This window comes from Mycobacterium sp. AMU20-3851 (assembly GCF_043974665.1).
Classification (GTDB): Bacteria; Actinomycetota; Actinomycetes; order Mycobacteriales; family Mycobacteriaceae; genus Mycobacterium.
This window is the reverse complement of sequence record NZ_CP146371.1, coordinates 2,563,621-2,621,291: the sequence shown is the minus strand read 5'-3', so window position 1 is coordinate 2,621,291 and position 57,671 is coordinate 2,563,621. Positions and strand designations below refer to the sequence as shown.

50 protein-coding genes (2 of these 50 only partly in view) are annotated in these 57,671 nt (G+C 65.8%); 28 read left to right on the top strand and 22 right to left on the bottom strand.

The window, feature by feature from the left end; all coding sequences use genetic code 11:
- The 5 genes from V4U86_RS12510 to V4U86_RS12490 form a co-directional block, all read left to right on the top strand.
- A protein-coding gene (locus V4U86_RS12510; RefSeq protein ID WP_395311514.1) for a hypothetical protein crosses the window boundary here: on the top strand, nt 1–480 show its end. 576 nt of this gene lie to the left of the window's left edge; 480 of the gene's 1,056 nt are visible here — the last part of the coding sequence; its start codon lies off the left edge, out of view; it ends in the stop codon at nt 478–480.
- A 19-nt stretch (nt 481–499) separates the two neighbouring features.
- Entirely contained in the window at nt 500–2,188 is a 1,689-nt protein-coding gene (locus V4U86_RS12505; protein ID WP_395311513.1) for a hypothetical protein, read from the top strand.
- A 186-nt stretch (nt 2,189–2,374) separates the two neighbouring features.
- Nucleotides 2,375–2,533: a hypothetical protein gene (locus V4U86_RS12500; protein ID WP_395311512.1), complete on the top strand. Its 159-nt coding sequence runs from the start codon at nt 2,375–2,377 to the stop codon at nt 2,531–2,533.
- A 9-nt stretch (nt 2,534–2,542) separates the two neighbouring features.
- Entirely contained in the window at nt 2,543–3,022 is a 480-nt protein-coding gene (locus V4U86_RS12495; RefSeq protein WP_395311511.1) for a nucleoside deaminase, read from the top strand.
- Nucleotides 3,019–4,293, top strand: a complete 1,275-nt coding sequence (locus V4U86_RS12490; protein ID WP_395311510.1) for an alpha-amylase family glycosyl hydrolase — start codon at nt 3,019–3,021, stop codon at nt 4,291–4,293. The genes V4U86_RS12495 and V4U86_RS12490 overlap by 4 nt, the downstream gene beginning before the upstream one ends.
- Here V4U86_RS12490 and V4U86_RS12485 read toward each other — a convergent pair.
- Nucleotides 4,290–5,612: an NAD(P)/FAD-dependent oxidoreductase gene (locus V4U86_RS12485; RefSeq protein WP_395311509.1), complete on the bottom strand. Its 1,323-nt coding sequence runs from the start codon at nt 5,610–5,612 to the stop codon at nt 4,290–4,292. The two genes, V4U86_RS12490 and V4U86_RS12485, sit on opposite strands and share 4 nt — an antisense overlap.
- A 93-nt stretch (nt 5,613–5,705) precedes the next feature.
- Between V4U86_RS12485 and V4U86_RS12480 the strand changes: the two genes are divergently transcribed.
- The 4 genes from V4U86_RS12480 (at nt 5,706) to V4U86_RS12465 (ending at nt 11,056) form a co-directional block, all read left to right on the top strand.
- On the top strand, nt 5,706–7,877 hold the full coding sequence (locus tag V4U86_RS12480) for an adenylate/guanylate cyclase domain-containing protein (RefSeq protein WP_395311508.1): 2,172 nt from the start codon (nt 5,706–5,708) through the stop codon (nt 7,875–7,877).
- On the top strand, nt 7,874–9,280 hold the full coding sequence (locus V4U86_RS12475; protein ID WP_395311507.1) for a mechanosensitive ion channel family protein: 1,407 nt from the start codon (nt 7,874–7,876) through the stop codon (nt 9,278–9,280). The genes V4U86_RS12480 and V4U86_RS12475 overlap by 4 nt, the downstream gene beginning before the upstream one ends.
- Before the next feature lie 183 nt (nt 9,281–9,463).
- Nucleotides 9,464–10,459, top strand: coding sequence for an esterase family protein (locus V4U86_RS12470; protein WP_395311506.1), 996 nt, complete (start codon nt 9,464–9,466; stop codon nt 10,457–10,459).
- A gap of 153 nt (nt 10,460–10,612) precedes the next feature.
- Nucleotides 10,613–11,056 carry a hypothetical protein gene (locus V4U86_RS12465; protein WP_395311505.1) on the top strand — a complete coding sequence of 148 codons (444 nt, stop codon included), beginning with the start codon at nt 10,613–10,615 and terminating at the stop codon, nt 11,054–11,056.
- Between the two features lie 17 nt (nt 11,057–11,073).
- Here V4U86_RS12465 and V4U86_RS12460 read toward each other — a convergent pair whose 3' ends face one another.
- The 4 genes from V4U86_RS12460 to V4U86_RS12445 all read right to left on the bottom strand — a co-directional run bounded on the left by V4U86_RS12460 (nt 11,074) and on the right by V4U86_RS12445 (nt 16,565).
- On the bottom strand, nt 11,074–11,745 hold the full coding sequence (locus tag V4U86_RS12460) for a PAS and ANTAR domain-containing protein (RefSeq protein ID WP_395312023.1): 672 nt from the start codon (nt 11,743–11,745) through the stop codon (nt 11,074–11,076).
- A gap of 231 nt (nt 11,746–11,976) precedes the next feature.
- Nucleotides 11,977–13,395 (bottom strand): APC family permease, encoded by a 1,419-nt coding sequence (locus V4U86_RS12455; protein ID WP_395311504.1) that lies wholly within the window; start codon nt 13,393–13,395, stop codon nt 11,977–11,979.
- A gap of 303 nt (nt 13,396–13,698) precedes the next feature.
- A complete protein-coding gene (locus V4U86_RS12450) occupies nt 13,699–15,156 on the bottom strand; it encodes an aminobutyraldehyde dehydrogenase (protein WP_395311503.1) in 1,458 nt (485 codons plus the stop codon).
- 11 nt (nt 15,157–15,167) lie between these two features.
- On the bottom strand, nt 15,168–16,565 hold the full coding sequence (locus V4U86_RS12445; protein ID WP_395311502.1) for an NAD(P)/FAD-dependent oxidoreductase: 1,398 nt from the start codon (nt 16,563–16,565) through the stop codon (nt 15,168–15,170).
- Between the two features lie 230 nt (nt 16,566–16,795).
- Here V4U86_RS12445 and V4U86_RS12440 point away from each other — a divergent pair, with 230 nt between their 5' ends.
- From V4U86_RS12440 to V4U86_RS12425, 4 genes are read left to right on the top strand one after another with little or no spacing between them, the layout of a single operon-like run.
- Nucleotides 16,796–17,419 carry a TetR/AcrR family transcriptional regulator gene (locus V4U86_RS12440; RefSeq protein WP_395311501.1) on the top strand — a complete coding sequence of 208 codons (624 nt, stop codon included), beginning with the start codon at nt 16,796–16,798 and terminating at the stop codon, nt 17,417–17,419.
- A complete protein-coding gene (locus V4U86_RS12435; RefSeq protein ID WP_395311500.1) occupies nt 17,416–18,747 on the top strand; it encodes a glycosyltransferase in 1,332 nt (443 codons plus the stop codon). The genes V4U86_RS12440 and V4U86_RS12435 overlap by 4 nt, the downstream gene beginning before the upstream one ends.
- A gap of 2 nt (nt 18,748–18,749) precedes the next feature.
- Nucleotides 18,750–19,967, top strand: a complete 1,218-nt coding sequence (locus V4U86_RS12430; RefSeq protein WP_395311499.1) for a glucosamine kinase — start codon at nt 18,750–18,752, stop codon at nt 19,965–19,967.
- Nucleotides 19,964–20,935 (top strand): SIS domain-containing protein, encoded by a 972-nt coding sequence (locus V4U86_RS12425; RefSeq protein WP_395311498.1) that lies wholly within the window; start codon nt 19,964–19,966, stop codon nt 20,933–20,935. Before V4U86_RS12430 ends, V4U86_RS12425 begins: the two co-directional genes overlap by 4 nt.
- Nucleotides 20,936–20,942: 7 nt before the next feature.
- On the opposite strand, the gene V4U86_RS12420 is transcribed toward V4U86_RS12425, so the two are convergent.
- Nucleotides 20,943–22,235: an MFS transporter gene (locus tag V4U86_RS12420; RefSeq protein WP_395311497.1), complete on the bottom strand. Its 1,293-nt coding sequence runs from the start codon at nt 22,233–22,235 to the stop codon at nt 20,943–20,945.
- Between the two features lie 302 nt (nt 22,236–22,537).
- Here V4U86_RS12420 and V4U86_RS12415 point away from each other — a divergent pair, with 302 nt between their 5' ends.
- Nucleotides 22,538–23,194: a TetR/AcrR family transcriptional regulator gene (locus V4U86_RS12415; RefSeq protein ID WP_395311496.1), complete on the top strand. Its 657-nt coding sequence runs from the start codon at nt 22,538–22,540 to the stop codon at nt 23,192–23,194.
- A 40-nt stretch (nt 23,195–23,234) separates the two neighbouring features.
- On the opposite strand, the gene dmpG is transcribed toward V4U86_RS12415, so the two are convergent.
- Together dmpG and V4U86_RS12405 are read right to left on the bottom strand one after the other, a co-directional pair.
- On the bottom strand, nt 23,235–24,290 hold the full coding sequence (gene dmpG, locus V4U86_RS12410) for a 4-hydroxy-2-oxovalerate aldolase (RefSeq protein WP_395311495.1): 1,056 nt from the start codon (nt 24,288–24,290) through the stop codon (nt 23,235–23,237).
- Nucleotides 24,287–25,198, bottom strand: coding sequence for an acetaldehyde dehydrogenase (acetylating) (locus tag V4U86_RS12405; RefSeq protein ID WP_395311494.1), 912 nt, complete (start codon nt 25,196–25,198; stop codon nt 24,287–24,289). Before V4U86_RS12405 ends, dmpG begins: the two co-directional genes overlap by 4 nt.
- Before the next feature lie 297 nt (nt 25,199–25,495).
- Here V4U86_RS12405 and V4U86_RS12400 point away from each other — a divergent pair, with 297 nt between their 5' ends.
- Together V4U86_RS12400 and V4U86_RS12395 are read left to right on the top strand one after the other, a co-directional pair.
- Nucleotides 25,496–26,356, top strand: coding sequence for an alpha/beta fold hydrolase (locus tag V4U86_RS12400; protein WP_395311493.1), 861 nt, complete (start codon nt 25,496–25,498; stop codon nt 26,354–26,356).
- 230 nt (nt 26,357–26,586) lie between these two features.
- Nucleotides 26,587–29,217 carry an Ig-like domain-containing protein gene (locus tag V4U86_RS12395; RefSeq protein WP_395311492.1) on the top strand — a complete coding sequence of 877 codons (2,631 nt, stop codon included), beginning with the start codon at nt 26,587–26,589 and terminating at the stop codon, nt 29,215–29,217.
- 754 nt (nt 29,218–29,971) lie between these two features.
- Here V4U86_RS12395 and V4U86_RS12390 read toward each other — a convergent pair.
- The 6 genes from V4U86_RS12390 to V4U86_RS12365 form a co-directional block, all read right to left on the bottom strand.
- Complete coding sequence (locus V4U86_RS12390; RefSeq protein WP_395311491.1) at nt 29,972–30,409, bottom strand: nitroreductase family deazaflavin-dependent oxidoreductase; 438 nt, start codon at nt 30,407–30,409, stop codon at nt 29,972–29,974.
- Between the two features lie 30 nt (nt 30,410–30,439).
- Nucleotides 30,440–31,867, bottom strand: coding sequence for an NAD-dependent epimerase/dehydratase family protein (locus V4U86_RS12385; protein WP_395311490.1), 1,428 nt, complete (start codon nt 31,865–31,867; stop codon nt 30,440–30,442).
- Nucleotides 31,868–31,893: 26 nt separating this feature from the next.
- Nucleotides 31,894–32,328, bottom strand: a complete 435-nt coding sequence (locus V4U86_RS12380) for a nuclear transport factor 2 family protein (protein WP_395311489.1) — start codon at nt 32,326–32,328, stop codon at nt 31,894–31,896.
- A 196-nt stretch (nt 32,329–32,524) separates the two neighbouring features.
- The gene (locus tag V4U86_RS12375) at nt 32,525–33,799 is read right to left on the bottom strand and encodes an MFS transporter (RefSeq protein WP_395311488.1); all 1,275 of its coding nucleotides are present in this window, start codon (nt 33,797–33,799) and stop codon (nt 32,525–32,527) included.
- Nucleotides 33,800–34,513 (bottom strand): SDR family NAD(P)-dependent oxidoreductase, encoded by a 714-nt coding sequence (locus tag V4U86_RS12370; protein ID WP_395312022.1) that lies wholly within the window; start codon nt 34,511–34,513, stop codon nt 33,800–33,802. It abuts the gene before it with no gap.
- A gap of 5 nt (nt 34,514–34,518) precedes the next feature.
- Nucleotides 34,519–35,925, bottom strand: coding sequence for an alpha/beta hydrolase domain-containing protein (locus V4U86_RS12365; protein WP_395311487.1), 1,407 nt, complete (start codon nt 35,923–35,925; stop codon nt 34,519–34,521).
- 67 nt (nt 35,926–35,992) lie between these two features.
- On the opposite strand from V4U86_RS12365, the gene V4U86_RS12360 reads away from it, so the two are divergent.
- A complete protein-coding gene (locus V4U86_RS12360) occupies nt 35,993–36,577 on the top strand; it encodes a TetR/AcrR family transcriptional regulator (protein WP_395311486.1) in 585 nt (194 codons plus the stop codon).
- An 83-nt stretch (nt 36,578–36,660) separates the two neighbouring features.
- Here the strand turns inward: V4U86_RS12360 and V4U86_RS12355 are convergent, their stop codons facing one another.
- The 5 genes from V4U86_RS12355 to V4U86_RS12335 are packed head-to-tail and all read right to left on the bottom strand — an operon-like array spanning nt 36,661 to nt 41,691.
- Complete coding sequence (locus V4U86_RS12355) at nt 36,661–37,515, bottom strand: SDR family oxidoreductase (RefSeq protein WP_395311485.1); 855 nt, start codon at nt 37,513–37,515, stop codon at nt 36,661–36,663.
- Between the two features lie 55 nt (nt 37,516–37,570).
- Nucleotides 37,571–38,380: an SDR family NAD(P)-dependent oxidoreductase gene (locus V4U86_RS12350; RefSeq protein ID WP_395311484.1), complete on the bottom strand. Its 810-nt coding sequence runs from the start codon at nt 38,378–38,380 to the stop codon at nt 37,571–37,573.
- A gap of 10 nt (nt 38,381–38,390) precedes the next feature.
- Nucleotides 38,391–39,221: a mycofactocin-coupled SDR family oxidoreductase gene (locus V4U86_RS12345; protein ID WP_395311483.1), complete on the bottom strand. Its 831-nt coding sequence runs from the start codon at nt 39,219–39,221 to the stop codon at nt 38,391–38,393.
- 2 nt (nt 39,222–39,223) lie between these two features.
- On the bottom strand, nt 39,224–40,021 hold the full coding sequence (locus V4U86_RS12340) for a mycofactocin-coupled SDR family oxidoreductase (protein ID WP_395311482.1): 798 nt from the start codon (nt 40,019–40,021) through the stop codon (nt 39,224–39,226).
- The gene (locus V4U86_RS12335; RefSeq protein WP_395311481.1) at nt 40,021–41,691 is read right to left on the bottom strand and encodes a flavin-containing monooxygenase; all 1,671 of its coding nucleotides are present in this window, start codon (nt 41,689–41,691) and stop codon (nt 40,021–40,023) included. The genes V4U86_RS12340 and V4U86_RS12335 overlap by 1 nt, the downstream gene beginning before the upstream one ends.
- A 76-nt stretch (nt 41,692–41,767) precedes the next feature.
- On the opposite strand from V4U86_RS12335, the gene V4U86_RS12330 reads away from it, so the two are divergent.
- From V4U86_RS12330 to V4U86_RS12305, 6 genes are all read left to right on the top strand, one after another.
- Nucleotides 41,768–42,829, top strand: a complete 1,062-nt coding sequence (locus V4U86_RS12330) for a 2Fe-2S iron-sulfur cluster-binding protein (protein WP_395312021.1) — start codon at nt 41,768–41,770, stop codon at nt 42,827–42,829.
- A 92-nt stretch (nt 42,830–42,921) separates the two neighbouring features.
- Nucleotides 42,922–44,103, top strand: a complete 1,182-nt coding sequence (locus V4U86_RS12325) for an acyl-CoA dehydrogenase family protein (RefSeq protein WP_395311480.1) — start codon at nt 42,922–42,924, stop codon at nt 44,101–44,103.
- Between the two features lie 13 nt (nt 44,104–44,116).
- Nucleotides 44,117–45,025 carry a biphenyl-2,3-diol 1,2-dioxygenase gene (gene bphC, locus V4U86_RS12320; protein ID WP_395311479.1) on the top strand — a complete coding sequence of 303 codons (909 nt, stop codon included), beginning with the start codon at nt 44,117–44,119 and terminating at the stop codon, nt 45,023–45,025.
- A complete protein-coding gene (locus V4U86_RS12315; protein ID WP_395311478.1) occupies nt 45,022–46,482 on the top strand; it encodes an FAD-dependent oxidoreductase in 1,461 nt (486 codons plus the stop codon). The genes bphC and V4U86_RS12315 overlap by 4 nt, the downstream gene beginning before the upstream one ends.
- Before the next feature lie 214 nt (nt 46,483–46,696).
- Entirely contained in the window at nt 46,697–47,578 is an 882-nt protein-coding gene (locus V4U86_RS12310; protein ID WP_395311477.1) for an IclR family transcriptional regulator, read from the top strand.
- Between the two features lie 29 nt (nt 47,579–47,607).
- Entirely contained in the window at nt 47,608–48,561 is a 954-nt protein-coding gene (locus tag V4U86_RS12305) for an alpha/beta hydrolase (protein ID WP_395311476.1), read from the top strand.
- Nucleotides 48,562–48,567: 6 nt separating this feature from the next.
- On the opposite strand, the gene V4U86_RS12300 is transcribed toward V4U86_RS12305, so the two are convergent.
- The gene (locus V4U86_RS12300) at nt 48,568–49,803 is read right to left on the bottom strand and encodes an NADH:flavin oxidoreductase (protein ID WP_395311475.1); all 1,236 of its coding nucleotides are present in this window, start codon (nt 49,801–49,803) and stop codon (nt 48,568–48,570) included.
- Between the two features lie 101 nt (nt 49,804–49,904).
- Between V4U86_RS12300 and V4U86_RS12295 the strand changes: the two genes are divergently transcribed.
- Nucleotides 49,905–50,252, top strand: a complete 348-nt coding sequence (locus V4U86_RS12295) for a hypothetical protein (protein ID WP_395311474.1) — start codon at nt 49,905–49,907, stop codon at nt 50,250–50,252.
- Nucleotides 50,245–50,871 carry a Dabb family protein gene (locus V4U86_RS12290; protein ID WP_395311473.1) on the top strand — a complete coding sequence of 209 codons (627 nt, stop codon included), beginning with the start codon at nt 50,245–50,247 and terminating at the stop codon, nt 50,869–50,871. The genes V4U86_RS12295 and V4U86_RS12290 overlap by 8 nt, the downstream gene beginning before the upstream one ends.
- A gap of 19 nt (nt 50,872–50,890) precedes the next feature.
- On the opposite strand, the gene V4U86_RS12285 is transcribed toward V4U86_RS12290, so the two are convergent.
- Together V4U86_RS12285 and V4U86_RS12280 are read right to left on the bottom strand one after the other, a co-directional pair.
- A complete protein-coding gene (locus V4U86_RS12285) occupies nt 50,891–51,778 on the bottom strand; it encodes an SDR family NAD(P)-dependent oxidoreductase (protein WP_395311472.1) in 888 nt (295 codons plus the stop codon).
- A complete protein-coding gene (locus V4U86_RS12280; RefSeq protein WP_395311471.1) occupies nt 51,775–53,694 on the bottom strand; it encodes a flavin-containing monooxygenase in 1,920 nt (639 codons plus the stop codon). The genes V4U86_RS12285 and V4U86_RS12280 overlap by 4 nt, the downstream gene beginning before the upstream one ends.
- A 118-nt stretch (nt 53,695–53,812) precedes the next feature.
- On the opposite strand from V4U86_RS12280, the gene V4U86_RS12275 reads away from it, so the two are divergent.
- From V4U86_RS12275 to V4U86_RS12265, 3 genes are all read left to right on the top strand, one after another.
- Entirely contained in the window at nt 53,813–55,393 is a 1,581-nt protein-coding gene (locus V4U86_RS12275; RefSeq protein WP_395311470.1) for an acyl-CoA synthetase, read from the top strand.
- A 194-nt stretch (nt 55,394–55,587) separates the two neighbouring features.
- A complete protein-coding gene (locus tag V4U86_RS12270; RefSeq protein WP_395311469.1) occupies nt 55,588–56,706 on the top strand; it encodes a zinc-binding dehydrogenase in 1,119 nt (372 codons plus the stop codon).
- 26 nt (nt 56,707–56,732) lie between these two features.
- Nucleotides 56,733–57,671, top strand: partial view of an aldehyde dehydrogenase family protein gene (locus V4U86_RS12265; protein WP_395311468.1) — the 5' portion only. The gene runs 483 nt beyond the window's last position; 939 of the gene's 1,422 nt are visible here — the first part of the coding sequence; its start codon is at nt 56,733–56,735; its stop codon lies beyond the right edge, outside the window.

The following is a 57,671-nucleotide window of genomic DNA, read 5'->3' as shown; positions in this document are numbered from 1 at the left end:
CTGGCGCTGCGGACCGTCACGCTGGTGACGTATGCGGCCCTGCTGGCCGGTGTCGTCACCCTCTATGTGGACGCCGGAATCGATGCCCTGAGCGCACATCCGTGGCAGGTGTTCGGGGCGCTGTGGCTGTACGCGATGGCCGTCGGCGGCGCGGTCACCGGCGTCTCGGCAGCGTTCGGCACCGTTGCAGCGCTGGCCGTGACCGCGTTCCTGGTGATCGTCGGCAATGCGGCCGCCGCCGGGCCGGTCGGCCTGCCCTTGCTGTCGGGCTTCTACACGGTGTTCAACGGCATCGTGCCGCAGGGCTCCGGGGTCGCCCTGCTACGCAGCATCGAGTACTTCGACGGGCACGGCGCCCTGACACCGGTTGTGACGCTGGCGATCTGGGCCGCGACGGGTGCCGCCCTGGCGGCCCTCGCCACCACCGTCCGGATGCCTGCGGCGCGGCGTTTGTGGCAACGGGTCACCGTGTACCGCTGAGGAGAACTATCGTTGCCGCATGAGCGAGCCGTACTACGACCTGGGGTCCTACTCCCGCCGGGTCGAGACGACTTCGCCGCAGGCTCAGCAGTGGTTCGACCGGGGACTGGTGTGGGCCTACGCGTTCAACCACGGCGAGGCGGTGCACTGTTTCGAGCGCGCCCTCGAGCATGACGCCGATCTGGCCATCGCGCGGTGGGGCATCGCCTACGCCGTCGGCCCCAACTACAACAAGGCGTGGGAGGCCTTCGACGCAGACGAGTTGGCCGACGCGCTGGCCCGAGCCCGCACCGAGCTGGCCGCCGCGGCCGGCGGACGCGCCTCGGCCACCGAACGCGCACTCATCGCCGCGCTGACAGCACGCTTCCCGACCGACGACCCGCTCGACACGGCCGCCCTGACCGCCGGACACCTGGCCTACGCCGAGGCCATGACAGCAGTGGCCGAGACCTGTCCCGACGATGTCGACGTGCAGGCACTGGCCGCCGACGCGCTGCTCAACGTCACCGCGTGGGCGTTGTGGGACAGTACAACCGGCCACCCCGCCGCGGGCTCCCGCGTGACTGAGGCCAAGACCCTGCTCGACGCCGCACTCACCGGCCCGGCCGGACGCAGCCATCCGGGAATCCTGCACCTCTACATCCATGCCATGGAGATGTCGGCGCATCCGGAGGACGCGTTGCCCGCTGCCGACCTGCTGCGTGGTCTGGTCCCCGACGCCGGCCACCTGCAGCACATGCCGAGCCACATCGACGTGTTGTGCGGTGATTACCGTGCGTCGGTGGTCGCCAACCAGGCGGCGGTCCGCGCCGACCGCCTGTTCGTCGACCGCTCCGGCCCGCTGAACTTCTACTCCCTCTACCGGGCGCACGATCTGCACTTCGTGGTCTATTCGGCCATGTTCGAGGGCAACTCCCGGATCGCCGACGAGGCCGCCGTCGAACTAGCCGCGCAGTTGACCCCGGACCTGCTGGCCATCGAATCGCCGCCGATGGCGGATTGGCTGGAGGCGTTCGTCCCGCTGCGGGTGCACGTGCTGGTGCGGTTCGGCCGCTGGGACGAGTTGATCTCGTTGCCTCTGCCCGAGGACCCCGGGTTGTACTGCACCACCACGGCCACCCTGCATTACGGTCGCGGCATCGCCTACGCAGCCACCGGCCAGTTACCTGCGGCCCGCGCCGAACAGGCTGCACTGGCTGCGACGTACGCACGCATCCCGGAATCCCGCTACCTGTTCAACAACACCAGCCGCGACATCCTGGCCATCGCGGTGGCCATGCTCGACGGCGAAATCGCTTACCGAGAACAACGATTCGAGGAAGCGTTCACGCTGCTGCGGCACGCCATCGCGCTCGACGACGCGCTGCCCTACGACGAACCGTGGGGCTGGATGCAGCCGACCCGGCACGCCTACGGGGCGCTGCTGCTCGAGCAGGGCCGGGTCGAGGAGGCCGCTGCGGTGTACGCGGCCGACCTGGGATTGGACGACACCTTGCGGCGCTCCTGTCAACACCCCGGAAACGTCTGGAGCCTGCACGGATACCACGAATGCCTGCGCCGGTTGGGCCGCGACGCCGAGGCCGGGATCGTCGCCGGGCAACTCGAAATTGCCCGGGCCCGGGCCGACGTCCCGGTGCTCGCATCCTGCGCTTGCAGGCTTGACGTCAGCCTCGATGTCACCACTGGGCCGACCTCGTGTTGCGATTGAATGAATTTGCTTGGCTCACAATGTGTCATATCCAGCATTCCGGGCCGGGAGCGCCTACTCTGAGCGGTAGCAAGCGGTAATGGGGGGCTCGCACAATCTGGGGTGGTGTGCCGCCGTCCGCTGTGGAGAGGACGCCCGATGACGTGCGAACGCCATGCAGAAGAACCCTTATTCGCCCTCGTCCGGATGATCCGGGGTGCCGTCGAGGACCCGGTGCGCTCAGCGGGTGGCAACGACCGCGACGTCGAGGCGATCGCCGTCGCGGCCGCCTACGCGGCGTGGTGCTGGGGGGCAGCACCATCGGCCGACGTCGAGCCGCCCGGCTTGAACCGAATGCCCGCGTAGACTGCCGGTGTGGCGATCAGCGACGAAGACCTCGAATATCTGCGTCGCTGCGTCGGACTCGCCCGCACTGCCCTCGACGGTGGTGACGAGCCGTTCGGCTCCCTGCTCGTCGACGAGGACGGCGCTGTCCTGTTCGCCGATCACAACCGGGTAAAAGGCGGCGACGCGACCCAGCATCCCGAGTTCGCCATCGCCCGGTGGGCCGCCGAACACCTGTCCCCGGCGCGGCGCGCCGCCGCCACCGTGTACACCTCCGGTGAGCACTGCCCGATGTGCTCGGCCGCGCACGCCTGGGTCGGGCTCGGACGGATCGTGTACGCGGCCTCGGCCGAACAGTTCGGCCGATGGTGTGCCCAGTGGGGTGCCCCGGCCTCCCCCGTCGCGGCGCTGCCCATCGGTGTCGTCGCCCCAGGCCTCGTCACCGACGGGCCGGCACCGGATCTCGAGGACGAGATGCGCGCCCTCTACGAAGCGAAGTTCCGGCCGTGACCGATCCGGACTGGGTGCGTCACGTCATCTGGTGGCATGTCTACCCCCTCGGCTTCGTGGGTGCGTTCCCGGCGCAGCCCGCGCCGACCGCCGACCAGCACCGGCTGCTGCGCATCATCGACTGGCTGGACCACGCGGTCGAACTCGGCGCCTCCGGGCTGGCGCTCGGACCGGTGTTCGCCTCGCGCACACACGGTTACGACACCACCGACCATCGGCGTCTCGACCCTCGGCTGGGTACCGACGCGGACTTCGACCGGCTCATCGAGGAATGTCGCCGCCGGGGTCTGCGGGTACTGCTGGACGGCGTCTTCAACCACGTCGGCACCGACTTCCCTCGCTACCGCGACGCACTGGGCGGCGGTTCGGGTGAATGGTTTCGCCGCGGCCGCAACGGTTTCGCCACTTTCGAAGGCCACGGCGAACTGATCGCGCTCAACCACGCCAACCCCGAGGTGGTGGCCTACACGGTCGAGGTGATGGACCACTGGCTGAGCCGTGGCGCCGATGGCTGGCGCCTCGACGCCGCCTATGCGGTGCCGTCGTCGTTCTGGGCGAAGGTGCTGCCGCAGGTACGGGACCGTCACCCGCAAGCCTGGTTCGTCGGCGAGGTCATCCACGGCGATTACCCAGCCCAGGTGCAAGCCGGGGCCCTGGACTCGGTCACCCAGTACGAGTTGTGGAAGGCGATCTGGAGCAGCCTCAACGACGCGAACTTCCACGAGCTCGACTGGGCGCTGCAGCGGCACAACAGTTTTCTGCAGACGTTCATCCCGCTCACCTTCGTCGGCAACCACGACGTCAGCAGGATCGCCAGCCAGCTGACCGATATCCGCCATCTCGAGCACGCACTGGTGCTGCTGCTGACCACCGGTGGGACGCCGAGCATCTACGCCGGCGACGAGTGGGCCTGGTTGGGCGTCAAGGAGGAACGCGCCGGTGGCGATGACGCGGTGCGACCCGAGTTCGGGCCCCGGCCCGACGGCCCCGACGACACCCTGTCGCTGCACCAGTATCTGATCGGACTGCGCCGCAGGAACGCGTGGCTGCACACCGCGACCACCGAGTCACTGCAGCTGAGCAACGCCGGTTACGTCTACCGGACGGGGACCGGGGCCGACTCCCTCGTGGTGGCCCTCAACATCGGCGATACGCCGTTGAGCGCGGACCTGCCCGAACCGGGCCGGATCGTCGCCGGATCGGGCGCCCCGCCGCCCGACCGGGTTCAGCACATCGTGGTGCCTCCGCACGGCTGGGTGATCGTGGACTAGGAGTCGTCTTTGGTCCAGGTGTAGGGCTGTTCGGGTACGCCGCGGTCGCCCAGCATGAAGGCCCGGTGGTAGCGGCCGGCGCGGGCGATGGTGGCCAACCAGGTCGCCAAGGTGCTGACCCGGTTGCGCACACCGGTGAGAAACGCGATGTGGATGAATCCCCATCCCAGCCAGCCCAAGAACCCGGCGATGCGGATCGGCCCGACCTGCAGCAGGGCGTTGCCCCGGCTGATGTAGGCCGCCGACCCCAGGTCCCGGTACCGGTAGCGGCGGCGCGGCTTGCCTTCCATCTCGCGGCGCACACACGCGGCGACATGCAGCCCGCCCTGCATGGCGTTCTCGGCGACCCCGGGCAGATCACCGCTGCCGACGAGATCGCCGACCACGAAGATCTCCGGAAATCCGGGCACCGATAGGTCCTCGGCGACCATGATGCGTCCGGCCCGGTCGGCCTCGGCCCCGAGCACCTCGGCCACATGCCGTGCGAACGGCACCGCCTCCACACCCGCGGTCCACAGCACGGTCCGGGCCGCGTACTGCTCGGCCGGTCCGCCCGACTTGGGCGTCACCGTGACCCCGTCGCGGCCGACGTCGGTCACGTGCACCCCCATGTGCAGTTCGACGCCGAGGGTTTGTAGTGTGCGGGCGGCCTTGTCGGCCAAGCCCGGTGCGAAAGTCTTGAGCACCCGCTCGCCGCCGTCGAAGAGCAGCACCCGGGCGTCCTCGGGCGCGATGCTGTGGAACTCGTTGGCCAGCGTGCGGGTGGCGACCTCACGGATCTGGCCGGCGATCTCCACGCCGGTCGGTCCGCCACCAGCGACCGCGAAGGTCAACCAGCTGTCCCGCTCCGGCCCGGGGGCCAGCGTCTCGGCGATCTCGAATGCGGTGAACAGCCGCTGCCGGATGCACAGTGCGTCATCGAGGGTCTTCATGCCCGGTGCCCACTCGGCGAAATGCTCGTTGCCGAAGTAGGACTGCTTCATCCCGGCGGCCAGCACGAGGATGTCGTAGTCCACCGTGAATGTGGTCTCGTCCGGACGCATCGCCGTCACGCTGCGGGCGTCGGGGTCCAGCCGGACTGCCTCGCCGAGCAGTGTCCGCACATTGCGGTGTCGCGAAAGTTCCTCCCGCAGAGACCGGCTGATGTGCCCGATGCTCAGCGTCCCGGTGGCGCACTGATACAGCAGTGGCTGAAAGAGATGTCCGGCAGCGCGGTCGAGCAGAGTGACGTCCACGTCGGCGCGTCCGAGCCGTCGGGCGCAGAACAGGCCACCGAAACCGCCACCGATGATGAGCACCTTCGTGCGATCAGTACGCATCGCTCCCACGGTAGCCGCACTCCGCAGGCGCGCGCTGCCATGTTTGCCAAGCACAACCCCGAATTTGTCCGGCCGGGTTAAGCTCCCCGACTGATGACGACGACAACTGAATCCCGCCCCGAGGTCACGCGTCCCGGTGCGGACTCGCCCCGCCGCCGCAGACGCACGCTTTCCCGGATGAGCATCCAGTCCAAACTGTTGATCATGTTGCTGGCCACCAGTGTTTTGTCGGCCTTGGTCGTCGGCTTCATCGGGTACCAATCGGGCCGGAGTTCGTTGCGGGAAGCTGCGTTCAACCGACTCGACGAGGTGCTGACCGCACAGACCCGCCAACTGGAGGCCGAATTCCGCTATCTGCGCGAGTCACTGGTGGTCTACACCCGCGGCTCCACCGCCATCGATGCCGCCCGTGCCTTCACCGCCGGGTTCGACGATCTCGCCGACGCCACCATCACGCCCGCTCAGGACAAGTCGATCGTCGACTACTACCGGCAGCAGTACGCCGAGGTGACCAGCGAGGCAACCGGTCAGGAAGTCGACGTCCGGGGCATGCTGCCCACGTCGAACGCGCAGAAGTACCTGCAGGCTCACTACACCGCCCCGCACACCGACTGGGACGACGCCATCAAGGTCGATGACGCCGGCGACGGCAGTCCATGGTCGTCGGCCAACGCACGGTTCAACGATTTCTTCCGGCAGATCGTGAACCGCTTCAAGTTCGAGGACGCTCTGCTGCTCGATACCCGGGGCAATGTGGTCTACTCCGCCTACAAGGCTGCCGATCTGGGCACCAACATCCTCGCCGGTCCGTTCAGCGGCGGCGATTTGACCCAGGCCTACCGCAAGTCGCTGGAGACCAACGTCGTCGACTATGTGGGCGTCACCGACTTCAGCAATTACCAGCCATCGGCGGCCCCGACCGCCTGGCTGGTCTCCCCCGTGGGCGCCGCCGGTCGCATCGACGGGGTACTGGCGCTGCAGTTCCCCACGTCCGGGGTCAACCGGATCATGACGATGGGCGGAAACTGGGAGGCTGCCGGGATGGGGACGACCGGGGAGACCTTCCTGGTCGGTCCGGATGGCTTGATGCGCTCGAACTCTCGACTGTTCGAGGAGAACCCCGCAGAGTTCGAGAAGCGCGCGATCGAAGCGGGTACGCCGCCCGATGTGGCCAGGCAGTCGGCGACCTCGGGCGGCAACATCCTGGTTCAGCCCGTGACCGATGATGCCACCCGCCGGGCGTTGCAGGGCCAGACCGGCACCGTCGTCGAGGATGACTATCTGGCGCGCGAGGCGTTGCAGGCCTATGCGCCGGTGGACCTGCCCGGACTGGACTGGGCGATCATCGCCAACATCGACAGCGAGGAGGCCTTCGCGCCGGTGGCGTCGTTCACCCGCAATCTGGTGTTGTCCACCGCCGGGATCATCTTCGTGGTGTCGATTGCGGCAATGTTGTTGGCGCGCCTGTTCATCCGGCCTATCCGCCGGCTGGAGGCCGGGGCCGAGCAGATCAGCTCCGGGGACTACGGGGTCACCGTCCCGGTCCAGTCCAAGGACGAGTTCGGTGACCTTACGGTCGCATTCAACAATATGAGCCGCAACCTCGCGATCAAGGAGGATCTGCTCAACGAGCAGCGCCAGGAGAACAATCGGATGCTGCTGTCGCTGATGCCCGAGCAGGTGGTGGCCCGCTACCGCGAAGGCGAGGAGACCATCGCCCAGGATCATCAGAACGTCACGGTGATCTACGCCGGCATCTCCGGCATGGACGAGTTGGCCGCCGATCTGAGCGCCGACGAGGGGCTGGAACTGGTCAACGGGTTGGTCCGGCAGTTCGATGCCGCCGCCGAGAGTCTGGGAGTGGAGAAGGTTCGCACTCTGCACAACGGGTATCTGGCCAGCTGCGGGCTGAGCGTGCCGCGGCTGGACAATGTGCGGCGCACGGTGGACTTCGCGATCGAGATGCAACGCATCATCGATCGTTTCAATGGTGAAACCGGTAACCGGCTCAGGCTGCGCGCGGGCATCGACACCGGCACGGTCACCAGCGGGCTCATCGGCCGATCCAGTCTGGCCTACGATATGTGGGGCGCCACAGTCGATCTGGCCAACAGCGTGCAGAGTGGTTCGCCCCAACCCGGTGTCTACGTGACGTCGCGGGTGTATGACGCGATGAACGACACCCGCCAGTTCGTCCCGGTCGAGGCGGTCAATGTGTCGGGGCTTACCGAACCGGTGTGGCGCCTGTCGGAGAACCGGGCATGACCGAGCTGCTGGACACGAACTGGTTCTATTGGGCCCTCGGGGTGTCGCTCGGTCTGCCGGTCACTCTGATTGTATTGACCGAGGTGCGGAATACGCTGGTGCGACGCGGAAGTGGGCTGGCGCGCGCGGTCGGGCTGGTGCGCAACTACATCGTGCCACTCGGGGCACTGCTGGTGCTGTTGGTCAAGGCGAACGAGGTGTCCGCCGAGGCGACCCCGGTACGGGTGATCGCCACCGCGTTCGGTTTCACGGTGCTCATCCTGCTGCTGTCCGGGTTCAACGCCACCCTTTTCCAGGGAGCACCAGAAGGCTCCTGGCGCAAGCGGATTCCGTCGATCTTCCTGGACGTGACACGCTTCGTCGTCATCGCCATCGGCCTGGCGATGATCCTGTCCTACGTGTGGGGCGCCGATGTGGGCGGGCTGTTCACCGCGCTCGGCGTCACCTCGATCGTGCTCGGCCTGGCACTGCAGAACGCGGTCGGCCAGATCGTGTCCGGCCTGCTGCTGTTGTTCGAGCAGCCCTTCCAGCTCGGTGACTGGCTGGACACTCCGTCGGCGCGCGGCCGGGTGGTCGAAGTGAACTGGCGGGCAACCCATATCGACACCGGCGGCGGCGGTCTGCAGATCATGCCCAACTCGGTGCTGGCGGCGGCCTCGTTCACCAATCTCAGCCGGCCGGCCGATGCGTACTCCATTTCTGTCACCAGCGTTTTCGGGTTGCAGGATGCGCCGGACGAGGTTTGCGCGATGCTGGCCCGGGTGGCCGGCACGCTGCCACAGGTACGGCCCGACGCCAGCACGAAAGCAGTGGCGGTCGGCGGCCAGGAGTACAAGACCACGATCCCGCTGCGGTCACCGGCCGATGCCGGGGCGGCGCGCGCGACCTTCCTGCGCTGGATCTGGTACGCCTCGCGGCGTGCCGAACTGCACCTCGACGAGGCCGAGGACGATTTCGCCGGTCCCGAACGGGTCGCCGCGGCGATGCGCGTGGTGGCCACCTCGTTACGGCTCAACCCGGGTGAACTCGCCGAGATCGCCCCGCATATCCGGGTGACCCGGTACGGGACCGATGAGACGGTGCAGGTTCAGGGCGAGGTGCCGGCCGGCATGACGTTCGTGGTGGGCGGCCGGATCCGGGTCGTCAGCCGACGGGACGACGGTTCGGTGGTGGTCGTCGGCACCTTGGAGTCGGGTGATTTCCTCGGCCAGACGACGTTGACGCGGGAGTCGGTGCTCGCCGGGGCGCACGCACTCGACGAGGTCACCGTGCTGCAGATCGGACGCGATCAGCTCGAGGATCTCGTGATGCGCAAGCCGGCGCTGCTGCACGAGATCGGCCGCGCCATCGAGGAGCGCCGGGAGACGACGCGTCGGGTGCTGGCCGCCGCGGACACCCGATAGCGACGAAACCCCTGGCCCGGGGACCGGCGCGGGTCTCAACGCCGAGTCGTAATCGTTAGCAACCCGCGATCAGGGCGCGCCGCGTTGTTACGCGTGTGACTGATGTGGCGCATGGTCAACTACCTCACGAAGAAAGCAACGGCGATTGCTTAACACGTGAAGAAAGGTGGGTTGGTTGCCGTTATGAAGTTCATCAGAAACATCCGTGGCGGATTGCTACGCAGGGCGGCGGTGCTGGCCGCTTCAGTCCTGGTGCTGCCCGGGCTGATCGGCTTCGCCGGGGGTTCGGCGACCGCTGGGGCGTTCTCACGCCCCGGCCTGCCCGTCGAGTACCTCGACGTGTTCTCCCAGTCGATGAACCGCAACATCCGGGTGCAGTTCCAGGGTGGCGGACCGCACGCGGTCTACCTGCTCGACGGTCTGCGCGCCCAGGACGACTACAACGGCTGGGACATCAATACCGCCGCATTCGAGTGGTACCACGACTCGGGCCTGTCGGTGATCATGCCGGTCGGCGGCCAGTCCAGCTTCTACTCCGACTGGTACCAGCCGTCGAAGGGCAACGGCCAGAACTACACCTACAAGTGGGAGACGTTCCTGACCCAGGAACTGCCTGCCTACCTGGAGGCCGCCAAGGGCGTCTCGCGCGTCGGCAACGCGGTGGTGGGTCTGTCCATGGCCGGCAGCGCATCGCTGAACTACGCCATCCACCACCCGCAGCAGTTCATCTATGCTGCATCGCTTTCCGGCTTCCTCAACCCGTCCGAGGGTTGGTGGCCGATGCTGATCGGGCTGGCCATGAATGACGCCGGCGGCTTCAACGCCGAGAGCATGTGGGGCCCGTCGTCCGATCCCGCGTGGCGGCGCAACGACCCGATGGTCAACATCAACCAGCTGGTCGCCAACAACACCCGGGTGTGGGTCTACTGCGGCACCGGTACTCCGTCGGATCTCGACGTCGGCGCCAACGGTGCCAACCTGATGGCGGCCCAGTTCCTGGAGGGCTTCACGCTGCGCACCAACGTCAGCTTCCGCGACAAGTACATCGCGGCCGGTGGCACCAACGGCGTGTTCAACTTCCCGCCGAACGGCACCCACAGCTGGGGCTACTGGGGCCAGCAGCTCCAGATGATGAAGCCGGACATCCAGCGCGTGCTCGGAGCTCAGGGCGTCGCCTAGTGCGCGACTGAATCACCAAAACCCAGGAAGCCTGCCGTCTCCCCCGAACGGCAGGCTTCCTGCTTTGGTGCGCGGGATCGGCCACCGGGCGAAAAGTCCCGCGCCGGGCAATGGTTCTCGGGTGATCCTCGGTGTCGGCCCTACAGTGAGCCAATGTCAGCCGATGACGAGCGCGCCCCGACGCTGCATGTCCAACATCGCGTCGATCCCGGAGCGCTCGCGCTGGCCACCGTCGGTGGTGCGGTCGCCTTCATCTTCGCCGGTGAAGACTGGGATGTGCTGGCCGTCGTCATCGGACTGATGTTGCTGCTGATCCTGCTGGCCCACCATCATCCCGCGCCGACCGGCCGCACCCCGCGGGCCTGGTTGCTACGCGGCGCATTCGGGGCCACCACCGGACTGGCGTTCTCGATAGCCGTTGCACCGGCGATCCAGTTCGGCATCATCGGCCCGTACTTCCACAGCGAAGACGACGAGGGCTATTCATTCGACGCGTGGCACACGACCGTGGCGTTGTCCGTGGTCTGGTTGGCTGCCACCGTCCTGCTGGCCGTGTTCGAGCCGCGAATCGCGCGGTGGCTGGACCGGCCGCGCTGAAGGACCCACCGCTCGGTTCAGCCCGGTGCGTCCTGGTCTCCACCGTGGTCGTCGGACCGTGCGATCCGCAGGTGCGCCGTCATGAGCAGGTTGTCGAACGCCTCCCTCTCGGGAAGCTGATGCCCTCCACCGACGCACATGAAATCCGTCATCAGTTGCTCGGCAAGGGCACGGAGCTTGACGTTGGTCTCCTGGGACCGCCACCGGAGCAACGCGAACGCGGCATCCGCATCGATGCGGTACACCACACACAGAACCCCTTTGACCTGCTCGATGATGGCACGCTGGTCGGTGATCTCGGCGACGGCCTCGGTGATCAACTCCTCGCGTCCCGGTGAGACATCGATGTAGAACCCCTGGGTACCGACGACCTCCCCCTCATCCTTGATCGGCTGGCTGACGACGAGGACCTCGCGGATCTCCCCGGCGACAGTGATGATGCGGTGCCGCGTGCAGAAGGCCCGATGCGTCACGAGGATCTGACCCAGCGTCGCGGCGACCCGCTCGCGGTCCTCGGGATGCTTGTGCCCGAGCACCACCTGGGTGGTCGGTCGAGCGGTGCCGGGCTCGTACCCGTGCATCATCTCGACTTCCGGCGACCACTCCCACCGTTCGTCGGCAAAGAAGAACCGGTACCAGCCGATGCGGTGCGGAATCCCGCCCGCCAGCGCCTGCTCCACCGGCGTCATCTCGACTGCGTCACCCGCGCTCACCACAGCAATGTAATGGATCGAGACCGCCCGGACGCCGAGAAAGCGGTGGACTCGGGGTCCCGCTGCTGCTTAACGCGACTGCGCCCCTCAGTCGAGTCCACCTGGCGGAAACCGGCGCAGCCGACCAAACAAACCGCCTGCAGACTGTGTCCCCCGGCTGGCAGGAAGTAAACCTGAACCGCACGGAACTTCGCGGGGGCGTCCCGATCAGTCCCGGGCGTTCGACTCGGCACGGTCGCGCCGCTGCACGAACCACCACAGCACGACACCGGCGGCCAGGATCGACAGCGCGATACCCAGTTCGAGCATCCCGCCGTAACCGGTGACCGAGAACCCGGTCGCCCCGACCACCAGCAGCACGCTGAGCAGAACCGCGAGACCGATCGACAAGGGCACGAAGACCCGGGGCAACCTGATCGGACGCACCGCGTCCGGCCGGTCCTTGCGCAGCAGTGCGAAACCCGCCACCGCCAGCACGTGCGCCAGGATGTAGCCCAGATTCCCGGTGACGATGATCGCCAGCGGCTGCTGGAGCACCACCAGCAGGACGATGTTGAGCACCAGCATCACGTTCAGCGCCCGGACGGGTACGCCGCGGCGGTTGAGCTTGCCCATCGAGCGCACCGTGATGCCCTCCTTGCCCATGTTGAACAGCACCCGCGAAGCATCGGCGACCGACGTCAGCATCACGAGCAACAGCGACGCGATGAGACAGAGCACCATGACGTCGGCACCTGCCCCGGTCAGTTGGGAGAAGCTCGCCACGAAGAAGGTGGACGGGTCCTGCGCGATCGCCTCTTCACCGGCGAATCCACCGAGGGTCAGCGGCACCAGGAAGAACACACCCAGACAGAACAGAGCCGACGCGCGGATCGCGCGGGAGGTATCGCGCACCGGGTCGCGGTACTCGGATGCGAAGGTGGCGCACACCTCGATACCCAGCGTCGTCCACGCCATCACGTAGAGCCAGACGATCGCCGTGTGCAGCCCCTCCAGCCCGTGCAGATTCCATGTCAGCTCCATCGGCGCCCAGTCGGCGTTGAACACCGGGAAGAAGATGAAGACGGCCAGCGGGATCATCAGGATCGCTGCGGTGACGTAGACGAACACCATGGTGACCCGGACACCGATGACGTTGATGCCGTACAGCGCGAAGATCACGATCAGGCCGATGAGGATCGGGAAGCTGAAATGCAGGGGGCCCAGATCGAAGGTCCACTGCTGGTCGGGAAACCACTGCGATTGGACCAGCAGACCCGTGAATGAACCGTAGGTCGCCAGATTGGATCCCCATGGCAGCCAATAGCCCACTCCCGCCAGCGGTGCGAACCACGGCACTCGCTTCTTCCACGCTTCTGCGGCAAAGCCGGAGATTCCGCCGGATGCGTTCGGGAACATGGCGGCCAGTTCGATGTAGATCCAGTTGACGGCCAACGAGATCGCCATCGAGATGGCCCACAGCACTGCGGCGCCCCAACCGCCGAGACCGGCGATGGAAGCACCCAATGTCGCCACGAGAGCGGCGGGCATCGTCATGGCCATCGCGAAGCCGTCGAACCACCGCATCTTCCGCGGGAGCACCTCGTCTACCGAGTGCAGTGCTGTTGCATCCCCATTGGGCGTCATCCAAGTCCTCCAGAGCGTTCGGTCGTGAACCTCGGCGATCACCAGACTTCCGGTGCGGAAGCTGCGGGAAACGACTCACCGCGTGTGCCGAAACATACGGTAAATGATGGGGACCGGCTTCGCAGTGCGAATGGAACGAAAAGCATTGAGCAACTTGCTTCTTCGGCGATGGCTGGGCGGAAAAGGTGCCGCCGGGACCGTCCTGGGCGCAGGACGAGGGCCGGCGCGATACCCGGATGCGCCGGGCAGCACCGCTGCCGAGAAACGCTATTGGCTAGTTAAGTGGCTGCGGGACAGTAATTTTCAGGACGGTCGGAACGAGTCGTGCGCGGCCCGTGCTGCGTGCTTGACCATGATGTGCCGTGCCACGGTGTACTCGGCCACCGCCGCCTGGCTCATGTCCTTGCCGAAACCACTGGCCTTCACCCCGCCGTGCGGCGCCTCCGATGCGATCGGCAGGTGGTCGTTGACCCACGTGACGCCGGCCTCGATGCAGTGGGCTGTCCGCAGTGCGCGCGCCACATCGCCGGTCCAGACCGAGGAGGCCAGCCCGTAGCGGGAGTCGTTGGCCAGCCGGACCGCTTCTGCCTCGTCGCGGAACGGCAGAACCACCAGCACCGGGCCGAAGACCTCGTCCTGGACGATCTCGGAGGACTGCTCGGCACCGGTGATCAAGGTGGGCGGGTAATAGGCGCCGGGACCGTCGGGCAGCACACCGCCGGCCCGGACGGTGGCACCCGCCGCAACCGCGCGTTCGACGAAACCGTGTACCCGGGCGCGATGTTCGACGCTGATCAGCGGACCGATATCGGTCGAGGACCGGCGCGGGTCGCCGACCCGGATCTCGCCGAATGCGGCGGCCAGGCGATCGACGAGATCGTCGACGATCGCCTCGTGGGCATACACCCGGGTGGCGGCGGTGCAATCCTGGCCGGAGTTGTACGTCGCACCCATGGCGATACCGTGCGCCGCATCGTCGAGGTCGGCATCCTCGAACACCAGACACGGTGCCTTGCCGCCGAGTTCGAGATGCACCCGCGCGCCCCGCAGCGACGCGGTCGACATCACCTGGCGTCCGGCACGGGTCGACCCGGTGATCGAGACGAGCTGCACCCGCTCGTCGGCGACCAGTGCTTCGCCCACCGCCTGGTCACCGGTCACCACCTCCAGCACGCCCGGCGGGATACCGGCCTCGATGGCCAGCTCGGCGATGTAGAGCGTGCTCGTCGGCGTCGACGGGGCCGGCTTGACGACGATGGTGTTGCCCGCGGCCAGGGCTGGCCCGATCTTCCACAGTCCCATGATCATCGGGAAGTTCCACGGTGCGATACCGACGACCGGTCCCACCGGCCGGCGCACGATCATGGAGGTGTAGCCCGCACTGAGCAGGCCCGCGCCGGTCTCCTCCAGCGAGCGCCCGGCTCCTGCGAAGAAGCGCAGGTTGTCGGTGCCGAACGGGAGCTCCCCGTCACGAAAGACCGCCTCCGGTTTACCGGTTTCGGCCACCTCGATCGCCGTCAGCTCGGCGGCGTGCGCGTCGATCAGGTCGGCCCAGCGCAGTAGCACTCGCGCGCGCTCACCGGCGGTCCGGCGAGACCATTCCGGGAAAGCCTCCGCCGCGGCGGTGACGGCCTGCGCGGCCTCCTCGACAGACGCCTCGATGATGGTCGCCGTCGGCGTCCCGGTCGCCGGATCGATCAGGATCCGCTCGACACCGGAACCGGCAACTCGAACACCGCGGTGGAATCGTCCTGCGGACATGCCCATACTCCTCAACTGTTGAAGCCCACACCGAAGCGGTCGAGTGTGCGCAGAAGGATGCCCCGACGCCCGGTTTCGTCCTCGCGGGCCAATGCCGCCCGGGTCAATTCGACCGCCGGCCAACGCAGTGGTTCCGGCGGGAAAGGCACAGCCGTGCCCGTGACGGCCTTCAACCGGGTCCGTTCGGTCTCCCGCCCCGACAGCAGATCGAGCGCCACCCGAGCACCGAACCTCGTCGACGCCACCCCCAGACCGGTGAATCCGACCGCATATGCCAGCCGACCGCCGAACGCGGTACCGAAGATCGGGGTGAACCTGCTGGTGGTGTCGATGACACCACCCCAGCGGTGGGTGAACGGTACCTCCGCCAGTTGGGGGAACGTCTCCCGGAAGTGCCGTGCCAGCACTCGGTGCGACCGGTCCCGCAGTTCCAGTTCGGGTGCCACCGCGTTTCCGAAGTGATAGATCGCGTCGTATCCGCCCCACACGATCCGGTCATCGCGGGTTCTGCGGAAGTAGTGGAACTGATTTCCGGCGTCGGTGAGGCCCTGGTTCTGCGCCCACCCCACCGAGGCCAGCTGGTCGGCAGTCAGTGGCGCGGTCGCGAGCACGTAGTCGTACACCGGCATGATCCACGCGCTGAGCCGCCGCAGCAACGGCCGGTAGGCATTGGAGGCGAGCACGACGTGGGTGGTGTCCACCTGACCGTGCGTGCTGCGCACGGTCAGCATGCCGCCCGAGCGGGTGATTCTGGTCGCCGCCGATTCCTCGAAGATGCGCGCGCCCATCTCCTCTGCGACGCGCCGCATCCCGAGCACCAGTGCCATCGGATCGACCAGACCTCCACCATGGATGCGCAGTCCGCCTCGGAACGCGCCGGAGTGGATGTCGGCGCGAACCTGATCGCCGTCGAGGAACTCGACGTCTTCACCATGCCGGGCATAGCTCGCCACCGCGCTGCGCAGCGCCGCGACCTGATGCGGCGTGCGCGCCAGGGTCGTCTTGCCGACCATGCGTAGATCGGCATCGATGTTGTTGCGCTGCAAGAATTCTGCGATCTGTTCGACGTTCTCACGGCCCAGCCGCTGGAGTTCGTCGAGTTCATCCGGCCACATCGCGGCTCCGTGGGCGATGCCGTGCGTGAGGGACTCCGAGACGAACCCGCCGTTGCGGCCCGAGGCCGCCGCCCCCACCCACGACTGCTCGAGGACGACGACCCTGCGTCCGGGGTGGTCGGTGAGTGCCTCGATCGCCGCCCACAACCCGGCGTACCCGGCCCCGACGATGACGAGGTCAGCCCTCACCCGTCCGCGCAGCGGCTCGGTCCGTGCGCCGATCTGCACGCCATCCCACCAGACCGGGCGAGGTTCGGCGTCGCACAGCTCGTCCTGCCGTTGGCTGGATTTCATGGGTGGGGCTCCATCGTGGTCTGACGTGGCGGGTCGACGCGTGGACACGCCGCCGCCCCGCGACTGCGGACAGGAACGATAGTTGCATCGTCTTTCAAAGAAGGCAACACATAAGTTCCCATGTCAACGCATATGTGCCTGTAAAAACTGAGTTACTGTTCAAATTTCTGCTGGCTGTATCACGCGATCTTTGGCACAGTGACACCCGACATACCCGGAGGGAGGACGCGATGGCGGTGAGCCGCACCGAACGGCGCGCGAACCTGCTCGACGCCGCCCAACGGGCGGTGATGAAACACGGCGCGGACGTCCAACTCAATCAGGTGGCGGCCGAGGCCGGCCTCACCTCGGGCGCGGTGCTCTACCACTTCCCCGACGTCCAGACACTGCTGGTGGAAGCCAATCGCGCCGGCATGGAGCGGTTCTACGACGAACGTCTGCGCCGCATCGAGGGCATCGCCGAACCCGACCGGCGACTGGTCCTGACCATCGAGTCGGGATTGCCGGTCGACTCCGACGATCCCGCCGTCAAACTGCTGTGTGAACTCGGCGGGGCCGCCGGACGGTACCCCACCTACGCGGTGCTGCTGACCGCACTGTTCGACCGGCAGGTGGCGATGTACCAGGTCATCCTGGAATCCGGTGCCGCACAAGGTGTCTTCACGCTGAGCTCGCCGTCGCTGACCATCGCCCGCAACATCGTGGCGTTGGAGGACGCCTACGGCTACCGCATGGTGGCCCGTCATCCGAGCCTGGACGCCGACGCGTCCACCGAACTGATCCTCGACTACGCGCGGGTGGCAACCGGCCACTCCCTGCCCCGCCGTGACCACGGTGAAAGGACACATCGATGACCGAGGCCGATCCCGACAACCGGGCACTGACCATCATGTTCTGGCCGGAGTCCGCCTACGGACCCACCAATCAGTGCATCGGGGTGGCGGCCAAACTCCGAGAACGCGGGCACACCATCGTCTTCGCCGCGGAGTCCTCCTGGGCCGGCAAGATCGCGCCGTTCGGATTCATCGAGGAGCTCGTCGACCTCGCGGAGCCGGCCGCGGGTGACGAAGACGCCGACGCGGGCCAGTTCTGGACCGACTTCATCGCCGAGACCGCGCCCGAGTTCGCCAAGTCGACCTTCGACCAACTCGAGTCGTTCATCAAGCCGACCTACCAGGCACTCATCGACGGCGCGAAGTACTGCGAGCCGCGGCTACGCGAGATCATCGCCGAACACCAGCCGGATGTCATCGTCGAGGACAACGTCGTGCTGTTCCCCGCGTTGACCACCGCGGGCAAGCCGTTCGTCCGGGTCATGTCATGCAGCCCACTGGAAGTGCCGGGACCCGATGTGCCCCCGCCATTCTCGGGTCTGCCCAGCGCCGACCGGTCCGGCTGGCAGGCCTACCGGGACGAGTTCGACCGTGCGCTGCGGCCGATGTGGGAGGACTTCGACACCTGGGTGCGTGCCCAGGGCGGCGCCCCGCTACCGGACCTGGAGTTCATGCCCCGCGACAACGCCGCCACCCTCTACGTCTATCCGGCCGAGGCCGACTACGTCGATCAGCGTCCGCTGGACCCGTCGTGGACCCGGATCGACTCCAGCGTCCGGGAGACCGACGAGCGGTACGAACTGCCCGCCGCAATGGCCGGCCGGCCGGCCGACAGCGCGCTGGTCTACCTGTCGCTGGGTTCGCTCGGCGGGGCCGACGTCGCGCTCATGCAACGGCTGATCGACATCCTCGGCACCACCCGGCACCGGTTCATCGTCAGCATGGGTCCGCAGGCCGAGAAGCTCACGCTCGCCGACAACATGGTGGGCGCACAGATGCTGCCCCAGACCCGGATCATCCCCCTCGTCGATGCCGTGATCTCGCACGGCGGCAACAACACCACCACCGAGGCCCTGCATTTCGGCAAGCCACTGATCGTGCTTCCGCTGTTCTGGGACCAGTACGAGAACGCCCAGCGCATCCACGAACTGGAGCTCGGTGTGCGCCTGGACACCTATCACTTCGCCGACCATGACCTGACCGGGGCACTGGACCGAATCCTCTCCGACACCGATATGCGGCAACGGGTTTGCGACATCGGGACCGCCGTTCGGGATCGCGACGGCCTGCGCCTGGCGGCCGACGTGATCGAACGGGTCGGCCGGTCACACCAGCACACCGCAGACTGAACGTGCCCACCGACGCCGCACCCCTGCCCCCCGAGCTGTTGATGCTCGGGGCCCGTCATGCCCTGTCCGTCAGCGAGGAGCATGGAAGGCTGTCGGCCGTCCCGCTTGTCGACGCCGGCGACGGCTGGCGGCGAGCCACCGCCGGCAGCGGCGCGGCCGACGCCCTTGTCCGGCTCATCGCCGAGACTTCCGGACACGCGCGGCACGGCCGGTTCACCGTGACGTCCTGGACCGACCGGTACAGAACGGGGATCGAACAGCCGATCACCGTGGACCAGACCAATGAATCGGTCATCGTCGGCGAGCGGGCCGTGGTGAAGTGGGCAACGCACCTCGAACCGGGGCCGCATCCCGCCCCGCGCCGACTGGCGACTCTCACCGCGGCCGGGTTCGCCGCGATGCCGACGCCCTGGGGTGTGGTCACCTGGGCGCCCGACGACGGCCCGGAGACGCTGGCGGCGACCGTCACCGGCTACCTGCCGGGCGCGGTGGACGGCTGGACCTGGGCCAAGGACCTGTTCATCGCCGCGGCGGGCACCGGCGACCTGGGCAGCGTCGTCGCGACCTGCCGCACCCTGGGCGAGGTGGTCGCCGACCTGCACGCCGCCCTGTCGAACACCGTCAGCCGGTCCACCCCTGCCGACGCGCGGCGCTGGCGCGACAACGCGTTCGCCACCCTTGCCGAGGCGCGCGCACTGGCCGGACCGGCCAACGCGACGCTGCTCGCCGAGCACGCCGACCGCGTCGCCGCCACCCTGGAGAGCCTGGCCGACCTGATCGATGTCCCGGTCCTCGATGCACACGGCGACCTGCACGTCGGTCAGGTGCTGCGCACCGGCGACCGGCTGGTCATCACCGATTTCGACGGCAACCCGGTGCTGGCACCCGCCGAGCGGGTGCTCCCCGTGCCGGCCGCGGTCGATCTGGCCGGGATCCTGCAGTCGCTGTCCCACGTCGCCATCGTCGCGGCGAAGCGCGGTGGACTCGACCCGGTCGCCCTGGTCCCGGTCGATGAGGCCGCCCGGGCGGCGCTGCGGGATGGCTACCTGCGCAGGCTCGCCCAAACCGGCCATGCCGGCCTGCACACCGACGCGGCCCTACCGGCGCTGCGGCTGCAGCAGGTGCTGCGCGAGATCGTCTACGCCGGCCGCCATCTGCCTCGCTGGATGTATGTCCCCGATGCGGCACTGCCCACCCTGATCAACGAAACGAGCTCATGAACCCCGACGGCTTCGCCTCCGATCTCGCCCGTAAGCCCGACGTCCTGTCGAACTTGGCCGATGCACTGGCGCAACACAATCCATGGTCGGACGTGGTGCCCGCGGATACCTGCGGGGTGGTCTTCCTCGGCATGGGTTCGTCGGCGTACGCCGGCGGTGTCGTCGCAGCACGACTGCGCGCCCTCGGTGTCTGTGCGGTGTCCGACATCGCCTCCTCGCGGCTGCTGCCGCAGTGGGGTCCGGGCACGCTCGTGGTGGCCACCTCGGCCTCCGGTGGGTCCATCGAGACCCTCGACGCCCTGGCGCGCGTCGAGGACTCGGCATACACGGTGGCACTGACCAACACACCCGAGTCGGCGATCACCACGGCCTGCGATGCGACGGTCGAACTGCTGGCCGAGCCCGAGGTCGGCGGCGTGGCCTGCCGCAGCTACCAGCACACCTTGGCGTTGATGATGGCGCTGGAATGTCATCTCACCGGTGCGCCGACCGATGCGCTGGTCGCCGCGATCGCGGCTGCGGCACGCGCCAGCGACCACCTGCTGAGGGCCGAGAAGGACTGGCTCCCTGAGATTTCCGATCTTCTGCTGGGTCCCGACGAGACACATCTGGTGGCCCCCGCGCATCGGTGGTCCTCCGCTCAGCAGGGCGCGTTGATGTTCCGTGAGGGCCCGCGCCGGTCGGCCATCGGCTGCGAGAGCGGCGACTGGAGCCACGTCGACGTGTACCGCACCAAGAACAGCGATCTGCGGATGCTGGTCTTCGCCGGTTCGGCATGGGAAGCGCAAATGGCCGAATGGACCGGACCGCGCAGCACCACGGTGGTCGGTGTCGGCGGCGAGGTGCCCACCGCGACTGCCACCCTGCGCTACCCGGGTGACGACACCGACGACATACGCCTGCTCACCGAGACACTGATTCCCGAACTGCTCGCGGCCCGGGACTGGCAGGCCACGGCCGCGGGGTAACCGGTGCTCACACCGCGGCGAGGTCGGTCCCGCGCGTCTCGCTGATCCGCCAGACCGCCAGGAACGTGACCAACCCACATCCCGCGGCCAGTACCACCAGCGGAGTCCGCGACACACCATCGGCGTGCAGGCTACTGGCGATCAGCGGCGTGAAACCGGCGCCCAGCAGTGCCGCGAGCTGATAGCCCATCGAGGCGCCGGTGTAGCGCACCGCTGTCCCGAACATCTCGGAGAACAACGCTCCGAGCGGGGCGTACATCATCGACTGGATGGCCTGCGCCATCATCATCGCGACAATCAGGTATGTCTGCGAACGCAGGTCCACCAACGCATAGAACGGCCACGCATACGCGACGATGCCGACCGCACCGGCGAGCATGACCATTCGGCGGCCGACGCGGTCCGACAGCGCCGAGAAGAATGGGATGGTCACCAGTCCGGTGAGCGAGGTGAAGATCAGTGCGGTCATCACGTCGGTCCGGTGATAACCGATGGCGGTGGCGTAACTGATCATGTACGTACTGATGAGCGCCGTCAGGGCGAACGGCCCGATGCCGACTGCGCACGCCAGGATCAACGTCCGCGGTTTGCGGAGGACCTGCAGGAACGGCAGGCGGGCCCGTGTGGTCTCCGCTCGCCGGGCCGCGGCCTCGAAGACCGGACTCTCGGTGATCGAGAGCCGCACGTAGATGCCGATACCCAGCAGCACCAGGCTGATCAGGAACGGGATCCGCCACCCCCAGGACAACAATGACTCGTCCGGTAGCAGCGTGACCAGGGTGACGACGGCCACCGAGAGCAGCGAGCCGATAGGTGATCCCATCTGCATCAGGCCGTTCCAGAATCCGCGGCGGTCGGCCTCGGCATGTTCGGTCACCATCAGCGTCGCCCCGCCCCACTCCCCTCCGATCGCGACACCCTGGATCACCCGCAGCAGCACCAGCAGGATCGGCGCGGCGACACCGATGGCCGCGAAGGTCGGGAGCAGACCGATGAGAAAACTGGCCGAGCCCATCAGCACCATCGTCAACACCAGCATGGACTTGCGTCCAAGCCGATCACCGAAGTGCCCGAACAGGATTCCGCCGACCGGACGGGCGAGGTAGCCGGCTGCCAGCGTGCCGAAGGCGGCGATGGTGGCGGCCGCCGGACTGGATTCGGGGAAGAACACCAGCCCGAACACCAGCGCGCTCATGGTGCCGTACACCAGGAAGTCGTAGTACTCGATCGCGGTACCCAACAGGCTGGACAGCGCGACGCGTCGCAACAGGACGGGATCGGTCACCGATGCGTCCGGCATGGATTCTCCTCGTATCGTGAGCGACTGGCGACATCCTGCCGCCAACCCGACCGCGGGTGGTGATGTTGTCTCGCCGAACGGGATGATGTCTGCACGAAGGCGGTGTGTGACGGGAACCTTCCGTCCCGTCGGCCAGCACAGTCACAGGTTCCCTTCCATTCACCGAGATACGGTGCGCGGAGGACCAGCTATCCGAATTATGGTGCGCTCAACGAATATCGGTACATGGCCGTCAAGCCCAATCTGCATCGGGAGCAACACGGCCTGCAGCGCTGTGGCGAAGACAGCCATAAGGAGAGACGATGCTCCGGCAGCCAATGCACAGATCTCCGACGCGTTCAGCGTTGCCACCCGGTATCGCCGCGGCCGGCAATCTCCCAACGATCCCGCCATCAATCGTTGCGGTCGTCGAAACGCGACCGGTCACCGCGGCCCGGATCATGGCTACCACGATGAGGATGAGTCACGTGGCATATGACAGTTTTCAAGTCAGGGAGGTGGCGCACGCAGCGCAGGTTTCACCTGGCACGCTGTATCGCCATTTCACCTCCAAGAACAGCCTTCTGGTGGCTTGTCTGGAATTCTGGCTGACCGAGCTCGAACCCGTCGTCCGTGCGGAATTGATCGGCATCACCGATCCGATCAGACGAATGCGGCACGTATCGAAGCGGATCGCGCTTGGCCTCGGTGACCACCCACTGTTTGAGGGCGCCTTCGTGCGTGCGTACTTGCTCACAAATACGATGTACGCGGACTCGGATGTTGTACGGGAGAGATTGAATTCACTTTTCGCGCAAGCCATCTGCGATGGCCAGGTCGACAAGAGCGACGTCAGCGAACTGATCACGGACATCTGGACGGTCAACATGCCGGCGCTCGTTCAGCGCAGACTCAGCCTCGACGAGCTTCACGACAGATTGGAATACAGCGTCGTGACGATCGGTCTGGCGAGATCGTGAAGATGCGATTCGGCCCGGCACCCCGGGCCGAATCGCTCTCTCATGTGGTCTGTTGTCCCTGTTTGCGTTTGATCTCCAGTGCGATGTCGATCAGCTGGTCTTCCTGGCCGCCGATCAGCTTGCGCTGACCCGCCCGGTGCAGCAGCTGATGCGCCGGCACACCGTAGCGCTCGGACTGGCGGATGGCGTGCTTGAGGAAGCTGGAGTACACCCCGGAATACCCCATGATCAGCGCATTGCGGTCCAGCAGGCACTCGGCCGGCATCGCCGGGGCGACGACCTCTTCGGCGGCATCGGCGATGTCGAAGAAGTCGATACCGGTCTTCACACCGATCTTGTCGAACACCCCGATCAGCGCCTCGACCGGAGCGTTGCCCGCACCGGCACCGAACCGGCGACACGACCCATCGATCTGCTTGGCCCCGGCGCGGACCGCCTCGATCGAGTTCGCCACACCGAGGCCGAGGTTCTCGTGCCCGTGGAAACCCACCTGCGCATCGTCACCGAGCTCGGCCACCAGCGCCGCCACCCGGTCGGCCACCCCGTCCAGCACCAGCGCGCCGGCCGAGTCCACCACATAGACGCACTGGCAACCGGCATCGGCCATGATCCGGGCCTGGGCCGCCAATTTCTCCGGGGAGATGGTGTGGCTCATCATCAAAAACCCGACGGTCTCCAACCCGAGTTCGCGGGCCAACCCGAAATGCTGGATCGACACATCGGCCTCGGTGCAGTGGGTGGCGATCCGGCAGATCTCGCCACCGTTGTTCTGCGCCTCCTTGATGTCCTCCTTGGTACCCACACCGGGCAGCATCAAAAAGGCGATCTTGGCCTCTTTCGCGGTCTCGGCCGCAAGCTTGATCAGTTCCTGCTCAGGGGTTTTGGAGAACCCGTAGTTGAACGACGAACCGCCCAGCCCGTCACCATGGGTGACCTCGATAACCGGCACACCAGCGGTGTCCAGCGCGGCCACGATCGAGGCCACCTCGTCCTTGGTGAACTGATGCCGCTTGTGATGAGACCCGTCGCGCAGCGACGTGTCGGTCATCCGGACATCCCAGATGGGGTTGAAGAAGATCTCATCGATGCCACTCATGCCTGAGCTCCTGCCGAAATTCGTTCCTTGGCGATCTCCTCGCCGACCTTCGTCGCCGCGGCGGTCATGATGTCCAGATTTCCAGCGTAGGGCGGAAGGTAATCACCGGCACCCTCCACCTCAACGAACGTGGTCACCACATGCTGGCCACCGTTGACCACCGACGGCTCGTCGAACTGCGGCTCATTGAGCAACCGGTAGCCCGGAACATAAGTCTGCACCTCGGCCACCACCTCCTTGATCGACGCGGTGATCGCCGCGTGATCGGCATCCTCGGGAATCGCGCAGAAGATGGTGTCGCGCATGATCATCGGCGGATCCGCCGGATTCAAGATGATGATCGCCTTACCACTGCGCGCCCCACCGATGTGCTGCACCCCCGCGCTCGTGGTCTTGGTGAACTCATCGATGTTCGCCCGCGTACCCGGGCCCGCCGAAGCCGACGACACCGACGCCACGATCTCGGCATAGGGCACATCGACCACCCGCGACACCGCGTAAACCATCGGGATCGTCGCCTGCCCCCCGCAGGTCACCATGTTGACATTCGGCGCATCCAGATGCGCCCGCAAGTTCGCCGGCGGAATCACCCCCGGCCCCACCGCCGCCGGAGTCAGATCGATCGCGGTGATCCCGGCCGCCTCATACCGCGGCGCAGCATCGCGATGCACATAGGCGCTGGTCGCCTCGAACACCAGATCAGGCTTCTCGGCCTGATTCAACAGCCAGTCCACCCCCTCATGACTGGTCTGCAACCCCAACTTACGGGCCCGCGCCAACCCCTCGGACTCCGGATCGATACCGATCATCCAGCGCGGCTCCAACCAGTCCGAGCGCAGCAACTTGTACAACAGATCGGTACTGATATTTCCCGACCCGACAATCGCAACCGACAACTTATCGGCCATGAACGGCTCCCTAACTTCGTCCGTGAAACTCGAAACTCAGCCGGACTGAACCTAGTCCGTCGAAATCTGCTACGAATCGTCACCGGGTATCCGGCTACGCCATGCCGCCTGACCCGTGCGCAATCCGCCCGACGTCGGCACCGATTGTGCGGCAGGATGCAACTCCGTGAACCAGTACGTCCACTCACCGGACCATTCACGGCTCACACATCTGTCTCGAACGGGCGCCGTCGTCGAGAAATCCCGCTCTTCGGCATGGTGACACCCAGCCCGGCCCCGATGAGGTGAAATGGACCGATGGCAGTCGATTACCAACAGTCCAAGCGTGAAGTCCGCACTGCGTCAGGGATCCTGCGTTATCACGAGGCCGGCGACGGTCCCCCGCTATTGCTGCTGCACGGATCCGGGCCCGGAGTCACGGGCTGGCGCAACTATCGCGGCAACCTCGACGTGTTCGCCCAGCATTTCCGCTGTTTGGTGCTGGAGTTTCCCGGATTCGGAGTCAGCGACGACTTCGGCGGCCACCCAATGCTGGACGCGCAGGGAGCCGCCGCGCAGTTCGTAGATGCGCTCGGCCTGGACAAGGTCGACGTGATCGGCAATTCGATGGGCGGCGGTGTCGGCATCAACTTCGCGACCAACCATCCCGAGCGGATCGGCAAGCTGGTCACCATCGGCGGCATCGGCACCAACATCTTCAGTCCCGGCCCGAGTGAAGGGATCCGGCTGCTGCAGGACTTCACCGAGGAACCCACCCGACAGCGGCTCATCGATTGGTTACGCTCGATGGTCTACAGCGAATCGTTGGTGACCGAGGAACTGATCGCCGAGCGCTGGGAGCTGGCCACCGACTCGGAAACGCTCGCTGCGGCCCGACGCATGTATGGCAAGGCGGCGTTCGCGGCGATGATGGAAATGATGCGCAACGCCGCCTTCCCGCTTCCCTGGGCGACCATGCACAAGGTCGCTGCGCCCACGCTGCTGACGTGGGGTCGTGACGACCGGGTGAGTCCGTTGGACATGGCGCTCATCCCGATGCGCACCATCCCCAATGCCGAGCTGCATGTCTTCCCGAACTGCGGGCACTGGGTGATGATCGAGGCGAAGGCGGCCTTCGAGCGGACAGTGCTGGCCTTCCTCACGCAGAGCGGCGCTTGAATCGCCGGTAACCGTGGAATTGTGCGGCGTACCGCGGCAGCATCGGTGGCCGTGATCGGATATCTCGCTCTGGTACCGATGTTCCTGAGTTACATTCTCTTTCGGCGCCGGCACAACCCTCAGATGTGGCCGCTCAATGGGATGCACATGACGTTACTCACCGCAACTGCTACATAGTTGCCTCCGTCACTGGCCCGCAGTCTTAGGACCGAGCGCATCTAAGGATTTCGATGACTCTCAACGGCACTTCTTCCGGCGTTAATAAAGCAGTGGAACGGGCGGACTACGCACGCCACGTCGGACGGGTCGGTGCGCTGGCCGTCGCTCCAGGCATCGGCATCGCGATCACCAATAACACTGGTGTCGCCGTCGCCGACACGACCGGTTCATCCTCTACCCCCTCTTCGAGCACCAGTTCAGCCGGGCAGGCTAAGAGCCCGAGGCCCTCGGCCGCAGAAAGCACGACGAACACGACGAACACGCCGCGCAAGGCGCGGACCGCGACGGCTCCGAGCTCAACAACATCGGAAGGTGTGTCGGCTGACACGGTCGACGAAGACGAAGAAGCCGACGGTGACGCCGAGGCATCCCAGGTAGAACATGACGATTCGACACAGCCTGGCCGCGACATCGAAGACATCACTGAGGTCGATGGGACCGGACCCGAGGACTCCGAACTTCCGGATCCTCCGACCGCGATCGGCGATGTTGATCCCGATACCGATCCAGCGCAACCGCATCCCGTTGTGATTCCCAAAACCACACCGAAGTCCTCCGACACACCTGACCGCGGTTATGGCGGCGAGGCGAACTCAGCTCCGGTAGACGACAGCGCGCCGGTAGCCGCTGCGAAGCCCCGGACCAGGGTCATGACCGCTCGTGTCGCCACCGCGCCCGCATCGCTGGCCGAGCAGACCGTTATTGTCGAAAACTCGGTAGCGGCTGCACCGACGCCGGCGGCCGTTTCAGCGGCTGCGCCCGCCGCAGCTGCCGTCACGGCCGTGCCGGCAGCCGCCGGCCCGCTCCAAGCTGTGCTTTCGGGTGTATCGAACTGGATTACCGGATTGACCAAGTCCATGAACAGCCCTGTCGCCCCACCCGCCACTCCCACCGTGTGGGCACTGCTGGGCTGGGTTCGCCGCCAGCTGGAATACACCTTCTTCAACGCCTCACCCACCATCAACTACCAGCCCTCGACCAACATCTCGGGATTCAACCCGAACACTCAATTGTTCAACGGGATCGTCGTCGGAGATCTCGGCCTCCACGACGCCGACGGCGACAAGATGACGGTGAAGGTGACAAAGCTGCCCAGCGGGGGCACTGTCACGATCAACCCCAATGGAACCTTCACCTACGTGCCGAACCCACTGAACGCCGCAAAGGGATTCGTAGACACGTTCCAGGTGAAGGTTGGCGACAGCGTCGGTAACCCCGCTCACATAAACTTGCTGAAGCTGTTCTCTCCCAACTTCGGACACACCGCCACCAAGACCATCCAGATCACCGTGCTGCCGACCAGCCCCCTCGGTACTCCCGATCAGATCGCGATGGAAGTCCGTGCGAAGGAAATCATGGAAACGACGCAGATGAAGGCTGCGATGGCGACCGTCCGGGCACAGTGGCTGGCCGCTGCCCAGGACGGAATGAGTAAGGCGGGCGGCGTCGACGCAGTCAATATGGCGTTGCTCGACCAGGCGGTCTACGAGTACTTCTACGCCGGTGCACTGAACGCGCAGAACTCGGACCCGCTGAATCCGAAGGTGCTGACCTACGACGTTGCACCGCACACCTGGTTTGGTCAAGACATCCCGGGTTCACGGGTAATTTACGACAATCCCGACGGCATTTACCGGACGATCCCGGTGGAGATCAACTCCTCCTATGTCATTCGTGGTCAGTTCTTCGGCACCAAGCCTTCCGATACCAACTTCAGTCTGCTCAACGTCCGCGGCCAGACATTGGCCAACCTGGCGCAGAAGGACATCGTCGTCAATGAGGACGGCACCTTTGTCATCACTGTCAGCGCGGCTGCCAGTGACGATCCCAACCACATCCAGATCGCCGAAGGCGCAACGAACTTCCTGATCCGCGACACGCTGTCCGACTGGAATACCGAGCTGCCGATGAGCCTGACCGTCGAGCGCGTCGGTGGTGCGATAGTCACGCCGCTGACCAATGAGCAGCTTGCCGAGAAGGCCGTTGCTCAGCTTCTGGCCGCGTCGCCGGGCTTCAATGTGTATATGCGCGCTGCGACGCGGCTGAATGCCTTCGACCCCGATTCTCCGCTTCGCGATCCGAACGTCTTTGGCCAGCCCGCACCGTTCGGCGACCAGACCTTGGTGACGCAATGGCCGAGCTACGGCTACTTCCAGCTACGTGATGATCAGGCGTTGGTCCTCACCATCGATGCGGGCAGCGCCGACTACTGGGTGATTCCGGTCAGCAATGACTGGGAGACGACGAACAACTATGCGGGACAGCAGACGACCCTGAACAACACGCAGGCGATCGCCAACGCCGACGGCACATACACAGTGGTGCTGTCGCCTTCTGATCCGCGCGTCGCCAACTGGATTTCGACCGGCACCGTGATGGTCGACCTCGACGGGGACGGCGTGACGGAGGAAACTACCGTCCAACAGGGCACCATACAGATTCGTTTCCAGCAGATCACCGATGCGGCCAACGGCCCCCGAATCGTCAGCCAGCAGGTCGTCGGTCTCGATGAGCTCGAGGCCCTGCTGCCGGAAGGGACCGTCTTCCTCACCCCGGAACAGCGGGCCGAGCAGCTGGCGGAACGGGAGGCCGGCTACGACGCCTCGCGTTGGGCTTCGCCGGGGAACTTCATGGGTGTGTAGTCGCCTCAGCTGATCCGAATGGGTGCCTGCGACGAGTCGTCGCAGGCACCCTTTCGTTATGTTGGCCTCACCCCAAAGGCGGGCTGTCCGTTAACCGTCGAGCGGCCGACCATGAGTTCGCAGCCATCGGCGGGCATTTCCGTTTATCCAAGCGTATCCGCGGTTCTAGCCTGCGGTTCAACAATGGCGTGTCACATCACGCGGATTCACAAGATGGCGGAACTCACCACAGAGATGTCGATGAAGCCCCAGGCAGCCTTGCCACCATGACGAGACCAAGCTGGCCATCCCATCGCTACTCCATGGCTTGTGTCTCTGGGGATGACAGTTTTGGATGGTTGTAGGCACTAGGTGCTGGAATTATTGGTGGCAACATCGCGTCGTGCGCACAAGGGGCTGGGGTGTCCGCAGTCGGCCAAGCACGGCGGTTGATGGAGATGCGATCGTGGGCTGGATCGTGCGGGTGTCCGGTCCCCGAAGTGGATGCGTCTCCGGCAGCAGGTACGAAATGCCCTCGCGGATCTGCTGAGTATCGCCCCAGCACCCGTCATCACCGGACTACGGTCTTGGTTACGTCATGCGCTGGCCGGCTACCACCGAAGCCTGCGTCAACGCCCAGGTCCTGGCAATCGAGTCCATCGGAAAGACATGATCCCGCACTCCGACTGTGCACTGGGTTGGGTGGTTCCGGCAAATAGCCGCGGTAGCCGAATCCGCATGCACCTGGAAGTCGCATGCGGGGATTGTGCTCAGATCACTCGGCGGGACTCAACACAAAGACCGGAATCGAGCGATCAGTTTTGAGCTGGTAGTCGGCGTAGTCCGGATAGGCCTCGACGGCGCGTTGCCACCACAGGGCTTTCTCATCGCCGTCGATCTCACGCGCCTCGTATTCCCTGACGGTCTCACCGTCCTGCAGCGCAACTCGTGGGTGGGCTTTCACATTTTGAAACCACACCGGGTGCTTGGGCGCTCCGCCCACCGACGCAACGATCGCATACTGGCCGTCATGCTCGACGCGCATGAGCGGGGTCTTGCGCAGTTTGCCGGTCTTGGCACCAACGGTGGTCAGCAGAACGATCGGACGACCATCCATCTCGATGCCTGCAGTGGTGCCCGACTCGATGACCTTCTCGGTGTGGTTACGCACCCAGCCCCAGGGGCTGGGTTCATAGTCTCCGGAGAACTCCAATTCAGTGCCCTTCCATCCGCTTGTTCTGAACTACTTGGACTGTGTCGCGAATTGAGCCAGAAATTGGTTGCGCTCTGATTGTCGGGCGTACCCGGCGGTATCACGGACACATTCCGGACACCAGTGCCCGCAGCGCAGCACCAGACGGGGGCTCGCCTCGAACTCGTGGCCATCCGCACACTTCCACGTCAGGGGCGTGGCAATGGCGCCGGTTGTGACGTCCTCGGAAAGCAGTTGGCCGCCACGGAAATCTGCAGCGTCGGCATAGTCGGCGCGGTTCCAGGTAGCCGAATCCTTGGTTTCGTCGTAACCGTGCTCCAGCAGGGACGGCACGGGGTCGGGATGTGGCGGCCAGAACGTGTCCCACCCGCCGATCTGTTCCCATTTACGACGAGATCCGAAGTAGGCGTTGATCTTTTCGACGTCGTTGTCGCGAATGTACGCCATCGTCCCACGCGGCTTGAGGGTCAGCGGCTTCATGAACAGGTTCTTGACCACCCAGGCCGGCATCCTGCCTGCCATCTTCAGCGACGGGTTGGCTGCCACGGCCCGCGTCAACGCAGCGTCGAAGGAATCGCCGCGGAACGGAACGAGCTTTTCCAGATCGTCGGAATCGGTATACCACTGACCGTGGAAATTCCTGGTGGCGAACCAGTTACGTTCGTACCATTTCCGTACGTCGCTTACTCCGAAGGCGGCTGTCATGCGTGTCTGCAGCTCCCAGTTCGTCAGGCGCCATGCCTCACCACCGCCGATGTTGTAGGCGTCGCACCAGAATTCCGATGGCATCTGGTCCTCGCAGATATTGGCGATCAGTCGCGCCGAATCATCGGCCGAAGCCCACTCCATGACTCCCTCGAATGGAGAGTGGGTCATGATCGGATCACGAATCTCCAACATGCCCGGGTGGAAGATTCCGGTCTGGCGCAGCGAGACCCATTTGGGTAAACCCGATTCGACCAAGGTCTTCTCAGCAACGATCTTGCTCTGGGCGTAACCGTCGAAATGAGCCGGGCGCATGGGGTCACCGATACGGCCCCAGTGGTGCGGTGGGTTGCGATCCCCGAACTGCGCGATGGTGCCGATACCAATGACTCCGATGGCTGACGGGTCGGGCTGTGCCTGAACGGCTCGCACGATGTTGCGCATGCTGCCCGCATTGACTCGGAGTGCCAGCTCGGGGTTGTCGTCCCCGACGGGTGAGACGATGCCGCCCAGATGGGCAACGTAGTCTGCTCCAGCCACGCATTCCGCGACCGCATCGTAGTCGGTGAGATCACCGAAGCGAACCTGCAGATTCGACATGTCTTCGTACTGCCGGATCGCAGCGGTGTCGTTGGGCGTCGGTAGGACCAAGGCGATGACCTCGAACCGGTCTGCACGGGTGCGGAACTCGTCCAGTACGAACCGTCCCCAGTTACCTGCGGCACCGGTCAGAAATACCCTCTTACGCGCCATGTTCATCCCTTCGATTACTGCTGCGATCAGCCGGCAAAAACGTCGAGTGTGCCGACGGTGCCCCGGTTGTCCTTGATCCGTTCGACCAGTACCCACCGTCCGTCCCGGCGCTCCCACCGATCCTGGTAGTCACCCAGGGTGTAGAACGTGAGGTCGGGATCGTTGCGCGACAGGTGCAGGTCCTGCACGTAGGCCCTACTGACCGCCCGGTCGCCGTCGACGTCGACGAGCACATTGCCGAGTAGGTGCTGGGTGACACCGCAGTTGTCGAGGAATCCGCGGATGAGCCCGATGATGGCCTCGCTGCCCTGCACCGCTCCGGTCCCGAAGTCGCCGGCCGCGTCGGCTGCCAGAATCTGTGCCATACCGTCCCAGTCACGATTGTCCATGGCGCGCGCAAACAGGATCAGCGCGCGCTCAATGTTTCTCTCGTCTACCAGATTTGCGATGTCTGTTGCCATTCCCTGCTCCATTCATTGAACGGTCCTGGTGCCTGAACACCGGGGACCAAATCGATCTTGCCGAAGGTGGTGTCGTGTCCCGGGCCGGTTGCCCGTTGGCCGGGACACTGCCTCGATTTCAGCTCTCGCGTCGAGTGCGTCGTGCTCGTTCGATGTCGCTGAAGATGCCAAACAGTCCTGAGGCCGTTCCAGACGATCAGCAGCTGCCGTTGATTCGTCGAACAAGCAGCCCGCCCACGATCGCCAGCGCGGCCCCAGCCAGGTACAGCACCGGGTACCCGCCCAGCGGCGTCAGTCCGCCCACGGCCACCACCATCGGTGCCAACATCGGCCCGACCGATCGCGGAATCGAATCTGCCAAGCCGGAGAGCGCCATGTACTTACCGGATTCGGTTCCCTCCCCGGGTAAGACATCGATGACCAGAGCGCCGTCGACGGGCATGAGGATTCCGGTCGCCAGGCCGGTGACCGCCATGCCGAGGAAGTACACACCGACGCCGGGCGCCAGCGAAATGATCACCGCCCCCGCCGCGACGACGAGCGAACTGTAGAACACCAGCTTCTTGCGAATGCCGAATCGGTCACTTGCCCACGAACCGATCAATGCGCCGATCACCGCGGTGGCAAGTCCGACCAGGCCGGTGGCCGTGACGAATCCGGGGAGTTCATGGTCGCCAACACCGAGTTGATCGGTCAGAAAGTAGATGCCATAGGTCGTGGTGAACGCGCCAGCCATCGTCATCAGGAATTTGGCGCTCCACGCCCAACTGAAATCCGGCACTGCCCACGGCCGGATACGGACCTGTTCGCCGAGTCCGGCCCACAGCGGACCACCCGTGGCTACGTCGGCTGCACTCTGACGCCGGTCGCGCAGCAGTGCTATCAAGACAACCGAACACGCGAAGCCGGCCACACCGGGCAGTGCGAACATCAGGAGTTGGTGATTCATCAACGACGGCAGCACGATCGCGGACAAGGCACCGGCAAGGATTGTCATCGCGGCGATCCCGCCAAGTATGCGGGCGCGGACGGGGTGCGGTACCTGGTCCGGTACCACGGCCGCGAACCCACCGACGAAAATGCCGGTTCCTACTGCGTGCAGCACATTACCGAGTTGCAATGCCGCCAGACCTGATGACGAGCCCATCACGAACATCGACACGCAGGCAAGTGCGGAGCCGATCAGAATGAATGGGCGCCGCATACCGAACGAACAGGTACAACGATCGCTGAGCATTCCGCACAACGGGGCCACGACCATCAATACGAGCGCGTGTACACCCGTGAGCATGCCCAGTGACCATTCCTTCGACGAAGGAGATAATTCCGCGGCAGCCATCGGGAAAGCGACCAGTACAAGCGAAACCGTGTTGATCGCCGTACCGAACTGCCCAGCCAGAATGCCGAGGATCAATTGTCGATCGAGCCGCCCCGGTGCAGGCGCTGCGACTGTGGCGTCAGAATCGAGCATCTACCAAAGAGTTCCGCGGTCGACTGTCAGCGTGGCGCCGGTGATCGACCTGGCCGCGTCGGAAGCGAGATAGGCCAGCGCATCAGCAATGTCTTTCGGTTCGATGACTCCCGGTAGCACCGGGTTGAGTCGGGTGAAGACCATCGGGTCCACACCGGGTGGGACCATCCGCTCAGCGCCGGCCATATCTGGCAGCTGACCAACTCCGCCAGGGCAGACACTGTTGACCCGAATGTGATCGGGCGCCAGTTCGACTGCCAGCGACTTCATCAACTGCAGCAGCGCCGCCTTCGATGCGCAGTAGGCCGACATGTAGGGCTGCCCTTGTAGCCCGGAGATGGAGGCAACGCTCACGACATTGCCCTTGCTCTGCCGCAGATGTGGCAGAGCGGCTTGGGTGATCAGCATCGGGCCGGTGACATTGACACCGAGGATCCCGTCCCAAGTCTCCAGCGACATGTCACCGAATGCGGCCATGCCGCCGACGCCGGCGACATTCACAACGACGTCGAGACCTCCAAGTCTGGCAACGGCCTCGTTGACCGCCGCGCGAACGGAATCTGCGTCGCTGACATCGCAGGTGAGCAGGTCGTCGGCGGCCGTGATGTCGACGCCGACAACCTGAGCGCCTTCGGCCTCGAACAGCGACTTCGTGGCCGCCCCGATGCCTGAGGCGGCTCCTGTGATGAACGTGCGCTTTCCTTGCAACCTCATGTTCGTCACCAAGTGACCTTTCCGGCGGCCTCAACCGCCTGTTCGACGTCATCAATCAATAAAGTGCCCAGGGCCAAAGCGTCGTGCGCGGCGGCGGCGAACCGGCGGTGATACTCGGCCGGCGTACCGTAGATTTCGATGAGCTGCCGGGTGGTGAACGGATACGTACGGCCAGAACCGCCCAGACCGTCGCCGCGCCAGTCGTAGCGTGCGATCGGCGCATCAACCCACGGGGTACGCAGGCCACCCGACGCATTGCCGTAAATGTCGGCCACTTCGCTCCCCTGCGGCGGACGGCCATCGCGGAGCAGTCGGGCGGTTCGTGCTGCAGACACCCCCTCGGCCGCCCAGCGGTGGACAGCTACGATTGCCGCACCCGAAACATACTGCACAGGAAAGGTATTCGCGGAATCAAGCGCGTCGACGCCGGATTCGATTCCGAGGTCGCGCCGGGTAGCTTCGGCAACCCGCGCCATGTATGGGCCTGTTGTATGTGAACTGCCAGCGGGCTCCCAGAAGCGCAGCAGGTCAGCATCGGGTTGTGGCACGTCTTGAACGGCGGCCGTCATGGTGTTCAGCACAATGGTCGGTACATCAACATCGGTGCGGAGCCAGGCTCCCTCGGGCCCAGCAATGCCCGCCGAAAGGCACACGCCGGACTCGTTCAAGTCCTGTAGATAGAAGCCGTCGAACACTCCGTGCAGCGGGTGTACTGCATTGATGTAGTACTGGAGGCGCTGCGCGGCGATCGTGTTGCCGACGGCCACCACTCGCTGCACATGCAGGTCCGGCAGCGGGTCGACGGAGCAGCGGCCATGATCTGGGCCCACCGCTACCCCAATCTGGGAAAGTACGTCATAACAGAGATCCGAATGCGGGAAACGAAGGTCCCTGTAACGGGCCGAATCCCACTGCACCAGCGAGGGTCCGGCAGGGACCGTAAGCTCACCGAGAGTGATCTCATGTTGGCAGTTGGTGTCGATGCCTTCGTGATGCAGCGAAGCACCGACCCAGGCGAATCCCTCTCGAAGCAGAGTCTCAGCGTTCCAACGGAAGTTGGTGTCACGCTCGGCGTTGAAGTACTCCTGCATGAATTCGACGATGACAGTTCCGTTGAACCGCTTCGCCGGAGGACGCCGCACAAGGATCCGAGTTGTGTAGTTCGCCGAATCGCCGGCCACAGCACTCCACCGGCCATCACGACCGAGCGCGGTTCCCGGCCGGGGATTGAACGCTGCCGCACTTCCCGATACGAAGTATTCCTGCTCGACATATCCAAAAGGACGCAGGTCTACGACGGACGAGGCGTAAGGCCTGCCGATGTGACCGCCGATGACCGGACCGTGGATGACGGGCCTTCGCACAATGGCAGGCTCTGCTGACGCCACCTGAAAATCGACGCGCTCATCCATGGGGCCCCTTCAAGCAGCTTCGGAATGTAGCCACTTGGCTACATTGGTCACACGCTAATGTAGCCGAATGGCCACAAAACGTCCAGCCGCCCGGCCCTCCTCCGGTAGAGCCGCCAGCGCCACCGTGATACCCGCGGTCCTCGACGCCGCCGCACAGCTGTTTGCCGAAAAGGGCCCGGCGGGAACATCTTTGCGCGATGTCGCGGCACGCGCAGATGTCACATACGGCCTGGTGTTCCGACATTTCGGGACGAAGGAGAAACTGGTCTCCGCGGTGCTCGATCACCTCGGCGCAGTGGTAGTCGACCTCATCGAGAAAGACCCCGGTGGCGCCGACTTCAACGCGGCAGTCGACCTGCACTCGACGGTGATGGCCCGAGCCACACTCGACGGGTACCCTGCCGACCGCTTGCAGACCCGGTTCCCTGGCACAGAAATTCTCATCCAGGAACTCGCGCCTCGCTTCAACACAGACTTCGAGGCGCGCGTGGCAGCGGCCAACGCCATTGCACTACAGGTCAGCTGGCGCCTCTTCCAGCCTTATCTACGCGCAGCCACAGGTCTGGCCGACGCGCCGGAGCACGAAATTGACGAAGCAGTCAATCGCATACTCACCTCAATCGTGCGGGGGGAATCATCCACGACGACTTAGCCGAGGACTCGATCACGAGCGACCTCCACGCGATAGATCGTCGCCTCCGGTTGAGCGCACCGTTGTGGGCTTCCTGAGGCGACTCAGCGACTGATGCGTGAACCGCCCCTCACGAAACGCATCAGGTAGCGAGGAAGACCCGTGGCCGGGACCGACTTCGGCCAGGAATCGACCCGGAAGTAGGCATCTGATCCGCCGTCAACGAATATCACACTGCCGCAGAGGAAGTCGGCGGCATCGGAAAGCATGAAAACCATCCACTCACCGAGGTGGTCCGGACTCCCGTAACCACCGATCGGAACGGGAAATGCTTTGACGGCTTTGGCCTCTGTGGGGTCGGCGAGCTGCTCGGCGAGCAGCGGTGTCATCACTGCGCCCGGAGCGAGCACGTTGAGGCGGATGCCGGCGCCGGCCCACTGCGGGGAGACCGCACTGCGACGCACCCAGCGTGATACCGCAATCTTCGACGTACCGTAAACCATCGCAGCAGAACGCTTCCCGAAGATGCGCAGTGGACGAAGCCCCTTGTCCAGGTCACCGGCCAGAAATGCCCGGACGGAGCGCCGGGGCACCAGCGGTGTGGTGGTGGTCGAATTACTACCGACCACCACGACCTTCGCACGCTCAGCACGAGCCAGGGCAGGCTGCAACCCGGTCAACAGTTCGACCACGCCGAGGTAGTTGACCTCGGCAATCTTGCGGTCTCGCCCCGGCATCGGGCCCAGGCCCGCGGCCAACACCGCACCGTCCAGCACTCCGCCACAAGCCGCCAGAACCGCGTTCACCGCCGCCCCGCGGCCCGCCGCGGTGGACAGGTCGGCCACCACGTCACCCACCTTGATGTCGACGCCGATAACGGTGTGCCCGTCACTGCGCAACCGTTGCGCGGCAGCGTGTCCCATTCCGGTTGCACACCCGGTTACCACGTATGTACCCACAGGTTCTCCTCAGCTTTTGGCGTCTTGGTTCGATTTCTCTTCGGCTGATAGCCGACTAGCCGCCGGCAGGCGAGCCGTGCCCGGCTGTCAGCGCTCGAATGGTTTCGTGGGCGTTGAGCACCACCGCGGCACGGTCCGGTGCACTGTTCGCCGCAGCGGCCGCGTCATTGCCTCCTGCGACGCGGATCGGACCATCGGCGAGGTGTGCCAGGCCTTCGGCTGCGACATCCGCCGGTTCACTGACCGTCAGTCCCGGGGTATCGAACCTCATGCCCATTCGGTGCATCGCCGGGGTCCGGGTCAGCCCGAGAACGAGCTCCAGCACATCGACACCCTGTTCGCGGAGTTCTACCCAGAGACATTCGGCGAAGGTCCGAGTGAAGGCCTTTGCTCCCCCGTATGCCGCGTGGCCCCAGGCACCCATGTATCCGGCGAGGGATCCCACCAACAGGATCCCGCCGCGCTGCCGGGCGACCATCGGTCGGCCGAACATTTGGACGACCTCCAGCATCTTCGTGACACTTAGATCGATCACCCTGTGGACATCGTCCAAGGAGGCCTCCAGGAACGGCGCATTGCAGGTGTTCGCTCCGGCGTTGTATATCAACAGACCGACTTCCAGATCGGCGGTCGCCGTTCTGATGAGCGCAGCGGTGCCTGGGTCGAGTAGATCCGCCGCAAGGGTCCGCACCTGCACGCCGGCCGCGCGGCAGCTCTGTGCGGTTTCCTCCAGCGGTCCGGGCTTGCGCGCGATCAAGACCAGATTGAAACCGTCGGCGGCCAGCAGTCTGGCGAACTCCGCTCCGACTCCCTCGGATCCACCGGCGATGACCGCCCATGGTCCGTACTTGGCCAGATCCGTCATCAATGAACTCCTAACGTTGGGTGCTGCCCGCATCGACGGGCAGGGTCGTGGCGGTGATGTAGCGCGCCTCGTCGGATGCCAGGAACAGGCACGCATTCGCGACATCGACCGGATCGACCCACGGGATATCGAGCATGTTCATCGACCTGGCGGCGTCGGCGAACTGCTGACGGGTCGGGGGATCTGCCAGGTCCGGCCGAAACACCCGACGCACCGCATCGTTCTGGATCAGAGGGGTATCTACGTTGGTCGGATGCACTGTGTTGACCCGGATACGGTGGGGGGCAAGCTCATTGGCCAGGCTGCGCATGAGCCCCACCACACCGTGCTTTGCTGCCGTGTAGTGGGCGACGCCGACCAGTCCGCGCAACCCCGCGATCGAGCTGACCAGCACCACCGAGCCACCACGCCGCTCGATCAGGTAGGGCACACTCACCTTACAGGTGTGGAATACCCCCGTGAGATTCACGTCGAGCATCGTCTGCCAGGTCTGCTCGGCCAGTTCGTCGGCCATTCCACGCGACGTGATTCCCGCTGTGGCGCATACGATATCGAGACCATCCATCATCATGACCGCGTCATCGACCGCCGCACCGAGTGCCTCGACATCCCGAACATCGGCGATCGCGGTGGTGATGCGCGATCCGGCCGCACGCACCTGTCGGACCGTCTCGGCGAGATCGTCCGGAGTTGCCGGAGGCACGATCACCGTGTCCATCCCCGCGCACACGTCGATCCCGATCACGTCGGCGCCCTCCTGGGCGAACCGCACCGCCTGCGCTCGACCTATGCCCCGTGCGGCACCGGTGATCAATGCGACCTTGCCGCTGAGTCTTCCCACCGCTAGGTCTTCTGGGTCAATCCGGCATCGACGACGAGCTGGGTACCGGTGATGTAGCGTGCATCGTCGGAGGACAGGAAGCACACCGCGTTGGCCACGTCGACCGGATCCACCCACGGGACGGGCAATAGATTGCGGGCAGTCAGGACCCGCGCCGCATCGGCCTCGGTGGGGTTCTCGATGCCCGGGCACAGCCGACGATAGGTCGCCTCATTACGGACCATCGGGGTGCCGACGGCACCAGGGTGCACCACATTGACCCGTATGTTGCGCCCACCAAGTTCGTTGGCCAGGCTGCGGGCCAGTCCGACGATCGCGTGCTTGCTGGCTGTGTAGTGCGCGGTGTTGGCGGTTCCTCGAACACCGTTCGTGGAACCGATGATCACGATCGACCCACCCCTCGGGCCGAGGTGACCGACGGTGGCCTTGACGGTGTGCCAGGCACCGGTGACATTGACGTCCAGGGTGTCTGCCCACGCCTGGGCGCTCAGTTCCCAGGTGGGTGCGCCGGCGATGTGTACTCCCGCGTTGGCCACCACGATGTCCAGTCCGCCCAGTTCGACAACTCCGGCCGCCACCACCGCCTGCAGCGCGTCGAGGTCGCGGACGTCGGCAGCTCCGCTGAAGCACCGCCTCCCCCGGCTGTTCACTGCGTCGGCGGTGGCGGCCAACTCGCTCGGGTCACCGGTATCCACGGCGATCACGTCGGCCCCGGCATCGGCGAGGCGTTCACAGTGCACCCGGCCGGTGCCGCGGGCCGCACCCGTGATGACCGCGACCTTGCCGGCCAGGTCCGGCATCACGAACCCTTGTGCAGACTGAATCCCTTATAGCCGGCGCTCGCCACATCGGCGCAGATTCCCAGGTAGGTGGCGAACCCGCCGATGAAGAGCATGAACACCCGCGGTTTGCCGGGCACATTGGCGCCCATATACCAGGAGTTGGCCTTGGGGAACAGCGTCGCGTCGGCGCGCTTGTTGCATTCGGCGACCCAGTCGTCGACCGCGTCGGTGGTCGCCTCGATGGCGTGCGCATCGTGCTCGTCGAGGTAGTCGATGGCGTCGGCGATCCAGTTGATGTGCGCTTCGGCGTGCAGCACCATGTTGGCCAGCACCGCCGGCGCCCCCGGCCCGGAAACCAGGAACAGGTTCGGGAACCCGTCCACACCCAGGCCCAAATACGTACGCGGGCCGTCGGCCCAGTCCTCGACGAGCTTCTCACCATTACGACCGACTATGTCGATCTTGGCCAGCGTGCCGGTCATGGCGTCGAAACCCGTCGCCAGCACGATCGCGTCGACGTCGAAATGACCGCCGGTGGTGTTGATACCTGTGCCGTCGACCGATTCGATCGGCGTCTTGCGGACGCTGACCAGTTCGACGTTGGGCCGGTTGAAGGTCTGGAAGTAGTTGGTGTCCGTGCAGATGCGCTTCGTGCCGATCGGATGATCGTTCGGGATCAGCAGCTCTGCGACCTCCGGGTCGTCGATGACCGCGCGGATCTTTTCCTCGTAGAACTTTCGCGCCTCTTCGTTGGCCTCCATGTCGATCATCTGATCGGCGAACGTCTTCGAAAACAGCACACCGCCCAGCTGCCAACGCTTCTCGAACGCATCCCGACGCTCGTCGGGGCTGGCCTCCATGGTCATCTTCGGATGCGCGACGTGCGGGGAGCCGCCACCACTGCGCCACGACATCCGCCGGCGCTCGCCATAGGTGGCTTTGGCCTCGGTGATCTCGTCGGCGCTGAGCGGACGGTTGCCCGCGGGCACACTGTAGTTCGGGGTGCGCTGGAAGACGTAGAGCTGCGACGCCTGCTCCGCTATGATCGGGATCGACTGGATGCCCGAGGAGCCCGTGCCGATCACGGCGACCCGCTTGCCGGTGAAGTCGACACCCTCATGCGGCCAGTGCGCCGTGTGGTAGACCTCACCACCGAAACCGTCCAGCCCCTTGATGTTCGGCTTCAGCGGTGAGGACAGCGGGCCGGTGGCCATCACCACGAAGCGAGCCGTAACGATCTCACCGGTATCGGTGGTCACCGTCCAATGCAGCGCGTCCTCGTCGAGCACGGCCGAGACGACTCGGGTGTTGAACGTGATTCCTGACCGCAGGTCGAGCTTGTCGGCGACCCACTTGATGTAGTCGAGGATCTCGCTCTGGGTGGCATACTTCTCCGTCCAGGTCCACTCCTGCTGCATTTCGTCGGAGAACGAGTAGCAGTAGTCCAGGCTTTCTACATCGCATCGCGCACCCGGATACCTGTTGAAGTACCAGGTACCGCCGACCTCGGGCGCTGCCTCGAACACGCGCACAGACCGGTTCTGTTGCCGGAATTTGTGCAGGGCGTAGAGGCCGCCGAATCCGGCGCCAACCACAACAACGTCGACATGGTCTGCAGTCGCACTCACAACGTGAACGCTAGGACCTGCACGACCACCGGGCCCGATCGTCTCCCGGTCAACGGTCATCGGAATCGACAGACTTTCGTCCCGTCCACTGGTAGCGCCGCCACAGCAGAGTCCCGGTATGAGTGAGACTGCAGACATGAGCGACGTCGATACCGGCAGCCGCCCCCCGGCCGCCCCGCGTGCAGTGCCCCTCACCGTCACCGAAGTGATCGAGGAGAGCCGCGATGCCAAATCCTTGGTCTTCGCTGTACCGGGCGAACACCAGCAGCGGTTCGCGTACCGCCCCGGCCAGTTCCTGACGTTGCGGATCCCCAGCGATCAGACCGGTTCGGTGGCACGGTGTTACTCGTTGGCCAGTTCGCCGCACACCAACGACGCACCGAAGGTGACCGTCAAACGCACCGACGGTGGGTACGGCTCGAACTGGTTGTGCGACAACGTGTCCGTCGGCGACACCATCGAGTCGCTGCCGCCGTCGGGCATCTTCAGCCCGCGCGACCTCGACGGTGACTTCCTGCTGTGGGCCGCGGGTAGCGGCATCACGCCGGTGATGTCCATCCTCAAGTCGGTGCTGGTCGCCGGTACCGGTCGGGTCGTGCTCTGCTACGCGAACCGCGACGAGGCCTCGGTGATTTTCGCCGCCGAGCTGCGTGAGCTCGCGGCGCGGTACGCCGGCCGGCTCACCGTGCTGCATTGGTTGGAGTCGATCCAGGGCCTGCCCACGCTCGCGCAGCTGGGCAACTTCGCCCGGCTCTACTCGGGATACCAGTCGTTCATCTGCGGGCCCGCGCCATTCATGTCGGTGGTCAAGGAATCGCTCACCGAGGCCGGGATCCCGCGCGACCACATCCATTTGGAGGTGTTCCAGTCGCTGGACGGCGATCCGTTCGCCGAGGTGGTGGTCGAGGACCTGCCGGCCGACGGGCAGGGGGCCGACGCCGAGATCTCCATCGACGGTGCGGTACACCGCCTGAAGTGGCCGGTGGGACGCAACCTCGTCGACACCATGATGGCCGCCGGCATCGAGGTGCCCTACTCCTGCCGGGAAGGCAACTGCGGGTCCTGCGCGGCCACCGTCGTCGAAGGCCAGGTCGACCTCGGAAATGCCGCAATCCTGGAGGAAGAGGACATCGCCGACGGGCTGTTCCTGGCCTGCCAGGCCTGCCCGCTGTCGGACACCGTCAAGGTCGAGTTCTAGAGCCGCTGCCACCGTAAACGTGTCCCCAATTCACGTCCGCTGACCGGGACGCCACCCACAGGCCGGGCGCGGAAACAGACACCATCACAGACATGACACAACGGGTGATCGACAGCCTTGCCGACGTCGCAGACCAACTGCGTGGACAGGCTGAGGAGGCGGAGAAGATCGGCAAGTTGACCGATGACACGGTCAAGACGATGAAGCAGCTCGGCAATATCCGTCTGCTGCAACCGAAGAAGCACGGCGGGATGGAGGTTCATCCGCGCGAGTTCGCCGAGACGGTGATGGCCACCGCCGCGCTCGATCCTGCTGCCGGGTGGATCAATGGCGTGGTCGGTGTGCACCCGTACCAGCTGGCGTACGCCGATCCCCGGGTCGGCGCCGAGATTTGGGCCGAGGATGTCGACACCTGGGTGGCCTCGCCCTACGCCCCGCAGGGTGTCGCCACACCGGTGGACGGTGGGTACATCTTCAACGGCCGTTGGCAGTTCAGCTCCGGCACCGACCACTGCGACTGGATTTTCCTCGGCGCGATGATCGGCGACGCCGAGGGCAAGCCGCTGATGCCCCCGCAGATGCTGCACATGATCCTGCCGCGCAAGGACTACGAGATCGTCGAGGATTCCTGGGACGTCGTCGGTTTGCGTGGCACCGGGTCCAAGGACGTCATCGTCAAGGACGCGTTCGTGCCGTCCTACCGGACCATGGACGCCATGAAGGTGATGGACGGCACCGCTCAGCGCGAGGCCGGTATGACCGACACCCTCTACCTGATGCCATGGTCGACGATGTTCCCGTTGGGTATCTCCTCGGCCACCATCGGTATCGCCGAGGGTGCCCTGGCCGCCGCGCTGGATTACCAACGCCAGCGGGTCAATTCCAGTGGTGTCGCCATCAAGGACGACCCCTACGTGATGTACGCGATCGGTGAGGCGGCGGCCGACATCAACGCCGCCCGCCAGGAACTGCTGGCCAATGTCGACCGGATCTACGACATGGTCGACGCCGGCAAGGAGGTGTCATTCGAGGACCGGGCGGCCGGTCGGCGTACCCAGGTCCGCGCCGTGTGGCGTGCGGTGTCCGCCGTGGATGAGATCTTCGCCCGCTGCGGTGGCAACGGCACCCGGATGGACAAGCCGCTGCAGCGGTACTGGCGTGACGTCCACGTCGGACAGGCGCACGCCATTCACGTCCCCAGCACCGTCTACCACGCATCCGCACTCAGTTCGCTCGGGGTAGATCCGCAGGGCCCGCTGCGGGCGATGATCTAGGAAAGGTCGACACATGGGTTTGATCAAGAGCCTCGGCTATGTCACCGTGCAGGCCACGGACATGCCGCGCTGGCGCCAATTCGCCTTCGACGTGCTGGGTTTCGCCACCGGCAGCGGGCCCGATCCGGATTCGCTCTATCTGCGGATGGACGAGCGGGCCGCGCGCATCATCGTCTCCCCCGGTGACACCGACAAGATCGTCACCGTCGGCTGGGAGGTGCGTGACGCCGCGGACCTCAACGAGGTCAAACGCAAGCTGGAAACCGCGGGCACCCCATACAAGGAACTGTCGCTGGCCGAGGCCGACAGTCGCCGGGTCGAAGAGGTCATCGCCTTCGAGGATCCGGCGGGGACGTCGCTGGAGGTCTTTCACGGCGCGGTCCTCGACCACAGCCCCATCGTCACGCCGTTCGGTGCCCGGTTCGTGACCGGTGAGCAGGGCCTGGGCCACGTGGTGCTGCCTGCGCTGGATGTGCCGGGGATGTTCGACTTCTATACCGAAACCATGGGATTCAAGTCCCGTGGCGCATTCCGGGTGCCGGTGCCACCGGAGTTCGGTCCGGTGCGGGTTCGCTTCCTCGGCGTCAACCAGCGCCATCACAGCCTGGCGCTGTGCCCCGCCGCGACGTTGCGCGATCCGGGACTGATCCATCTGATGGTCGAGGTCGACACGCTCGACGCGGTCGGTCAGGCGCTGGACCGCATCAACAAGGACGGCTTCCAGCTGTCCTCGACGTTGGGCAGGCACACCAACGACAAGATGGTGTCCTTTTACGTCCGGGCCCCCGGCGACTGGGACATCGAATTCGGCACCGAGGGCATGCGGGTCGACGAGAACTACTACACCGCTGAAGAAATCACCGCCGACAGCTACTGGGGCCACCAGTGGGTCGACGACCTGCCCGCCGCGATGCGCCCATGACGAGCGATATCGTCCCGATCGCCGAAGCCGAGATCGCCCGCTGGGACCACGAGGCCGACGTCGTCATCGCCGGCTACGGCGTGGCGGGGGCCTCGGCGGCCGTGGAAGCCGCGCGCGCCGGTGCCGATGTGCTCGTGCTGGAGCGCACCGGTTCGTGGGGCGGCGCGGCGTCGATGGCCGGTGGGTTCATCTACCTCGGCGGTGGCACCTCGGTTCAGAAGGCATGCGGTTTCGAGGATTCGGTCGACAACATGGCCGCGTTCCTGAAGGTGGCCATGGGGCCGGGCGCCGACGAGAAACGCATCGACGACTACTGCGCGGGCAGCGTCGCGCACTTCGATTGGCTCGTCGGCTGCGGGGTGACGTTCAAGGAAGAGTTCTTCGGCGAGCCCGGCTGGGAGCCGATGGGTGACCAGGGGTTGATGTACTCCGGCGGCGAGAACTCGTTCCCGTTCAACACCGTCGCCACCCCCGCCCCACGCGGTCACGTTCCGCAGATGTCGAACAAGAAGCAGGGTGAGGCCTCCGCCGGCTACATGCTGATGAAGCCCCTGGTCGAGACGGCGACCGCGGCCGGCGCCCGCGCGCTGTATGACGTTCGGGCGCAACGGCTCATCGTGTCGGACGACGGTCGCGTCGTCGGTGTCGTCGCGCGCCGGTACGGCGGCGAGGTCACGATCCGGGCCCGGCGCGGGGTGGTGCTGGCCACCGGCAGCTTCGCCTACAACGAAGCGATGGTGGCGCAGTACGCGCCGCGGATCGCCGGCCGACCGGCCGCCTCGATCGAGCAGCACGACGGGCGTGCCATCCAGATGGCCCAGGCGCTCGGCGCCGACCTGGCCCACATGGACGCCACCGAGGTCGCGATCTTCGCCGACCCGCAGCAGTTGGTGCGCGGCATCCTGGTCAACGCCAGGGGTCAGCGCTATGTCACCGAGGACACCTACCCCGGCCGCATCGGCCAGCTGACGCTGTACCACCAGGACAACACGGCGTACCTGATCATCGACGGTGACGCCCAGGACGAGGCGATGGCCTCGCTGTCACCGCAGTTGATGATGCGGCCGCCGACCTGGGTCGCCGAGACCGTCGCCGAGCTCGAAACGGAGATCGGGTTGGCTCCGGGGTCGCTGCAAGCCACCGTCGCGGCCTATAACGAGGGCGCGGCGCGCGGCGAGGATCCGCTGCTGCACAAGAAGCCCCAGTGGCTCAAGCCGATCGGTTCCCCGGTCGGGGCCATCGATCTGCGGGAGAGTACGGGCGGTTTCACGCTGGGTGGTCTGGCCACCACCCTGGATGCCGAGGTGCTGCACGTCAGCGGCGAACCTATTCCTGGCCTGTTCGCCGCGGGACGCTCGGCCGCCGGCCTCGCCGCCTGGGGTTATGCCAGTGGCGTATCGCTGGGGGACGGGAGCTTCTACGGACGACGCGCCGGTCGCGGCGCGGCCTCGGCCTGACGACGGGCGACACGCCGAGGCAATCAATCTGTACCCACCTGGGCTCATAAAATGCCAGGTCAAGCCGGGTTGTGCGATAGCACACCCGGCTTTGGCGTTGTTGGCCACCTGAGAATCGGCGGATCTATGTGACAGCAGCCACAGCGGTGTGATACCTCTATATGAGCATTAGGCATATGCCTATTAGAAATATGACCAGCCCCGGAGGACCACGATGACCGTGACCATCGAAAGCCCGCTCGCACCCGCCCCCAAGGCCGCCGCGGAGACCCCGAGCGCCGTCATCGACCGGGTCTCTCTCGTGCTGGACGCGTTCGACGGTCCGGGACGGCTGACTCTGGCCCAGATCGTGCGACGCACCGGGCTGCCGCGCTCGTCCGCGCACCGGATGCTTGAGCGGCTGGTGCAGCTGCGCTGGCTACGCCGCTCCGGCCGTGACTACGAGCTGGGGATGCGGCTGGTCGAGCTCGGCTCGCTGGCCGTCCATCAGGACCGGCTGCACAAGGCCGCCATTCCGATGCTGCACGAACTGCACGCCGCCACCGGCCTGGTGGTCCACCTGGCCGTGTTGGAGGGTTCGGATGTGGTGTACATGGAAAAAGTCGGCAACCGCATGACCGCCGCCATCCCGACTCGGGTCGGCGGACGCCAGCCCGCGCATTGCGCCGCCGTCGGCAAGGCGATGCTGGCCTTCGCCGGGGAGCCGGACCTCGACACCGCGGCCGCCGCCACCCTCCCCCGACGGACCAAGTACTCGATCTCCACGCCTGCACAGTTGCGCGCCGAACTGGCCAAGGTGCGCTCACACGGTGTCGCCTTCGATCGCGAGGAGTCGGTGCCGGGATTCGGCTGTGTAGCAGCCCCTATCGGCGACCCGGGCGAGGCTGTCGCCGCGGTATCGGTTTGTGGGCCCATGAGTCAGATGAAGTTCGACCAGCACCTCGTGGCACCGGTGCGGATGGCGGCCATGGGTATCTGGCGCGCCGTCGAGGGTGGCCAGAGGCGGGTGGCCCCGACCCTGCAGCAGATGCGTCCCTTGCGCGGCGGCCCGATCAACCACCCGGCGGCGCGCAACTCCAGCCTGCGGCCGGTATGAGCGACGCTTGCGGAGCGAATCGACGAGCCATGAGTGAGACCCTCGACCCTCAGATCGCTGCCATGATCGAGGCACTGGATGGCGGGTTCCCGCCGGTGCACACCATGACCGGTGACCAGGCCCGCGCCGCTATCCGGTCGCGGATGGTGGCGGTGGCCGATCCCGAGCCGGTGGCCTCGGTCGAGGACCTCGAGATCCCGGGGCCCGACGGCCCGGTGACCGTGCGTATCTACCGGCCCGAGGCAGCAGTCGGCACGGCTGCGCCGACCCTGGTGTACGCCCATGGCGGCGGTTGGGTGTTCTGTGATCTGGACAGCCACGACGGACTATGCCGTGACTTCGCCAATCGGCTTCCCGCCGTGGTGGTTTCGGTGCACTACCGACGTGCCGCCGAGGAAGGACAATGGCCGGCGGCCGCCGAGGATGTCTATGCCGCGACCGTCTGGGCGGCCGAACATATCGCCGAACTCGGCGACGACGCGGACGCCCTGGTGGTCGGTGGGGACAGCGCCGGCGGGAATCTCGCCGCCGTCACCACACTGATGGCACGCGACCGCCGCGGGCCCCGGCTGGCCGGTCAGCTGCTGCTGTACCCAGTTATCGCCGCCGACTTCGACACCCCGTCCTACCGGCAGTTCGGCCGCGGCTACTACAACCCGCTGCCCGCGCTGCAGTGGTATTGGGACCAGTACGTGCCGGAGATGTCAGACCGAACCCATCCCTACGCCTCGCCGCTGCACGCCGAGGACCTGTCCGGTCTGCCGCCCGCGGTGGCGGTGGTGGCCGGTCATGATCCGCTGCGCGACGAGGGAATCGCCTATGTCGAGGCGCTGCGGCGCGCCGGGGTGCCGGTGGTGCAGCGCTACTTCGAGGGCGGGGTGCACGGTTTCATGACCATGCCGAGCCTGGAGATCTGCGAGAAGGCCCGCGCCCAGGCATGCGCGTACCTCACCGGCGTGACGAACCGACCGGCCAACACATGAGCCACGTCACCGCCGGGTGGTTCCCCCGGCGGTGACGTTCATGGTTTCGACGGTCCCATAACGCTGCTCGGGGTCCAGCACACAATGGGTGCGGGAAAACACCGTCACCATGCACTGGTTGTTGTGGTTGCACCGGCTACGCACCCCGCCATCAGCGATCATCTTGTTGACCAGATCTGGTTCGCGCAGCAGCGCCCGGCCCATCGCGACGAACTCGAACCCTTCCCGAATCCCGGTCTCGACGTGTTCGCGGTTGGTGATTCCGCCGAGCAGGATCAGCTTGGTGTTCTTCATGATCGGCACGAACTGCCGCGCGGCCGGCAGCATGTAGAGATCCTCATACGGGTAGCTGCCCATCACCCGCTTGCCCAGGATCCGCACCCCGGGGCGCAGCATCGGCGGCATCACCTTGGCGAATTCACGTACCGGCACGTCGCCGCGGAACAGGTACATGGGTCGGTACACCGAGGAACCCTGCGTCAGTTCGATGGCGTCGAGGTTGGCATCGGCGTCGAGCAGCTGGACGGTACGCAAAGCCTCCTCGATCCAGATGCTGCCCGGCAGCCCGTCGTCCATATCGAGTTTCGCGATCACCGCGATGCTGTCACCGACCACATCGCGTACCCGCTGCGCGATCTCGCGGACCAGCCGCGACCGGTTGTCGATGTCACCACCGTACTCATCCATGCGCCTATTGATCAGCGGGCTCAGAAATGAGCTGGGCAGGTACAGGTGCCCGAAATGCAGTTCCACCGCATCGAATCCGGCGTCGACGGCCACCTGCGCCGCCGCACCGAACTGGTCGATCACTTCCGCGATCTCGTCGCGGCGAATCTCGCGACAATAGGCGAAGGAGGTGGGGTTGATGAACTTGCTCGGCGCCAACGCCCTGACACCGGTCAACGCCTTCGGTGCGACGACCCCGGCATGCCCGAGCTGCGCGGAGATGCCTGCGCCGGCGCCGTGCACGGCATCGGTGAGCCTGCGCAGGCCGGGCAGCGCCTCGTCGTTCATCACGATCTGGCCGGGGGCGCTAGCGGCCTGTGGTGAGACACAGCAGTAGGCGACGGTGGTCATTCCGACCCCACCCTCGGCGAAACCACGATGAAAATCGATCAGATCGTCGGTGACCAGGCCTCTGGGCGAACGACCCTCCGAGGTGGCAGCTTTGATGATCCTGTTGCGGAGCTTGACGGGCCCGAGCTGTACCGGACTGAACGGGTCTGCGCTGAGATCGGTCATCTGAATACCGTCGACCCGGGCTCCGTCGCCGTCAACGTGTACTCCCGATGGTCGGGATCGACGGGCTCCCGACATATCGGAGGTCCCTATCCTCGACTGTCATGGCAGATGGTGCGGTCTTCGTCATCGACCGGGTGGTCACCCGGCCCGGTTGCGCTCGGCAGTTCATCGACAGCTATCTGTCCGGGTATGCCCCAGGCGCTCGCGAACGGGGTATGACGCTGGTCAACGTCCTTGTTTCGCCGCCCATCTGGTACGACACGGAGCCCAACACGGTCACCGTCACCTGGACCTTGCCCAGCGCGCAGGGCTGGTGGGAGATGACCTGGAAGGGCCGACCCGACCCTGCTGTCGGTGCCTGGTGGGACAGCGTCGCCGAACTCGTCCTGGACCGGGAGCGCAGCGCGGCCGCCGCTCACGATGATGTCGAAAGGCTCTGCGATGTTTAATGTCATCCGGCTCATCGACGTCGCCGAGGCCGACCGCGAGCGCATTCGGCAGGCGCTCACCGACGCGGCGCAGCGCAGCGGCGCCGCCCGGTCGCTGGTCTCCCCCACGCTCTCGGGCAGCCGCAATGGGGGTGATCTGCTACTGCACCTGCGTTTTGCCGACAGCGCCGAATGGGCCGCGGCCGCCCCGGACGTCGATGCCGTCCTGGCCGGCCCCGCCGTCACCCGCATCAACGGTGCGGACTACCAAGGCGCACCGGTCGTCATCGAGGACCGCCCCACCGGCAGCGTCTACCGCACGCTGCTGTTACGGGTCGCCGACGGGACAGATGCCGACACCATGGCCCGCTTCGAGGCCGACCTGCGGCTGTTGCCGGGTTACGTGTCCACAATCAACGCCTGGCAGCTGAGCAAGCCCGAACACACCGTCGGCAACGCCTGGACCCATGTCTTCGAGCAGGAGTTCAGCGATGCCGACGGCATCATGGGCGCCTATCTGATGCACCCGATCCACTGGGCGGTGGTCGACCAGTGGTTCGATCCGGAATGCGCGAACGCCATTGTCCGCGAACGGGTCTGCCACAGTTTCTGCACCGACAGCGACCACGTGCTGCGCTGACGGCACGAGCCGCAGGGGCTCAGAGCCCCTGCGGCAGGATGTTCGGGTTCGCCGCGGCCGGCGGCTGCAACGGCGGCAGCTCGGTGGCGCCGTCGAGGCTATGCACCGTCAGCTTCTGTGACCACGGGTAGTGCAGGCTGAAGGCGACCAGACCGGTGCGCTCGGCCGCGGGCAGGTGGCACATTGCCAGCACCGTTTCGGCCAGGTACTCGACCGGTTCGGTCGGGAAAGTATCCGGGATCAGGCTGGCCGCACCGGGTGTGCGGACGGCACTGGAGGGCCCGACCACGTTGACCGCGATGTTCGAGTCGAGCAGCTCGGCGGCAACACCCTGGGTGAAACGGTGCAGCGCCGCTTTCATAGAGGCGTAGATGACGTCACCGGAACTCTTGTTGTACTCCCGATACGGCCGCACCGGCGCCAGTCCGGTGACCGAACCGATGTTGACGATCCAGCCGGCACCTTGTTTGCGCATGTACGGAACGGCCTGCTGGGTCAATACGAACGGGGTGCGGACATAGTGTTCCACGGTCCGTTCGAAGGTCGCCATCGGCATGTCTTCGATGACCGAGTAGTCGGCGTACCCGGCGTTGTTGACCAGGATGTCCAACCGACCGGTGCGCTCGACCACCTGATCGATCAGCCGCTCCCGCTGGTCGGCGTCCTCCAGATCGCAGGCGATACCGAACGCCTTACCGCCGGCGGCCTCGATCAGTTCGATCGTCTCACCGATCGTCCCCGGCAGCTCGGCCGTGGTGCCCGCCCGCGTGGACGCCGAGGGCTGATAGGACCGGGCCGTCACCGCCACCGTCGCGCCCTCGGCGGCCAGCCGCTGGGCGATGGCGCGCCCGATGCCGCGGCTGCTGCCGGTGACCAAAGCCGTTTTACCTTTGAGAATTTCACTCACTGGACGACGAGATCCTCTTCATCGGGTGCGCGGTGGCTCTGCCACACATCGATCAACTTGAACGGGAACGCGGTCACGATCCGGCCGCCGGAGCGGTAGTAGGTGTGCGCGGTTGGGGTGTGGCACCACACCGTCTGCGCCATCGCGTCATCGATGGAGCGCACATAGCTCTCGAAAGCCTCCGGCTTGACCTCCAGGGTCTGCGCGTCCCGCTCGGCCATCAGCTGCAGGCACTCCATCACGTAGTGCACCATGACCTCGACGCCGAAATTGTGGCCGGCGCCGTGGCCCGGGCTGTAGTTCGGGGCCGAGGAGATGAACATGTTCGGGAACCCGGGTACCAGGCCACCGCGGTAGGCGCTGGGGCTGTCACCCCAGACGTCGGCCAGTCTGGTCCCGTCGCGGCCGACGATGTCCACCGTGGACAGGAAGTCCAGGTGGTAACCGGTGGCGTAGATGATGACATCCAGGTCGATCTGGCGGCCGTCCTGGGTGACGATGCCGCGCTCGTTGACGCCGGCCGGCTCGCTGGCCTCGACGTCGACATGGTCGCGCGCCAGCGCCGCGTAGTAACCGCCGGGGTCGCGGATGATGCGCTTGCCGTACGGCGCGAAGTCCGGTGTCACCTTCTTGGCCAGCTCCGAACCGGCGCCGAAGACGCGGTCGATGTAGTCCAGGCACATCTTCAGCAGCACATCATTGGCCGGCGAGATGGACAGATGGTCGGCCGCCCACTCGGGGTCACGCACGATCACCGGATAGTTGTTGTCGGCGGTGCCCCAGAAGGACTTCAGCCGATTCCAGTTGGCGTAGAACGGCACGTGCGCGTTCAGCCAGCGACGGTGCTCGGGAACGTCGTCGGTCAGGCGCTTGCGCGGCGCGACCCAGTGCGGCTGACGCTGGAACACCGTCAGATGCTCGACTTCGTCGACCGATGCGTCCACGATCTGCACCGCGGTGCAGCCGGCGCCGATGATCGCCACTTTCTTGCCCCGCAGCGACAACTCCGGATCCCACTCGGCGGAGTGGATGCTCACGCCGGCGAAGGTCTCCCGGCCCGCCAGTTCGGGCCAGCGCGGCCGGTTCAGGTAACCGGCAGCCGGCACAACGACATTGGCGTAGGAGACGTCGGTGGTGCCGTCCGCCGCGGCGGTGTGCACCTGCCACATCTTGCGATCGGCAACCCAGCGCAGTGCGGTGACCTCGGTGCTGAACCGGGTGTGTTCGCGCAGCCCGTGCTTGTCGGCGACCGACTTCAGGTAACGCTGATATTCGGGACCTTGCGGGTAGTAACTGGACCAGTTGCCGTTGATATCGCGCGACAACGAGTAGTACGCCGATGGGGTGTCCACCCCGATGCCGGGATAGACCGCGGTGTACCAGGTGCCACCGACCTCGTCGTTACGGTCGATGATTTCGTAATCGATACCCGCCGCGGCACACTCCAGCGCCGCGGCCATGCCGGCGATGCCGGCTCCGATGATGACGACCTTGAAACCGGTCGGCAGCTTCGCGGTGCGCGGCAACACCGGCTGCGAGGGATGGAAACCGCCCTGTTCCAGCAGCAGACCGACATACTCGGGCCCCACCTCGGCGCCCAGCGCCAGCGGCGCCACGCGAGCGAAGAGGTCCGGATCATCGAACGGCGTCGCGTTGACGGGACGCGGGGTCCCCAGCGCGACCACCACCGCCTCGACCAGTTCGGCTTGGGTTTCCGGGTCGGTGCTGCCCGTCTGCTCGGGCGGGTCCGGCGTGAACGAAATCTTGCCGGCATACCGGTCCACGACATTCGTGTCACCGGTCAACTGCGCCAACACCGCCACCAGGATGCCGGCATCGGCCTTGGCGAGATGGGCCCGCAGTTCCTCGGGGTCCAGCGACTTCTGGTCTGCTGCCACGGTCACAGCGATCGTCATCGATCCTCCTTGTTCCTGGATCGAGTATGTGAGCGTTCGAACCGGCGCGCGGCACCGTCTTCTACTGAGCGGGACGTCACGCGATCACACCGGTCCGGCGGCCCCTACAGTCCGACGCATGGATGATCTGCAGGCCGTTCTCGCCTCGGCCCGAAGCCACGCCCTCGGCGATATCCCACGGCGTTCGGCACGCAAGCAGCCCGCCAAGACCGCGATCATCGACGGTGACGTGAGCCTGACCTTCGCCGAGTTCGAGCGTCTGGTCGACCGCGCTACGGCCGCCCTGGGCGACAACGGTTTCGGTCTGGGTGATCGTGTCGCAGTACTGGCCCACAACTGCTGGCAGTACGCAGTGCTGGCCTTCGCTACGGCCCGCGCGGGCGTGGTTCTGGTCCCGGTCAATTTCATGCTCACCGCCGAGGAGATCTCCTTCATCCTTGCGCACAGCAAGGTGACCGGGTTCCTGGTGGAGGCCGACCTGGTGCCGACCGCCGAGGCGGCGATGCGCGCGAGCGGGACCGCTGCGGCGACGGCCGCCCTGGTGCTGCCCGGGCAGACGCTGCCGACGGGCTGGTCGGACTTCGATCAGTGGCTGCAGACCGATTCGCCTGCCGCGAGCCCGCACATCGACGACGACCAGATGATCCGGCTGATGTACACCAGCGGCACCGAGTCGCATCCCAAGGGTGCCATGCACTCGACGCGCAGCCTGATGGGCAACTACATCAGCTCGATCATCGCCGGCTCGATGGAAGGCACCGATGTGGAGATCCACTCGCTGCCCCTGTACCACTGCGCGCAGCTCGACAACTTCCTGATCACCGACATCTACCTCGGGGCCACCAGCATCATCCTGCCCAAGGCCGATCCCGAGCTGGTGCTGCGGACCATCGAAAAGTATGGGGTGACAAACTACTTCGCGCCGCCGACGGTGTGGATTTCCCTGCTGCGATCCCCGGTGTTCGACCAGGTGGATCTGTCCAGCCTGCGCAAGGGCTATTACGGTGCGTCCGCCATGCCGGTGGAGATCCTGGCCGAGATGCGCGAGCGGCTGCCCAATCTGCGGTTGTGCAACTTCTACGGCCAGACCGAGATGGCGCCGCTGGCCTCGGCGCTGGGGCCCGACGAGCAGGACGCGCATGCCGGTTCGGCGGGCCGACCGGTCATCAATGTGGAGACCGCCATCCTCGACGACGACAACGTCGCGGTGGGACCGGGTATGGTCGGCGAGATCGCGCACCGCAGCCCGCATCTGATGCTGGGTTACCTCGACGACGAGGCCAAGACCGCCGAGGCGTTCCGGGGCGGCTGGTTCCATTCCGGGGACCTCGGCTACTACGACGAGCACGGCCTGCTGCATGTGGTGGACCGCAAGAAGGACATGATCAAGACCGGCGGTGAGAACGTGGCCAGCCGGGAGGTCGAAGAGGTCATCTACCGGCACTCCGGGGTGGAGGAGGTGGCGGTGTTCGGTGTGCCACATCCGGTGTGGGTGGAGGCCGTGGTGGCTGCGGTGGTTTCCCGGGACGGCACCCAGCTCACCGAGGACGATGTGGTGTCCCACTGCCGCACGCATCTGGCCGGATTCAAGACACCCAAGCGGGTGTTCTTCGTCGACGCGCTACCCAAGAACCCCAGCGGCAAGCTGCTCAAGCGGGTGCTGCGGGACCGCTTCACCGACGCCAAGAACCCCGGCTGACACACCGGCCGACGCACCCGTCAACCGGTGCGGACGTGCCCTACCCCACAGTGACCGCTGGGCGGGAAGCGCGGCCCTCGGCCCATCCGGGCGCCGTTACCGTGCGAAAACAGATGCGGCCGTGTGCATGCCCAGCCTCCGCGCCGACCGCGGCGGAGATCGCATCCGCAGGTGAACCGAGAGGACTTCAAGCCGTGACTGTTGCGCCGTTCAAGGGTCGTATCGCCCGATTCGACGAGCCCGGCAAACCATTCGAGATCGAGACGGTCACCCTGCCCGACATCAATCCCGGCGAGATCCTTATCAAGGTGACCCGGGCCAATATCTGCGGCTCAGATGTGCACGCCTGGCATGGCACCTTCGCCACCCGCGGTCTCGGTGGGCAGCTGCCCACCGTGCTGGGCCACGAAATGGTCGGTGTCGTCGCGGCTTTGGGTGACGGCGTGGACGCCGACTCGAACGGCAAACCGCTGGCGGACGGAACCCGGGTGGTGTTCCCCTATTTCTTCTGCTGCCACACCTGCCGCAACTGCTTGGCCGGCCGCCGCAACGCCTGCCTGAACCTGAAGATGGCCATGCTGGGTCGCGCCGATGAGCCGCCCTATTTCGTCGGCGGATACGGTGACTATTTCGTGCTGCCCGCCGGCGCGGTGGTCTACACCGTCCCCGACTCGGTGTCCGATGACATCGCCGCCGGCGCGAACTGCGCACTGTCGCAGGTGATGTACGGACTGGAGCGGGTTGACCAGCAGCTCGGTGAGTACGTGGTGGTGCAGGGCGCCGGGGCGCTCGGGTTGTACGCGGTGGCGGTCGCCAAGGCCCGCGGCGCGGCGAAGGTCATCGCGATCGACGGTGTCCCGGAACGTCTCGAACTGGCCAAGGCGTTCGGCGCCGACGCCGTCATCGACATCACCGAGGTGACCACCGAGAAGGAGCGCGCCAAGATCGTCCGCAAGCTCACCGACGGGCAGGGCGCCGACGTGGTGGTCGAGGTCGTCGGGCATCCGTCGGCCATCGATGAGGGCCTCAAACTGCTCGGACAGTTCGGCCGCTACGTCGAGATCGGCAACATCAACATCGGCAAGACCTTCGAGTTCGACCCGTCACGATTCGTGTTCGCCAACAAGACGATGGTCGGGGTGTCGCTGTATGACCCCGCGGTGTTGTCCCGCGCGCTGGACTTCCTGGCCGCCTACCAGGACAAGCTGCCCTTCGAACGGCTGGCGGCGGCCTGCTACTCCCTCGACGACATCAACGATGCGTTCGCCGCGGCCGAGGACAAGCGTGACGTCCGCGCCAGCATCGTCCCCTGAAACGACACCGAATCCCGGAGCGCCAGATGAGCAACCACAACTACGACCGCACCGAGCTCTACATCGACGGTGAATGGGTCTCCCCCACCGGCACCGACGCCATCGAGGTCATCAACCCGGCCACCGAACAGGTGCTCGGCGTGGTACCCAGCGGCTCGGACGCTGATGTCGATGCCGCCGTCGCCGCCGCCCGGAAGGCCTTCGATCCGAACATCGGCGTCGCCGAGCGACGCGACCGCCTCGACGCGGTGATCGCCTCCATGGAGAAGCGGCTGCCCGACATCGCCGAGACCATCACCGCCGAGATGGGTGCGCCGATCCGCATCTCTCAGTCTGTGCAGACCCAGGTGCCGTTGGCGGTGGCACGCGGATTCGCCGACGCCCTGGCGTCTTTCGAGTTCGAGGAGCGCATCGGCAACTCGCTGGTGACCCGCGAACCCTACGGTGTGGTCGCGGCCATCACCCCGTGGAACTACCCGCTGTACCAGGTGGTGGCCAAGGTCATCCCGGCCATCGCGGCGGGGTGCACGGTGGTGCTCAAGCCCAGCAACGAGGCCCCGCTGTCGGTGTTCGAGTTCGTCGAGTCGCTGCACGACGCCGGCCTGCCCCCGGGCGTGGTGAACCTGGTGTCCGGTCCCGGCCGGGTCATCGGTGAACGGCTGTCCGAGCACGCGGATGTCGACTTCGTCTCGTTCACCGGTTCCACCGGTGTCGGCAGCCGGGTCGGTGAACTGGCCGGCAAGAAAATCAAGAAGGTGGCCCTGGAACTGGGCGGTAAGTCCGCCAACGTCATCCTCGACGGCGCCGACCTGACGACCGCGGTCAAGGTCGGTGTCGGCAACGCGTTCCTCAACGGCGGCCAGACCTGCATGGCCTGGACCCGCATGCTGGTCCCGCAGTCGCGCTACGCCGAGGCGCTCGACATCGTCGAGGCGGCCGTCGCCAAGTACACGGTCGGCGACCCG

Bases quoted from the DNA above. Each gene is read 5' to 3' on its own strand.
- V4U86_RS12420 (WP_395311497.1), bottom strand. From the start codon at position 22,235: ATGCCGGACGCATCGGTGACCGATCCCGTCCTGTTGCGACGCGTCGCG.
- V4U86_RS12360 (WP_395311486.1), top strand. From the start codon at position 35,993: ATGGCCACAAAACGTCCAGCCGCCCGGCCCTCCTCCGGTAGAGCCGCC.
- V4U86_RS12455 (WP_395311504.1), bottom strand. From the start codon at position 13,395: ATGACGCCCAATGGGGATGCAACAGCACTGCACTCGGTAGACGAGGTG.
- V4U86_RS12340 (WP_395311482.1), bottom strand. From the start codon at position 40,021: ATGCCGGACCTGGCCGGCAAGGTCGCGGTCATCACGGGTGCGGCCCGC.
- V4U86_RS12475 (WP_395311507.1), top strand. From the start codon at position 7,874: ATGACCGAGCTGCTGGACACGAACTGGTTCTATTGGGCCCTCGGGGTG.
- V4U86_RS12330 (WP_395312021.1), top strand. From the start codon at position 41,768: ATGAGCGACGTCGATACCGGCAGCCGCCCCCCGGCCGCCCCGCGTGCA.
- V4U86_RS12380 (WP_395311489.1), bottom strand. From the start codon at position 32,328: ATGGCAACAGACATCGCAAATCTGGTAGACGAGAGAAACATTGAGCGC.
- V4U86_RS12505 (WP_395311513.1), top strand. From the start codon at position 500: ATGAGCGAGCCGTACTACGACCTGGGGTCCTACTCCCGCCGGGTCGAG.
- V4U86_RS12400 (WP_395311493.1), top strand. From the start codon at position 25,496: ATGGCAGTCGATTACCAACAGTCCAAGCGTGAAGTCCGCACTGCGTCA.
- V4U86_RS12335 (WP_395311481.1), bottom strand. From the start codon at position 41,691: ATGACCGTTGACCGGGAGACGATCGGGCCCGGTGGTCGTGCAGGTCCT.
- V4U86_RS12300 (WP_395311475.1), bottom strand. From the start codon at position 49,803: ATGACCGATCTCAGCGCAGACCCGTTCAGTCCGGTACAGCTCGGGCCC.
- V4U86_RS12315 (WP_395311478.1), top strand. From the start codon at position 45,022: ATGACGAGCGATATCGTCCCGATCGCCGAAGCCGAGATCGCCCGCTGG.
- V4U86_RS12465 (WP_395311505.1), top strand. From the start codon at position 10,613: ATGTCAGCCGATGACGAGCGCGCCCCGACGCTGCATGTCCAACATCGC.
- V4U86_RS12405 (WP_395311494.1), bottom strand. From the start codon at position 25,198: ATGGCCGATAAGTTGTCGGTTGCGATTGTCGGGTCGGGAAATATCAGT.
- V4U86_RS12445 (WP_395311502.1), bottom strand. From the start codon at position 16,565: ATGAAATCCAGCCAACGGCAGGACGAGCTGTGCGACGCCGAACCTCGC.
- V4U86_RS12290 (WP_395311473.1), top strand. From the start codon at position 50,245: ATGTTTAATGTCATCCGGCTCATCGACGTCGCCGAGGCCGACCGCGAG.
- V4U86_RS12500 (WP_395311512.1), top strand. From the start codon at position 2,375: ATGATCCGGGGTGCCGTCGAGGACCCGGTGCGCTCAGCGGGTGGCAAC.
- V4U86_RS12415 (WP_395311496.1), top strand. From the start codon at position 22,538: ATGCTCCGGCAGCCAATGCACAGATCTCCGACGCGTTCAGCGTTGCCA.
- V4U86_RS12425 (WP_395311498.1), top strand. From the start codon at position 19,964: ATGAACCCCGACGGCTTCGCCTCCGATCTCGCCCGTAAGCCCGACGTC.
- V4U86_RS12460 (WP_395312023.1), bottom strand. From the start codon at position 11,745: ATGACGCCGGTGGAGCAGGCGCTGGCGGGCGGGATTCCGCACCGCATC.
- V4U86_RS12305 (WP_395311476.1), top strand. From the start codon at position 47,608: ATGAGTGAGACCCTCGACCCTCAGATCGCTGCCATGATCGAGGCACTG.
- V4U86_RS12485 (WP_395311509.1), bottom strand. From the start codon at position 5,612: ATGCGTACTGATCGCACGAAGGTGCTCATCATCGGTGGCGGTTTCGGT.
- V4U86_RS12375 (WP_395311488.1), bottom strand. From the start codon at position 33,799: ATGCTCGATTCTGACGCCACAGTCGCAGCGCCTGCACCGGGGCGGCTC.
- dmpG (WP_395311495.1), bottom strand. From the start codon at position 24,290: ATGAGTGGCATCGATGAGATCTTCTTCAACCCCATCTGGGATGTCCGG.
- V4U86_RS12280 (WP_395311471.1), bottom strand. From the start codon at position 53,694: ATGACGATCGCTGTGACCGTGGCAGCAGACCAGAAGTCGCTGGACCCC.
- V4U86_RS12480 (WP_395311508.1), top strand. From the start codon at position 5,706: ATGACGACGACAACTGAATCCCGCCCCGAGGTCACGCGTCCCGGTGCG.
- V4U86_RS12370 (WP_395312022.1), bottom strand. From the start codon at position 34,513: ATGAGGTTGCAAGGAAAGCGCACGTTCATCACAGGAGCCGCCTCAGGC.
- V4U86_RS12435 (WP_395311500.1), top strand. From the start codon at position 17,416: ATGACCGAGGCCGATCCCGACAACCGGGCACTGACCATCATGTTCTGG.
- V4U86_RS12470 (WP_395311506.1), top strand. From the start codon at position 9,464: ATGAAGTTCATCAGAAACATCCGTGGCGGATTGCTACGCAGGGCGGCG.
- V4U86_RS12275 (WP_395311470.1), top strand. From the start codon at position 53,813: ATGGATGATCTGCAGGCCGTTCTCGCCTCGGCCCGAAGCCACGCCCTC.
- V4U86_RS12325 (WP_395311480.1), top strand. From the start codon at position 42,922: ATGACACAACGGGTGATCGACAGCCTTGCCGACGTCGCAGACCAACTG.
- V4U86_RS12350 (WP_395311484.1), bottom strand. From the start codon at position 38,380: ATGACGGATCTGGCCAAGTACGGACCATGGGCGGTCATCGCCGGTGGA.
- V4U86_RS12395 (WP_395311492.1), top strand. From the start codon at position 26,587: ATGACTCTCAACGGCACTTCTTCCGGCGTTAATAAAGCAGTGGAACGG.
- V4U86_RS12365 (WP_395311487.1), bottom strand. From the start codon at position 35,925: ATGGATGAGCGCGTCGATTTTCAGGTGGCGTCAGCAGAGCCTGCCATT.
- bphC (WP_395311479.1), top strand. From the start codon at position 44,117: ATGGGTTTGATCAAGAGCCTCGGCTATGTCACCGTGCAGGCCACGGAC.
- V4U86_RS12450 (WP_395311503.1), bottom strand. From the start codon at position 15,156: ATGTCCGCAGGACGATTCCACCGCGGTGTTCGAGTTGCCGGTTCCGGT.
- V4U86_RS12385 (WP_395311490.1), bottom strand. From the start codon at position 31,867: ATGGCGCGTAAGAGGGTATTTCTGACCGGTGCCGCAGGTAACTGGGGA.
- V4U86_RS12440 (WP_395311501.1), top strand. From the start codon at position 16,796: ATGGCGGTGAGCCGCACCGAACGGCGCGCGAACCTGCTCGACGCCGCC.
- V4U86_RS12310 (WP_395311477.1), top strand. From the start codon at position 46,697: ATGACCGTGACCATCGAAAGCCCGCTCGCACCCGCCCCCAAGGCCGCC.
- V4U86_RS12295 (WP_395311474.1), top strand. From the start codon at position 49,905: ATGGCAGATGGTGCGGTCTTCGTCATCGACCGGGTGGTCACCCGGCCC.